Source organism: Pseudomonas sp. A25(2017) (assembly GCF_002001065.1).
In the GTDB taxonomy this organism is placed as follows: Bacteria; Pseudomonadota; Gammaproteobacteria; order Pseudomonadales; family Pseudomonadaceae; genus Aquipseudomonas; species Aquipseudomonas kilonensis.
This window is the reverse complement of sequence record NZ_MUOA01000061.1, coordinates 173,015-229,295: the sequence shown is the minus strand read 5'-3', so window position 1 is coordinate 229,295 and position 56,281 is coordinate 173,015. Positions and strand designations below refer to the sequence as shown.

General features: G+C 62.1%; 55 protein-coding genes and 1 riboswitch (2 of these 56 cut by a window edge). Of the genes, 21 read left to right on the top strand and 34 right to left on the bottom strand.

Features of this window, described 5'->3' with window-relative positions; genetic code table 11:
- On the top strand, nt 1–299 hold the end of the coding sequence (locus B0E42_RS14710) for an alkaline phosphatase D family protein (RefSeq protein WP_077506715.1). The gene continues 1,606 nt to the left of window position 1, outside the view; 299 of the gene's 1,905 nt are visible here — the last part of the coding sequence; its start codon lies off the left edge, out of view; its stop codon occupies nt 297–299.
- A gap of 119 nt (nt 300–418) precedes the next feature.
- On the opposite strand, the gene B0E42_RS14700 is transcribed toward B0E42_RS14710, so the two are convergent.
- The 6 genes from B0E42_RS14700 to B0E42_RS14675 form a co-directional block, all read right to left on the bottom strand.
- Complete coding sequence (locus B0E42_RS14700) at nt 419–919, bottom strand: methylated-DNA--[protein]-cysteine S-methyltransferase (protein WP_053178231.1); 501 nt, start codon at nt 917–919, stop codon at nt 419–421.
- Between the two features lie 184 nt (nt 920–1,103).
- Nucleotides 1,104–3,839 (bottom strand): LuxR C-terminal-related transcriptional regulator, encoded by a 2,736-nt coding sequence (locus B0E42_RS14695; RefSeq protein ID WP_077506713.1) that lies wholly within the window; start codon nt 3,837–3,839, stop codon nt 1,104–1,106.
- Between the two features lie 346 nt (nt 3,840–4,185).
- A complete protein-coding gene (locus B0E42_RS14690) occupies nt 4,186–5,550 on the bottom strand; it encodes a DUF1329 domain-containing protein (RefSeq protein ID WP_018614046.1) in 1,365 nt (454 codons plus the stop codon).
- 25 nt (nt 5,551–5,575) lie between these two features.
- A complete protein-coding gene (locus B0E42_RS14685) occupies nt 5,576–7,420 on the bottom strand; it encodes a DUF1302 domain-containing protein (RefSeq protein WP_077506712.1) in 1,845 nt (614 codons plus the stop codon).
- 288 nt (nt 7,421–7,708) lie between these two features.
- Complete coding sequence (locus tag B0E42_RS14680) at nt 7,709–9,391, bottom strand: fatty acid--CoA ligase (RefSeq protein WP_024619829.1); 1,683 nt, start codon at nt 9,389–9,391, stop codon at nt 7,709–7,711.
- Nucleotides 9,392–9,647: 256 nt separating this feature from the next.
- A complete protein-coding gene (locus tag B0E42_RS14675; protein WP_046063862.1) occupies nt 9,648–10,277 on the bottom strand; it encodes a LysE family translocator in 630 nt (209 codons plus the stop codon).
- A 207-nt stretch (nt 10,278–10,484) separates the two neighbouring features.
- Between B0E42_RS14675 and B0E42_RS14670 the strand changes: the two genes are divergently transcribed.
- From B0E42_RS14670 to B0E42_RS14660, 3 genes are all read left to right on the top strand, one after another.
- Nucleotides 10,485–11,450 (top strand): 2-hydroxyacid dehydrogenase, encoded by a 966-nt coding sequence (locus B0E42_RS14670; protein ID WP_077506711.1) that lies wholly within the window; start codon nt 10,485–10,487, stop codon nt 11,448–11,450.
- 33 nt (nt 11,451–11,483) lie between these two features.
- Nucleotides 11,484–12,482 (top strand): class I SAM-dependent methyltransferase, encoded by a 999-nt coding sequence (locus tag B0E42_RS14665; protein WP_077506710.1) that lies wholly within the window; start codon nt 11,484–11,486, stop codon nt 12,480–12,482.
- Between the two features lie 50 nt (nt 12,483–12,532).
- Nucleotides 12,533–12,653: riboswitch (yybP-ykoY riboswitch) on the top strand.
- Nucleotides 12,654–12,742: 89 nt separating this feature from the next.
- Entirely contained in the window at nt 12,743–13,327 is a 585-nt protein-coding gene (locus tag B0E42_RS14660) for a TMEM165/GDT1 family protein (protein ID WP_014336648.1), read from the top strand.
- Between the two features lie 126 nt (nt 13,328–13,453).
- Here the strand turns inward: B0E42_RS14660 and B0E42_RS14655 are convergent, their stop codons facing one another.
- The 11 genes from B0E42_RS14655 to B0E42_RS14605 all read right to left on the bottom strand — a co-directional run bounded on the left by B0E42_RS14655 (nt 13,454) and on the right by B0E42_RS14605 (nt 22,571).
- Nucleotides 13,454–14,269, bottom strand: a complete 816-nt coding sequence (locus B0E42_RS14655; RefSeq protein WP_053178226.1) for a M48 family metallopeptidase — start codon at nt 14,267–14,269, stop codon at nt 13,454–13,456.
- A gap of 330 nt (nt 14,270–14,599) precedes the next feature.
- Complete coding sequence (gene hisC, locus B0E42_RS14650) at nt 14,600–15,652, bottom strand: histidinol-phosphate transaminase (RefSeq protein WP_018614030.1); 1,053 nt, start codon at nt 15,650–15,652, stop codon at nt 14,600–14,602.
- 1 nt (nt 15,653) lies between these two features.
- Entirely contained in the window at nt 15,654–16,991 is a 1,338-nt protein-coding gene (gene hisD / locus B0E42_RS14645) for a histidinol dehydrogenase (RefSeq protein ID WP_018614029.1), read from the bottom strand.
- A 123-nt stretch (nt 16,992–17,114) separates the two neighbouring features.
- Nucleotides 17,115–17,750, bottom strand: coding sequence for an ATP phosphoribosyltransferase (hisG, locus tag B0E42_RS14640; RefSeq protein ID WP_003197870.1), 636 nt, complete (start codon nt 17,748–17,750; stop codon nt 17,115–17,117).
- Nucleotides 17,751–17,875: 125 nt separating this feature from the next.
- Complete coding sequence (gene murA / locus B0E42_RS14635) at nt 17,876–19,141, bottom strand: UDP-N-acetylglucosamine 1-carboxyvinyltransferase (RefSeq protein WP_018614024.1); 1,266 nt, start codon at nt 19,139–19,141, stop codon at nt 17,876–17,878.
- Nucleotides 19,142–19,163: 22 nt separating this feature from the next.
- The gene (locus B0E42_RS14630) at nt 19,164–19,403 is read right to left on the bottom strand and encodes a BolA family protein (RefSeq protein WP_024618940.1); all 240 of its coding nucleotides are present in this window, start codon (nt 19,401–19,403) and stop codon (nt 19,164–19,166) included.
- 115 nt (nt 19,404–19,518) lie between these two features.
- Nucleotides 19,519–19,824 carry a lipid asymmetry maintenance protein MlaB gene (locus B0E42_RS14625; protein ID WP_018614021.1) on the bottom strand — a complete coding sequence of 102 codons (306 nt, stop codon included), beginning with the start codon at nt 19,822–19,824 and terminating at the stop codon, nt 19,519–19,521.
- Between the two features lie 8 nt (nt 19,825–19,832).
- On the bottom strand, nt 19,833–20,486 hold the full coding sequence (locus B0E42_RS14620) for a phospholipid-binding protein MlaC (RefSeq protein WP_077506709.1): 654 nt from the start codon (nt 20,484–20,486) through the stop codon (nt 19,833–19,835).
- 11 nt (nt 20,487–20,497) lie between these two features.
- Nucleotides 20,498–20,965, bottom strand: a complete 468-nt coding sequence (gene mlaD, locus B0E42_RS14615; protein WP_018614017.1) for an outer membrane lipid asymmetry maintenance protein MlaD — start codon at nt 20,963–20,965, stop codon at nt 20,498–20,500.
- Nucleotides 20,965–21,762 carry a lipid asymmetry maintenance ABC transporter permease subunit MlaE gene (gene mlaE, locus B0E42_RS14610; RefSeq protein ID WP_053178220.1) on the bottom strand — a complete coding sequence of 266 codons (798 nt, stop codon included), beginning with the start codon at nt 21,760–21,762 and terminating at the stop codon, nt 20,965–20,967. Before mlaE ends, mlaD begins: the two co-directional genes overlap by 1 nt.
- The gene (locus tag B0E42_RS14605; protein ID WP_018614013.1) at nt 21,762–22,571 is read right to left on the bottom strand and encodes an ATP-binding cassette domain-containing protein; all 810 of its coding nucleotides are present in this window, start codon (nt 22,569–22,571) and stop codon (nt 21,762–21,764) included. Before B0E42_RS14605 ends, mlaE begins: the two co-directional genes overlap by 1 nt.
- A gap of 274 nt (nt 22,572–22,845) precedes the next feature.
- Here B0E42_RS14605 and B0E42_RS14600 point away from each other — a divergent pair, with 274 nt between their 5' ends.
- The 10 genes from B0E42_RS14600 to B0E42_RS14555 all read left to right on the top strand — a co-directional run bounded on the left by B0E42_RS14600 (nt 22,846) and on the right by B0E42_RS14555 (nt 29,854).
- Nucleotides 22,846–23,820, top strand: a complete 975-nt coding sequence (locus B0E42_RS14600) for a KpsF/GutQ family sugar-phosphate isomerase (protein ID WP_018614011.1) — start codon at nt 22,846–22,848, stop codon at nt 23,818–23,820.
- A complete protein-coding gene (locus tag B0E42_RS14595) occupies nt 23,821–24,345 on the top strand; it encodes an HAD family hydrolase (protein ID WP_014336638.1) in 525 nt (174 codons plus the stop codon). It begins immediately after the preceding gene.
- A gap of 7 nt (nt 24,346–24,352) precedes the next feature.
- Nucleotides 24,353–24,922, top strand: coding sequence for an LPS export ABC transporter periplasmic protein LptC (lptC, locus tag B0E42_RS14590; protein WP_018614008.1), 570 nt, complete (start codon nt 24,353–24,355; stop codon nt 24,920–24,922).
- Nucleotides 24,909–25,457, top strand: a complete 549-nt coding sequence (gene lptA, locus B0E42_RS14585) for a lipopolysaccharide transport periplasmic protein LptA (protein WP_077506708.1) — start codon at nt 24,909–24,911, stop codon at nt 25,455–25,457. Before lptC ends, lptA begins: the two co-directional genes overlap by 14 nt.
- Complete coding sequence (lptB, locus tag B0E42_RS14580) at nt 25,457–26,182, top strand: LPS export ABC transporter ATP-binding protein (RefSeq protein ID WP_018614004.1); 726 nt, start codon at nt 25,457–25,459, stop codon at nt 26,180–26,182. Before lptA ends, lptB begins: the two co-directional genes overlap by 1 nt.
- Nucleotides 26,183–26,346: 164 nt before the next feature.
- Nucleotides 26,347–27,840 carry an RNA polymerase factor sigma-54 gene (locus B0E42_RS14575; protein WP_018614003.1) on the top strand — a complete coding sequence of 498 codons (1,494 nt, stop codon included), beginning with the start codon at nt 26,347–26,349 and terminating at the stop codon, nt 27,838–27,840.
- Between the two features lie 77 nt (nt 27,841–27,917).
- A complete protein-coding gene (gene hpf / locus B0E42_RS14570) occupies nt 27,918–28,226 on the top strand; it encodes a ribosome hibernation-promoting factor, HPF/YfiA family (RefSeq protein ID WP_003178005.1) in 309 nt (102 codons plus the stop codon).
- Between the two features lie 12 nt (nt 28,227–28,238).
- Nucleotides 28,239–28,703 (top strand): PTS IIA-like nitrogen regulatory protein PtsN, encoded by a 465-nt coding sequence (gene ptsN / locus B0E42_RS14565; protein ID WP_018613999.1) that lies wholly within the window; start codon nt 28,239–28,241, stop codon nt 28,701–28,703.
- A 2-nt stretch (nt 28,704–28,705) separates the two neighbouring features.
- On the top strand, nt 28,706–29,563 hold the full coding sequence (gene rapZ / locus B0E42_RS14560) for an RNase adapter RapZ (RefSeq protein ID WP_024618945.1): 858 nt from the start codon (nt 28,706–28,708) through the stop codon (nt 29,561–29,563).
- Between the two features lie 15 nt (nt 29,564–29,578).
- Nucleotides 29,579–29,854, top strand: coding sequence for an HPr family phosphocarrier protein (locus B0E42_RS14555; protein ID WP_018613996.1), 276 nt, complete (start codon nt 29,579–29,581; stop codon nt 29,852–29,854).
- Between the two features lie 182 nt (nt 29,855–30,036).
- Here the strand turns inward: B0E42_RS14555 and B0E42_RS14550 are convergent, their stop codons facing one another.
- From B0E42_RS14550 to pmbA, 6 genes are all read right to left on the bottom strand, one after another.
- The gene (locus B0E42_RS14550; RefSeq protein WP_053178217.1) at nt 30,037–30,927 is read right to left on the bottom strand and encodes a ZIP family metal transporter; all 891 of its coding nucleotides are present in this window, start codon (nt 30,925–30,927) and stop codon (nt 30,037–30,039) included.
- A 19-nt stretch (nt 30,928–30,946) separates the two neighbouring features.
- Nucleotides 30,947–31,570 (bottom strand): superoxide dismutase, encoded by a 624-nt coding sequence (locus B0E42_RS14545; protein ID WP_018613993.1) that lies wholly within the window; start codon nt 31,568–31,570, stop codon nt 30,947–30,949.
- A gap of 2 nt (nt 31,571–31,572) precedes the next feature.
- Entirely contained in the window at nt 31,573–32,013 is a 441-nt protein-coding gene (locus B0E42_RS14540) for a hypothetical protein (RefSeq protein ID WP_053178215.1), read from the bottom strand.
- Nucleotides 32,014–32,040: 27 nt separating this feature from the next.
- Nucleotides 32,041–33,417, bottom strand: a complete 1,377-nt coding sequence (locus B0E42_RS14535; protein ID WP_018613988.1) for an aspartate ammonia-lyase — start codon at nt 33,415–33,417, stop codon at nt 32,041–32,043.
- Nucleotides 33,410–33,805 (bottom strand): hypothetical protein, encoded by a 396-nt coding sequence (locus tag B0E42_RS14530; RefSeq protein ID WP_018613986.1) that lies wholly within the window; start codon nt 33,803–33,805, stop codon nt 33,410–33,412. The genes B0E42_RS14535 and B0E42_RS14530 overlap by 8 nt, the downstream gene beginning before the upstream one ends.
- Nucleotides 33,806–34,073: 268 nt before the next feature.
- Nucleotides 34,074–35,420, bottom strand: a complete 1,347-nt coding sequence (gene pmbA / locus B0E42_RS14525; RefSeq protein ID WP_024618949.1) for a metalloprotease PmbA — start codon at nt 35,418–35,420, stop codon at nt 34,074–34,076.
- Nucleotides 35,421–35,528: 108 nt separating this feature from the next.
- Here pmbA and yjgA point away from each other — a divergent pair, with 108 nt between their 5' ends.
- Nucleotides 35,529–36,053, top strand: coding sequence for a ribosome biogenesis factor YjgA (gene yjgA / locus B0E42_RS14520; RefSeq protein ID WP_014336624.1), 525 nt, complete (start codon nt 35,529–35,531; stop codon nt 36,051–36,053).
- A 139-nt stretch (nt 36,054–36,192) separates the two neighbouring features.
- Here yjgA and tldD read toward each other — a convergent pair whose 3' ends face one another.
- The 8 genes from tldD to mreB form a co-directional block, all read right to left on the bottom strand.
- On the bottom strand, nt 36,193–37,635 hold the full coding sequence (gene tldD / locus B0E42_RS14515; protein WP_003197828.1) for a metalloprotease TldD: 1,443 nt from the start codon (nt 37,633–37,635) through the stop codon (nt 36,193–36,195).
- A 5-nt stretch (nt 37,636–37,640) separates the two neighbouring features.
- Complete coding sequence (locus tag B0E42_RS14510) at nt 37,641–38,504, bottom strand: carbon-nitrogen hydrolase family protein (RefSeq protein WP_077506707.1); 864 nt, start codon at nt 38,502–38,504, stop codon at nt 37,641–37,643.
- A 161-nt stretch (nt 38,505–38,665) separates the two neighbouring features.
- Entirely contained in the window at nt 38,666–42,469 is a 3,804-nt protein-coding gene (locus B0E42_RS14505) for a YhdP family protein (protein WP_077506706.1), read from the bottom strand.
- Nucleotides 42,470–42,529: 60 nt separating this feature from the next.
- Nucleotides 42,530–43,987 (bottom strand): ribonuclease G, encoded by a 1,458-nt coding sequence (rng, locus tag B0E42_RS14500; protein ID WP_018613976.1) that lies wholly within the window; start codon nt 43,985–43,987, stop codon nt 42,530–42,532.
- 56 nt (nt 43,988–44,043) lie between these two features.
- Entirely contained in the window at nt 44,044–44,640 is a 597-nt protein-coding gene (locus B0E42_RS14495) for a nucleoside triphosphate pyrophosphatase (protein ID WP_077506705.1), read from the bottom strand.
- A 37-nt stretch (nt 44,641–44,677) separates the two neighbouring features.
- Nucleotides 44,678–45,166, bottom strand: coding sequence for a rod shape-determining protein MreD (gene mreD / locus B0E42_RS14490; protein WP_003197820.1), 489 nt, complete (start codon nt 45,164–45,166; stop codon nt 44,678–44,680).
- The gene (gene mreC / locus B0E42_RS14485; RefSeq protein WP_074849552.1) at nt 45,163–46,314 is read right to left on the bottom strand and encodes a rod shape-determining protein MreC; all 1,152 of its coding nucleotides are present in this window, start codon (nt 46,312–46,314) and stop codon (nt 45,163–45,165) included. The genes mreD and mreC overlap by 4 nt, the downstream gene beginning before the upstream one ends.
- Before the next feature lie 140 nt (nt 46,315–46,454).
- On the bottom strand, nt 46,455–47,492 hold the full coding sequence (gene mreB, locus B0E42_RS14480; protein ID WP_002555108.1) for a rod shape-determining protein MreB: 1,038 nt from the start codon (nt 47,490–47,492) through the stop codon (nt 46,455–46,457).
- A 214-nt stretch (nt 47,493–47,706) separates the two neighbouring features.
- Here mreB and gatC point away from each other — a divergent pair, with 214 nt between their 5' ends.
- The 6 genes from gatC (at nt 47,707) to B0E42_RS14450 (ending at nt 53,023) form a co-directional block, all read left to right on the top strand.
- A complete protein-coding gene (gatC, locus tag B0E42_RS14475) occupies nt 47,707–47,994 on the top strand; it encodes an Asp-tRNA(Asn)/Glu-tRNA(Gln) amidotransferase subunit GatC (protein ID WP_003197816.1) in 288 nt (95 codons plus the stop codon).
- Nucleotides 47,995–48,010: 16 nt separating this feature from the next.
- Nucleotides 48,011–49,462 carry an Asp-tRNA(Asn)/Glu-tRNA(Gln) amidotransferase subunit GatA gene (gene gatA, locus B0E42_RS14470; protein ID WP_018601844.1) on the top strand — a complete coding sequence of 484 codons (1,452 nt, stop codon included), beginning with the start codon at nt 48,011–48,013 and terminating at the stop codon, nt 49,460–49,462.
- A 10-nt stretch (nt 49,463–49,472) separates the two neighbouring features.
- The gene (gene gatB, locus B0E42_RS14465) at nt 49,473–50,918 is read left to right on the top strand and encodes an Asp-tRNA(Asn)/Glu-tRNA(Gln) amidotransferase subunit GatB (RefSeq protein WP_018601845.1); all 1,446 of its coding nucleotides are present in this window, start codon (nt 49,473–49,475) and stop codon (nt 50,916–50,918) included.
- 239 nt (nt 50,919–51,157) lie between these two features.
- Nucleotides 51,158–51,535 (top strand): septal ring lytic transglycosylase RlpA family protein, encoded by a 378-nt coding sequence (locus B0E42_RS14460; protein WP_077506704.1) that lies wholly within the window; start codon nt 51,158–51,160, stop codon nt 51,533–51,535.
- A gap of 49 nt (nt 51,536–51,584) precedes the next feature.
- Nucleotides 51,585–52,646 (top strand): calcium/sodium antiporter, encoded by a 1,062-nt coding sequence (locus B0E42_RS14455; protein ID WP_024616068.1) that lies wholly within the window; start codon nt 51,585–51,587, stop codon nt 52,644–52,646.
- The gene (locus B0E42_RS14450; RefSeq protein WP_024616067.1) at nt 52,643–53,023 is read left to right on the top strand and encodes a carboxymuconolactone decarboxylase family protein; all 381 of its coding nucleotides are present in this window, start codon (nt 52,643–52,645) and stop codon (nt 53,021–53,023) included. The genes B0E42_RS14455 and B0E42_RS14450 overlap by 4 nt, the downstream gene beginning before the upstream one ends.
- Nucleotides 53,024–53,159: 136 nt before the next feature.
- Here B0E42_RS14450 and B0E42_RS14445 read toward each other — a convergent pair whose 3' ends face one another.
- The 3 genes from B0E42_RS14445 to B0E42_RS14435 form a co-directional block, all read right to left on the bottom strand.
- Nucleotides 53,160–54,101, bottom strand: coding sequence for an AEC family transporter (locus B0E42_RS14445; protein ID WP_077506703.1), 942 nt, complete (start codon nt 54,099–54,101; stop codon nt 53,160–53,162).
- 262 nt (nt 54,102–54,363) lie between these two features.
- Nucleotides 54,364–55,917: a galactarate dehydratase gene (gene garD, locus B0E42_RS14440; protein WP_077506702.1), complete on the bottom strand. Its 1,554-nt coding sequence runs from the start codon at nt 55,915–55,917 to the stop codon at nt 54,364–54,366.
- Between the two features lie 12 nt (nt 55,918–55,929).
- Nucleotides 55,930–56,281: the end of an MFS transporter gene (locus B0E42_RS14435; protein ID WP_077506701.1), read on the bottom strand. It continues 1,019 nt past the right edge of the window; 352 of the gene's 1,371 nt are visible here — the last part of the coding sequence; the start codon falls outside the window, past its right edge; its stop codon occupies nt 55,930–55,932.

Genomic DNA, 56,281 nt, shown 5'->3' with positions numbered 1-56,281 from the left:
AGATCACCAGCAGCGGCATCAAGAATGAGTTTCCCCCTGCGCTGCTGGAATGGTTCGACCGCCTGAACCGCTGGCTCTACTCGCCGCGCTCGCCCCTGAACTGGTTCACCAAGCGCCGCAGCATGCGCATCGTCCCCCACACCCCGGAACACGCCGAGGCCGGTGAGCGGCTGTGGAACAGCGCGGGCATTGGCCAGGTGTTCTTCAATGAACAGGGCCAGCCTGCGCAGATATTCCAGCACAACGCCAACGGCCAGCCGCCGACGCGGATGCTGCCGCCCAAATCCCCACCAGCCTGAAAACAGTGTGGGAGCGGGCTTGCTCGCGAAAGCGGTGTATCAGTCGCCAAATAAGTTGCCTGACACTCCGCTTTCGCGAGCAAGCCCGCTCCCACAAAGGATAGAGGCGTGAAATAGGCTCAGAACGCCAATTGCAGGCTCTGCTGACCTTCAAGGCTGAGCAGCAACTGTTTCGCCGCCAGGCCGCCAGCGAAGCCGGTGAGGCTGCCGGAGCTGCCGATGACGCGGTGGCACGGGGCGATGATCGAGATGGGGTTGCGGCCATTGGCGGCGCCGACCGCCCGGACCGCTGTCGGTTGGCCGATCTGGACGGCGATGTCGCGGTAGCTGCGGGTTTCTCCAAAGGGGATGGTCAACAGGGCTTGCCAGACCCGGATCTGGAAATCAGTGCCCGCGAAATCCAGCTCCAACTCGAAACGACGGCGCTGGCCGGCGAAGTATTCCAGCAACTGACGCTCGGTTTCCTTGAGGAGCGGATGCTGGGTGTCCTCCTCCAAAGGCCCCAGGCGCACCCGATTGAGCCGCTCGTTTTCCCAGAGGATGGCCGCCAGCCGTGTCTCCCGGGCGACGAGAATCAGTTGGCCGACGGGGGATTGGATGGTTTTGTACAGAGGCAACATCGAGGGATTCCTTTACTGGCTCAGACTGCTTTTTGTGGCGAGGGGATTTATCCCCGCTGGGCTGCGCAGCAGCCCCCAATAATCAGCCTGACACACCTTAGTGTCAGGTTTCAGGGGCGCTTCGCACCCCAGCGGGGATAAATCCCCTCGCCACAAAAAGCGCCTCGACACAAGTGAGCCCCGCTCAGCCCAACAACCCCAGCGCCTTCGCCCGCGCCACCGCTTGGGTGCGGCGCTCGACGCCGAGTTTGCTGTTGATGTGGCTGGCGTGGGTTTTGACGGTGTGCAGCGAGATAAACAATTGCTCGCTGATCTCCTGGTTCGAGCAGCCTTGGGCAATCAACTGCAACACCGCCCGTTCGCGACTGCTGAGGGTTTCGACGGGCGCCGTTGGGTCGGCAGGCTGGGCTACCGTCGAGGGCAGGCGTTCGAGCAGATGTTCACGCAAGGTGCTGGGTGGTGCGTGCAGAAGCTGTTCGCGCAACCATTCACGGCGCTCACCAAACAACCATTCGAAAGGCTGCAAAACCCCGCCGCTGGCGGCTTCGAAAGCCTGGGCCAGGGTGCGACGGGCTTCGGGCTCGCGCCCGACACTCAGCAGCAAGGCGACTTTCTGGTTGAGCGCCATCACGCTGAGCATCTGCCGGCCGCTTTGCTGACCGTGTTCCAGCAAGGCATTGAGCCGGCCTTCGGCGAGCATCGGTTGACCCCGGATGGATTCCAGCACCGCCTGTTGCAGTTCGACATGCAGTGGCAATTGCGGGTGAAACTCGGGCGGCGCGGCGGCCCGTTCGCCGGTGTAGGTCTGGCCCAAGCGGGCCAGCCAGGCTTCGGCCAGGTCGGTGCGGCCCTGGGCCAGCCAGAGTTCGCATTTAACCAGGGTGATCATCGCCAGGTAGTAGATCGGCGGAACGTCCCAGATGTGCATCAGGCGTTCGGCTTCCGCCAGTTCGGCGAACGCCCGGGCGAATTCGCCGCGATAGCCTTCGATACGCGCGATCACGCAATGGCCGATCAGCACGCTGATGTCGCGGCAGGCGCGGGCCTCGGTGAGGCCCGCCTGCAACCGCGCGACGCCGGCCTGGGGCTGCATGCGCAAGGTCAGCAGGAAACCTTCGTACATGATCAACCGCGCCCGCACCGCATAAAGCCGCTGGGGCGACAGTTTGTGCAAACGTTGCAGGCCCTGGTGCACTTCATCCAGCGCCCGCAGGATCTCACCCCGCGCCTGCAGGACCCGGGCACGATCGTAATGGGCCAGGGCCTCGAACAGTGGATTGCCGACCCGCTGCGCCAGCTCCAGGGAGTCACGGTTCAGGTTCCGGGCGCGCCACAGGTCGCCGTCGGCAATCGCCAGGTTAGACAACGTGGACAGGCACATCAGGCGCTGGCCGTAGCGCTTTTGCGGCAGGCTCTCCAAAGCTTCGCTGCAATACCGCACGGTGGCCTCGCGATCCCCGCGGCCACGGGCGACGATCCCGCTCAGGGCCAGCCATTGGGCGAGCATGGATTTTTGCGCGGTGGCCGACGGGGCCGGCAGGAAACGACTCAAGTGCGCCGCCAGCTCTTCGGCAGCGTCCAGCTGGCAGGCCAGCCCCAACGCCCAGCTGTAGAGCACGATCAGCCGCGGGGTACTGATGAGCAGACTGTCGGGCAAGTCCATTTTCCAGCGCAGCAACATGCCGACGTTCTGCTCGGCCAGCAGTTGCTCCTCCGAGAGGTTCTGCACCAGATTCGCCGCCACGTCCAGGTGCCCCGCCCGCAGGGCCTGTTCCACGGCTTCGTCGATCAGCCCCTGGGCGTTGAACCAGCGACAGGCCCGCAGGTGCAGGGTCGCGGCCGGGACCATGGCCGGCGCGCTGGGGCGACTGCGCAACAGGTCGGAAAACAGGTGGTGGTAGCGGTACCAATGGCCGTGCTCGTCCAGCGGCACCAGGAACACCTGGTGGGCCGCCAGGTAACCCAGGATCTCGGCGCTGTCATGGGCTTCGCGCACGGCGTCGCACAGTTCGCTGCAAAAGCGTTCCTGGGGGGCCGTGTCGTAGAGGAACGCCTGCACCTCGGCGGGCAGGCAGTCGATGACTTCTTCGAGCAGGTAATCGCGAATCAGCCCTTCGCCGCCGTGCAGGGCCTGGGGTAGCAGGCCTTCGGTACCGGCTTCGGAGGCGGCCAGCAACCAGAAACGCAACCCGGCCACCCAACCTTCGCTGCGCAGGATGAGGTTTTCCAGCGCCTCACCGCGCAACGAACTGCTGTGATGCTGGAGCAGGGTCAAGGCTTCGTCATGGGTCAGGCGCAGGTCCTGCTCATTGAGTTCGAGCAATTGCCGCGACAGGCGCAAGCGCGCCAGATGCCAGTCCGGGCGCTGGCGGCTGGTGACGAGTACCAGCAACCCATCGGGCAGGTGATTGAGGAAAAATTGCAGGCAGCGATCCAGCACCGGGCTTTGGGCCAGGTGGTAATCGTCAAGGACCAGCAGCAAGGGTGCGCGAGGCGATAAGTGCGTGGACAATTCGTCCAGCAGGCCGTCGAGCCATTCTTCGAAGGCAAAGGGTTGATGGCGCTGGCGCATTTTCAGCAGCCCCAGTGCCCTGCCGCCCAATTGCGGGAAAAACGCCTGGAGCCCTTCGAGCAGCCGTTCCAGGAAGCGCCCCGGATCGTTGTCCCGGGCGCTGAGCCCCAGCCACAGGCTTTGCCAATGGGCCGGCAGGCTCTGGCAGAACTCCACCGCCAGGGAGCTTTTACCGAACCCCGCCGGGGCACTGACCAACAGCAACCTGCCCCCAAGCCCGGCGCTCAAACGCTCGCACAACCGCGGCCGCACAACATGGCCGTCGGGCAAGGGCGGGCGGTAGAAACGCCCGTCCTGTACCGCGATGGCAGCGCGGGCAGAATCCGGAAGTGAAGACAAATCAGTCATGGCCGGCTCTTGTTGGAATGCGGGTGGCGGCGTTGCAGATGTCCGCAGACTAGCGGTAAACGAGGAGGTATTGAAGGGAGTGCTACAAATGGCTACAAAAAGACTACACGCCGATGGCCCTTGAAGGCGCCGCTTTTGTGGCGAGGGGATTTATCCCCGCTGGGTTGCGGAGCAACCCCTCAGCCATCTACTTCGGAGCATCAGTCGGATTGTCTTCAAGCTTTTTGGGGCTGCTTCGCAGCCCAGCGGGGATAAATCCCCTCGCCACAGGGGTTTTGTGTTGGTCAAAAAAAGCCCCGAACCAGTCGGGGCGTTTCTTCGAGGATGCGGCCTCGGGTAAAGCAGTTTAGCGGATGCCTTCCTGACGCAGTGCGTTCGGGGTGAAATCGGCGGTGGTGGCGGTGAAGCCGAAGTCGTAGGCCGATTTCTCTTCGTTCTTCATGCCCAGTGCCAGGTAGCGGCCGGACTGCAGGTCGTAGAGAGTTTCCAGGGCATACCACGGCACTTGCTTGTCGTAGTAGTTCTCGGCATGGGCCTCGGCCACGCGCCACAGTTGGCCACGGCCATCGTAGTGGTCGATCACTGCGGCTTGCCAGGTGTCTTCGTCGATGTAGAAGTCACGCTTGGCGTAGATATGGCGTTGGCCTTCCTTCAGGGTCGCGGTCACATGCCAGACACGACGCAGCTCGTAGCGGGCCAGGTCCTGGTTGATGTGGCCGGCCTTGATGATGTCGGCGTACTTGAGTTGCGGCGAATCGATCTTGTAGCTGTTGGAGGCGATATACAGCTCTTTCTTGCCTTCCAGCTTCCAGTCGTAGCGGTCCGGCGCACCGTTGTACATGTCCAGGTTGTCGGAAGTACGCAGACCATCGGCAGCGGTACCCGGGCCGTCATAGGACACTTGCGGGGCACGGCGCACACGGCGCTGGCCGGCGTTGTAGACCCACGCCGAACGCGGTTCCTTCACCTGGTCGAGGGTTTCGTGCACCAACAGCACGCCACCGGCCAGTCGCGCTGGAGCGGTCACTTGCTGCTTGAAGTAGAACAGGATGTTGCCAGGGTTGGCCGGATCGAAATCCTTCATCTTGTCGCGGAACACGAACTGGTCGCGGAAATACACCAGGCTGTACGAACCGTTTGGCTGCGGGGTGGCCTGGGTGACCAGGCGCGTCACGCTGCCGCCGCGATAGCGGGTGATGTGGTTCCAGATGACTTCCACGCCGCTCTGGGGAATCGGGAACGGCACGGCCGTCTCGAAGTTCTCCAGGCCGTTGCCGCCGGAGACCAACTTGGTGTTGACCGCGTTTTTCTTGATGGAGGCGAACACCTCGTCAGGCACGGTGGCACCGCGATGGGTCGGATAGACCGGCATCTTGAAGGTTTCCGGGTAGCGCTTGAACATCGCGTATTGGCCCGGGGCGAGTTTGGCTTTGTACTGCTCGACGTTCTGCGCGGTGATGGTGAACAGCGGTTTTTCGCTCGGGAATGGGTCGGCAAGGAAGCCCTTGCTGTCCACGGCACCGGCGTTCTTGGCCATGGGTTTCCAGGCCGAGATGGAGCCGTCGGCATTGCCAGCCATTTCGGCGCCCATCGGCGTCAGGCTCTTGCCCAGTTTGTCGGCCTCGGCGGCAGGCACCGCCGCCATGACACTGGCCGCCAACAGGGACAGCCCCAAAGCACCGACCTGCAACAGATTCTTTGTTATTTTCATAGTGTGTCGTCCTGAAATACGGTGCTTAGAAGGTCACGCCGACGCTAAGCGCCAGGAAGTCGCGATCGTCCACGGTGCTGAAGTCGCCACCAAAGAAGTTGGTGTAGGCCAGGCTGGCGTTGTAGGTGTTCTGGTACTCGGCATCCAGCCCGAGGCTGACGGCTTTGCGGCCTTCTTCGAAGTTGCCGCCAGGGCCTGGCGAGTAGCCTTTGACGTCATGGGACCAGGCCACGTTAGGCTTGAGGTTCACACCGGCGAAGACGTCCGGGTATTCCCAGATCGCGCGAGCGCGGTAGCCCCAGGAAGTGGAGGTAGTGAAGCCGTCGTTGTTGCAGTTGCTGTTCACATCGCTGCTGGTCTGGCCGCCACCTGCGGCGGTCCTGCCATTGAGAGAGTCGCAGAAGCCATTGGGTAGCTCACCAGGACCAAACACCGGGTCACGACCATAACGAGCGTCCGACTTGCTTTCCAGGCCGCCCACATGTGTCACGCCGATTTCACCCACCAGTGTGAGGCGACTGGCGCCCATGACCTGATCAAGGAAGTGGGTAAAGGTAGTCTGGAACTGGGTGATTTCCTTGCGGCGATAGCCGTGCAGGTCCTGACCTGGGGAGCCGTCAAGCACAGAAGCGTCTCCGAAGCCCGGAATCGGCGTCACGCCAGCAAAGAGGATATCGGTGGTGCTCAACTGCACCGGTGCATTCGGCCGATAGCTCAGTTCACCGCTCCACGCCGTGCCGGTGGGAAGGGTAGTGGAGAAACTCAAACCATAGAGCCGGATGTCTTCCGGGTATTCAACGAAATACTTGGAATTACCCGCCACGATTAGAGGGCGCAATGGCAATGGTGAAGCGTAGAACTGTTGCGCAGCTCCTGTGGCACTGAAAATCGGCGCACGACTGTGGTAGTTCATGAAGTAGGCACCGAACTCTGTGTCTAATGGCTCGAACATGTACTTCAAGGATGCGCCCCACTGGCCACTATCACGGGCATCACGGTCAGCACCACGACGGACCAGAACCCCCTCCTCGTTCACATTCACGCCGTTTGCAGTCAGGAACGGCAAGAATGCGCCAGGAATAGTGGAACGTTTATTCAACACCCGCAGATTATCCGTACAGCCATCGGCAATAACATCCGGCTGGGAGAAGAACGTACCGCAGTTATCGACAACCGTCTGGTCCCACTCCAGTTGATAGAACGCTTCAGCCGACAAATTATCGGTCAGGCTCTGGGACACATAGAACATGTTGACCGGGATCAAGCCTTCCTTGACCTCGGCACCCGGGCGACGGAATGCGGACACGTCAACTGGGTTGATGGAGTTGATGCCGCCCTGGATGAAGGTACTTTCACCCCAGCTGACCACCTGCTTGCCCAGGCGGACCGAGCCTGGCTGATCGGCAATGGCGTAGTTGTGGTAGACGAATGCATCGAGAATCTGCCCGCCGGAGGACTGGGCGCCTTCCTTGCGATTGTTGTCGCTGATGTCCTTGAACGGACGGCTTTCGTCCTTGAGTTCAAAGTCGTACCAGTACTTGCCGCGCACAAACACACCGGTATCGCCGTACTTCAGTTCCAGGTCGTGGATGCCCTTGAAGATCTTCGAGAAGGTTTCCCCTCGCTTGAAGTTCAAGTGCCCGTCATCGGAGGTCTGCGACAAGCCCTTGCCGCCATTGTTGACACCGATCAGGTCCTTGTTGGCCTTGGCCGTGGACCAGCTCGCCCCCACCGACAGGGACGAGTCGAACTGGCCTTCGATTTCACCGATGTTGAAGCTGACGCCGAATGCCGGGCCGGCGAGCGAGGAGGCAAGACTGACGGCCAGAGGCAGTTTTGCCCGGCGCCAGAAAGTGTTTGCTGAGGTCATCGACGCAACTCCATGTGTTTTATTGTTATGGCAGTGGACATTTCCAGAAACTCTTCGCCGTGCTGGCACGTACGTCCCATTCCGAAAATCCCATGAGCGGACTATAGCCAGCAGGTAGTACGGCTTGATCCCTCTAAAGTGTGATTTGCAGCCCTCAACCACTCTGGAACAGTCCTTTCGCCAGACCGACAGATGCCGGCACGGCAAGGATGGCTGAAATTTTCGGTTTGACAAGGCAAGCGCTTGCTTGGTGGGGCTGCCGTGCCCTTTCGGGCACGGCAAAAAGGCCTAAAGCGTGGACAGGAAGGTGCTGTTGTTGCTCTGCCATTCGGTGATGTCGACGCGGATGCGCTTCTTGTCGAGCTTGCCGACGCTGGTCTTGGGAATTTCCGTAACAAGGGCGATCTGGCTCGGGATCGCCCACTTGCTCAAGTGCCCCAGCTCGACGAACGGCTTGAGGTGTTCCTTGAGTTCGCGAGCCCCGAGCTGATGCCCTTCGCGAATCACCAGCAAGGCAAACGGTCGTTCGCCCCACTGCGGATCGGGAATGCCGACCACTGCTACTTCGCGTACCGCCACGTGACGGCTGATGAGGTCTTCCAGGTCCAGGGAGGAGATCCATTCGCCACCGGTCTTGATCACATCCTTGATGCGGTCACGGATGTCGATGAAGCCCATGTTATCGAGCGTGGCGACGTCACCGGTGTGCAGCCAGCCGCCAGCCCAGAGCTCGGCGCCCTTCTGCGGCTCGTTGAAATAACCCTCGGTGAGCCACGGTGCGCGCAGCACCAGTTCGCCCTGGGTCTCGCCGTCGGCCGGCAGGAAGCGTCCCTCGGTGTCAACGATTGCCGCCTCCACCAGTGGGCCCGGCACGCCGGCCTTGATCCGGTAAGTGGTGCGTTCGTCTTCGCTACCGGCCATCAGTTCATCGTTGAGGTGGGCGCAGGACACCAGCGGGCCGGTTTCCGACATGCCATAGGCGGCAGTGAGCTGGATGCCCCGGGCCTTGGCCGCTTCGTACAGGCTGCGGTTCAGGGCGCTGCCGCCGATGACGATTTTCCAGCCGCCGAAATCGGTGTCCAGGGCGCCCTTGGCGTTGAGGACCATTTGCAGGATGGTTGGCACACAATGGGAAAAGGTGACCTTTTCCTTGCGCCACAGCTGGACCAGGAATTCGGGATCGTAGCGACCCGGGTAAACCTGCTTGAGCCCGAGCATGGTCGCGACATAGGGCAGGCCCCAGGCGTGGACATGGAACATCGGCGTGATGGGCATGTACACGTCGTTGGTGCCCAGCAGCCGCACGCTGTCGATGGACCCCATGATGGTCGCCACGCCCATGGTGTGCAGCACCAGTTGCCGATGGGTGAAGTACACGCCCTTGGGGTTGCCCGTGGTGCCAGTGGTATAGAACGTAGTGGCGACGGAGTTTTCGTCGAAATCCTGGAAGTCGTAGGTGGGGGCGGCGGCGGCCAGCAGTTGCTCGTATTCACCCACCAGGTTCGGCAGGTCGGCGGTTTTTTCCGGCAGGTCGGTCAGCAGCAGGGTCTTGTCCACCGTGGTCAGGTGCCCGGCAATCGCCTGGTACAAGCCGACGAATTCGCTGTTGACCAGCACGAAGCGGTCCTCGGCGTGGTTCATGGTGTAGAGGATCTGTTCCGGTGACAGGCGCACGTTGATGGTGTGGATCACCGCACCGATCATCGGGATCGCGAACATGCATTCCAGGTAGCGATGGCTGTCCCAGTCCATCACCGCCACGGTATCACCGGCCTTGACCCCCGCCTCGGTCAACACGTTGGCCAGGCGCGCGACCCGCTCTATCAGCGTCGGATAGCTGTAGCGCAACTGGTCACGGTAGATGATCTCGCGGGTTTTCTCGTAACGCGTGCCGGACATCAGCAGCCGCTTGATCAGCAGCGGGTATTGATAAGCGCCTTCGGCTGGAGGAATAACGCGAGTCTGCAACATAAGAGTCCCTTTTCTGACTGCACGGTCTTGGCTGGAAGTTAGCACTCTAGAGCGCTTATACACCGATCAAATCAGCCAAAGGAATGATTTGATCGGCGCGCCAATACTAGCCTTGAGCCATGCCCAGGACTGTAGGAGCTGCCGAGTGCAACGAGGCTGCGATCTTTCCCCTGCCAATTGAATCCAGAGCGAAAAAACAAAAAATCAAAAGATCGCAGCCTTCGGCAGCTCCTACACAAAGCGAGCTTAGGGTGGATCAGTGCGCCTCGGTAAACGCCAGCTTCACCCCAATGGCGACGAGCACCGCGCCCATGGTCCGGTCGAACCAGTGGCCCATGCGCGCAAAACCGGCGCGCACCCGCTGCTGGCTGAACAGCAGCGCCACCAGGCAGAACCAGGCGGCCGTCGCAACCGCCAGGTACACGCCGTAACCGGCCTGGACGGCCAACGGTGTGTGCGGGTTGATCACCACGGTGAACAGCGACAGGAAAAACAGTGTCGCCTTGGGGTTCAGGCCGTTGGTGACAAAGCCCGAGGTGAACGCACCACGGGCGGTACGCTCACCGGCCTCCTTGTGCAGGTTGTCCTCGCTGGGTTTGGCCGGCTGTGCCCGCAGAGCCTTGAAGCCGATGTACAGCAGGTACGCGGCGGCAGCCCACTTCAGCGCGTTGAACAGCACGATCGATTGCGACACGATCAGGCCGATACCCAACAGCGAATACCCCACGTGCAGGAAAATCGCCGTGCCGACGCCCAGCGCCGTCCAGGTCCCGGCGCGCCGGCCATGGGTCACGCTTTCACGCACCACCACGGCAAAATCCGGCCCGGGGCTGGCAACGGCCAACAAGTGGATCAGGGCGACGGTGAGGAATTCGGTGAGGTACATGGTGGAGCTCCTTGGCTAACTCAAATCTCAAAACAAACATCAACTGTGTAGTGAGGGGGCTGTGTGGGAGCAAAGCTTGCTCGCGAAACGGGCGACTCGATTCCTGGGAGACCGCATCGTCGATGTCGCGAGCAAGCTTTGCTCCCACAGACATCTGATAGGCTCGCCACATTACGCCTTCGGTTCTTGACATAAAAGGTACAGCTGATGACGAACAGCGCTCGTGCAGTCTTCCTCGACCACCCTTCCCTGGACCTCGGCGACCTGGACCTGGGCCCGCTGCGCAACTGCTTCAGCGACCTGCAACTGTTCGCCCGGACCACGCCGGACCAGGTGGCCGAGCGGCTCGAGGGCGCCACCGTGGCGATCACCAACAAGGCCGTGATCGATGCGCAGGCCATGGCGGCCAGCCCCGACCTGAAGCTGATCCTGATCAGCGCCACCGGCACCAACAATGTCGACTTGGCCGCCGCCCGCAGCCACGGCATCACGGTGTGCAATTGCCAGGGCTACGGCACGCCGTCGGTGGCCCAGCACACGATCATGCTGTTGCTGAACCTGGCGACGCGCCTGGCCGATTACCAAAAAGCAGTGGGTGAAGGTCGCTGGCAGCAGGCTTCGCAGTTTTGCCTGCTGGACTATCCGATTGTCGAACTGGAAGGCAAGACCCTGGGCTTGCTCGGCCATGGCGAGCTGGGCAGCGCCGTCGGGCGGCTGGCCGAAGCCTTTGGCATGCGCGTGCTGCTGGGGCAGATCCCCGGGCGCCCAGCCCGCGCCGACCGCTTGCCGCTGGAGCAATTGTTGCCGCAAGTCGATGCCCTGACCCTGCACTGCCCGCTCAACGAGCACACCCGACACTTCATCGGCACCCGCGAACTCGCGCAGCTCAAACCCGGCGCGTTCGTGGTCAACACCGCCCGTGGTGGCCTGATCGACGAACAGGCCTTGGCCGAAGCCCTGCGCAGCGGTCATTTGGGTGGCGCCGCCACCGACGTGCTCAGCGTGGAGCCGCCGGCCCAAGGCAACCCGCTGCTGGCCGGCGATATTCCACGCTTGATCGTCACACCGCACAACGCCTGGGGCAGCCGCGAGGCGCGGCAACGGATCGTCGGGCAAATGAGCGAAAACGCCCAGGGCTTTTTCAGCGGTACAGCGCGGCGTGTCGTCAGTTGATAAACTGCCGCACTTTTTTTCAAGGAGCAGACCATGGATCCGCGCAGTGAAGTACTGCTTCGTCAGGCCGAGTTATTCCAGGGTTCGGTCTTGCTGGCCGGCCTGCCCGCCGATGACCTGCTCGGCCGTTTGCCAGAGGCCCATGGCTGGTGCTGGCACGCTGGGGATCAGGCCGCGCTGGACGCTCGCTTCCCTGAGCGCAGCCACTTTGGCGTGAACATACCCGAGCGTGGGTTCGACACGGCCGTGGTGTTCCTGCCCAAGGCCAAGGACCTGACCGACTACATCCTCAATGCCGTGGCGGCGCGCCTGGCCGGGCGCGAGGTGTACCTGGTGGGGGAAAAACGCAGTGGCATCGAAGGGGCGTCCAAGCAGCTCAACCCGTTCGGCAAGCCACGCAAGCTCGACAGTGCACGGCATTGCCAACTGTGGCAGGTCACCGTCGCCAACGCGCCCGAGGCCAAGCCCCTGGAAAGCCTGGCCCAGACCTACGAATTGCCCCTGGCCGAAGGCCCATTGAAGGTCATCAGCCTGCCAGGGGTGTTCAGCCATGGTCGCCTGGACCGTGGCAGTGCGCTGCTGTTGGAACACCTGGATAAACTGCCCAGCGGGCATTTGCTGGACTTCGGCTGCGGTGCCGGGGTGCTGGGGGCGGTGGTCAAGCGGCGCTATCCGCACAACACCGTCACCCTGTTGGACGTGGACGCATTCGCCGCCGCCAGCAGTCGCCTGACCCTGGCCGCCAACGGCCTGGAGGCCGAGGTGCTGACCGGTGACGGCATTGACGCCGCGCCGATGGGCTTGAGCGCGATCCTGAGCAACCCACCGTTCCATGTCGGCGTGCACACCGATTACCACGCCACGGAAAACCTGTTGCGAAAAGCAGCCAAACATCTGAAAAACGGCGGCGAACTGCGGCTGGTTGCCAATAGCTTCCTCAAGTACCAGCCACTGATCGAGGAGCATTTTGGCGTCTGCGCCATCAAGGCCGAAGGCCAGGGCTTTCGCATCTACCGAGCCAAGCGCGGTTGAAATCTTTTAGGTAACAGCACTTGCTCAATCGGATTTGCCTAGGCAGAATCCGCTCCGTCCTAGGGGAGTAGTCTCCCGCGAGCGCCATGCTCGCCCGGCATACGTCAACATACTTGGTCAGCAGACCATGGCGTATGCGGCCCAAGCGTCCACACAGATGGTCGCTGGGTTTGACAAGACCTATGACACGCACACCTTACCCGGGGCGGGAAGGCTGTACGTGTCATAGCCGTGTCGACCCGCCCCTTTAGGAATTCCTGATGCTGGACTCACTCCTGGTACCTACCGCTATCGTTGCGCTGGCCGAAATCGGCGACAAGACGCAATTGCTCGCGCTTATCCTGGCCGCTCGCTTTCGCAAACCCTGGCCGATCATCGCCGGCATCGTTGCTGCGACGCTCGCCAACCATGCCGCTGCCGGGGCAGTGGGGGCCTGGGTCAGCGGCTTTTTCTCCAACGCGGTCTTGCACTGGATACTGGCGGCAAGCTTCACGGCCACGGCGCTGTGGACCCTGGTCCCGGACAAACTGGACGATGAGGAAGCGAACACGGCCCGCAAGTTCGGCCCGTTCCTGACCACGTTGATTGCGTTCTTCCTGGCGGAAATCGGCGACAAGACGCAGATCGCCACGGTGATGCTCGCCGCGCAATACCCTGAGTTGTGGTTGGTGATCATCGGCACCACCGTGGGCATGTTGATTGCCAACGTGCCGGTGGTCCTGGCGGGCAATTTCGCCGCCGAGAAGCTGCCCCTGACCCTGATCCGCCGCCTGGCCGCCTCGGCATTCTTCGTCCTGGCGATCGTGGCGGTGTACAAGGCGATGCAGAGTAGTGGGTGGGTTTGAGGCTGCGTCACACCTTGGGCATAGGATAACTGTGGGAGCATAGCTTGCTCGCGATAAACGACGACGCGGTCTGATTAACGTCTGCGTCGCCCCTGTCGCGAGCAAGCTTTGCTCCCACGGCGATGCTTACTTCTTGGCCTGCTGATAAAGCGGCATCACCTTCGGAATCGCCGCCTGCAACGAAGCGATACGGCTGCTCGACGACGGGTGGGTGCTCATGAATTCCGGTGGCGCGCCTTCCGAGGCCTTGGCCATCTTGTTCCACAAGGTGATCGCCGCGTTCGGGTCGTAGCCAGCGCGGGCGGCCAGTTCGAGGCCGATCAGGTCGGCTTCGTTCTCGTTGCCGCGGCTGTTGGGCAAGGTCATGCCGTAGTTGGCGACGGTGTCGGCCAATGCCAGGCTGTCCTGGCCCAGGCCGAACAAGGCGCCAGCGCCCTGCTTGGCCATCTCGATGCCATAGGCCTTGGACATCGCTTCGCGCCCGTGCTCGCGCAGGGCGTGGGCGATTTCGTGGCCCATGATCGCGGCGATTTCAGCGTCGGTCAGCTTCAACTGGTCGATCAGACCGGTGTAGAACATGATCTTGCCGCCAGGACCGCAATTGGCGTTGAGCTCATCGCTCTTGATCAGGTTCACTTCCCATTTCCACTGCGCCGAATCCGGGCGGAACACCGGCGCCTTGGCGATCAATCGGTCGGCAATGACCTGGATGCGCTTGGCATCGGTGCTGGTCTTGTCCAGCGCGCCCTGGGCGCTCGCCTCACCCATCGTCTTTTGATAGGACTGGGCGTACATCTGGTTGACCTCAGCGGTCGACAGCATGCTGAACATGTACTGCTTGCGCTCCACGCCCACGGCTCCGCCGCTGGTGGTATTGACCGACTGGCAACCGGTGAGCAGCAGAGCCGCGCTCAGAGCACTCACCATCAATGTCTTGTTCATGTAAAAAAAGCTCCCTGGAAACGTGGGCGTATCCTAGGCCTTGATTTGTATCGGCGCCAGATACCTAACGAAGGATTACAGTTTTTTCGCATTGCTCGCGATAGCGCCCGGCCAGCCAACCTTGAAGTGACTGACACTACGCCTTCGCGAGCAGGCTCGCTCCCACAGGGGATTGGCGGCAGGATGCCGATTTGTGAATGCAGCAGAACAACTGTGGGAGCAAAGCTTGCTCGCGATGGCGTCAGTCCAGCCAACATTGAGGTGACTGACACTACGCCATCGCGAGCAAGCTTTGCTCCCACAGACTCCCCACAGGCTCAATGCAGGGGGTTAGAGTTCGCCGAGGGCTTCGATCAGGGCCTGGTTCTGCTCCGGTGTACCGATGCTGATCCGCAGGAACTGGGCAATCCGCTCCTGCTTGAAGTGCCGCACGATCACACCCTGCTCCCGCAGTTTCGCCGCCAATCCTGCCGCATCGTGCCGGGGATGGCGGGCGAAGATGAAGTTGGCCGCCGAGGGCAGCACGTCAAAGCCCTTGGCTTGCAGTTGGGCCACGACCCATTCACGGTGCTCGATGACCAACTGGCAGGTCCGGTCGAAATGCTCGCGATCATCGAACGCCGCCGCGCCGCCGACATTCGCCAGGCGATCCAGCGGGTAGGAGTTGAAGCTGTTCTTGATCCGCTCCAGCGCTTCGATCAGGTCCGGATGGCCCACCGCCAGGCCCACACGCAGCCCCGCCAGGGAGCGGGACTTGGACAAGGTCTGGGTCACCAGCAGGTTCGGATAGCGATCCACCAGGCTGATGGCCGTCTCGCCGCCGAAGTCGATATAGGCCTCGTCGACCACCACCACCGAATCCGGGCTGGCCTTGAGCATCTGCTCGACCGCTTCCAGCGCCAGCAGGCAGCCGGTCGGAGCGTTCGGGTTGGGGAAAATGATCCCGCCATTGGGTTTGGCGTAGTCCGCCGGGTCGATCTGGAATTGCGCATCCAGCGGCACCGCATCGAACTGAATGCCGTACAACCCGCAATACACCGGATAGAAGCTGTAGCTGATGTCCGGGAACAGCAGCGGCTGGTCGTGCTGCAACAGACCGTGAAAGATGTGCGCCAGCACTTCATCCGAGCCGTTACCCAGGAACACCTGGTTGCTCTGCACGCCGTAATAGCGGGCCACGGCGCCTTTCAGCAGGTCGCTGTTGGGATCCGGATACAGGCGCAGGTTGTCGTTCAGTTCGGTCTGCATCGCCGCCAGGGCCTTGGGCGATGGGCCGTAGGGGTTCTCGTTGGTGTTGAGCTTGACCAGCCGGGTCAGCTTCGGCTGTTCACCCGGCACGTAGGGCACCAGATTCTTGACGAACGGGCTCCAGAATTTACTCATTTCAGTTCCCCTGCCCTTCGATGGATGACTCGTCAAGAATGCGGTACTCGGCACTGCGCGCGTGGGCGCTCAGCGATTCGCCACGGGCCAGCACCGAAGCGGTCTTGCCCAGTTCGGATGCGCCCTGCTCGGAGCAGAAGATGATCGACGAGCGTTTCTGGAAGTCATACACCCCCAGCGGCGACGAGAAGCGCGCGGTGCCGGAGGTCGGCAACACGTGGTTGGGGCCTGCGCAGTAATCGCCCAAGGCCTCACTGGTGTGGCGCCCCATGAAGATCGCACCGGCGTGACGGATCTGCGGCAACCAGGCCTGCGGGTCGGCGACCGACAACTCCAGGTGTTCCGGCGCGATGCGGTTGGCGACTTCGATGGCCTGCTCCATGTCGCGGACCTTGATCAGCGCACCACGACCGTTGATCGAGGTGTTGATGATCTCGGCGCGGTCCATGGTCGGCAGCAGCTTGTCGATGCTGGCGGCGACCTTGTCGAGGAACTCGGCGTCCGGGCTGACCAGGATCGCCTGGGCGTCTTCGTCGTGCTCGGCCTGGGAAAACAGGTCCATGGCGATCCAGTCCGGGTCGGTCTGGCCGTCGCACACCACGAGGATCTCCGAAGGACCGGCGATCATGTCGATGCCGACCTGGCCAAACACGTGGCGCTTGGCGGTGGCGACATAGATATTGCCCGGCCCGACCACCTTGTCGACCCGCGGCACGCTTTCGGTGCCATAGGCCAGCGCAGCCACGGCCTGGGCACCGCCGATGGTGAACACCCGGTCCACGCCAGCGATGCAGGCGGCGGCCAGCACCAGTTCGTTGATTTCACCGCGCGGGGTCGGGACCACCATGACCACTTCGGTCACGCCGGCGACCTTGGCCGGGATGGCGTTCATCAGCACCGAGGACGGATAGGACGCCTTGCCGCCCGGCACGTACAGGCCGGCGCGGTCCAGCGGCGTGACTTTCTGGCCCAGCACCGTGCCGTCGGCTTCGGTATAGCTCCAGGAGTCCTGTTTCTGCCGTTCGTGATAATCACGCACCCGAGAGGCGGCCTTTTCCAGGGCTTCGCGCTGGGGCACGGTGATCCGGGTCAGGGCCAGTTCCAGGCGCTCGCGCGGCAGGATCAGGTCGGCCATGGACGCCACTTGCAGGCCGTCGAATTTCTGGGTGAATTCCACCAGGGCGGCATCGCCACGCTCGCGCACGGCCTTGATGATGTCCAGCACCCGCTGATTGACCGAGTCGTCAGACACACTTTCCCAGCTCAGCAGATGATCCAGATGATGTGCGAAATCCGGATCGGCAGCGTTGAGTCGGCGAATCGAAGTGGGAGCGGTCATAGCGAGGGCCTCATTAATGGCAAATGCTCAGGCGCCCTAAGCTACCAGTCCATTCGCGTGGGCACCTGAGAAAATTGGCTATGACACGGATAGACGGGCGCGACTCAAGGTCGCGCAGGTGAATCAGCCGCGGTGTCGCGATTCCACTGCCTTGCGCAGGGTATCGATCAGAGCCTGGATACGGGCGTGCTGCATTTTCATCGAAGCCTTGTTGACGATCAGCCGGGAGGTGATGTCAGCGATGAAGTCCTGGGGTTCCAGGCCATTGGCCCGCAGGGTGTTGCCGGTGTCGACCACGTCGATGATCTTGTCCGCCAGGCCGATCAGCGGCGCCAGCTCCATCGAACCGTACAACTTGATGATGTCGACCTGACGACCCTGCTCGGCGTAGTAACGCTTGGCAATGTTGACGAACTTGGTCGCCACGCGCAAACGCCCCTTGGGCTCCGGCGCGCCGACTTTACCGGCGGTCATCAGCTTGCAGCGGGCGATCTGCAGGTCCAGGGGCTCGTACAGGCCCTGGCCGCCGTATTCCATCAGCACGTCCTTGCCGGCAACGCCCAGGTCGGCGGCGCCATGTTCCACGTAGGTCGGCACATCGGTGGCACGCACGATCAGCAAGCGCACGTCGGCCTGGGTCGTGGGGATGATCAGCTTGCGGCTCTTGTCCGGATTCTCGGTCGGCACGATGCCCGCTTCAGCCAGAAGCGGCAGGGTGTCGTCAAGGATGCGGCCCTTGGACAGTGCGATGGTCAACATGGGAAACGTCAGTCCTTATCAAGGTACTCATGCCCGGTCGCAAGCGGCGCCGGACACACATCGAGGGTGCAAACACCCTCGACCTGGAAATCAACGGGCACATCCTTGTGCCCATGCAGCCGGAACTAGCCCGGTACGCGACGGATCTTGGCGCCGAGCATCTGCAGTTTTTCTTCGATGCACTCGTAGCCACGGTCGATGTGGTAGATGCGGTCGATCAGGGTATCGCCTTCGGCAACCAGGGCCGAGATCACCAGGCTGGCCGAGGCCCGCAGGTCGGTGGCCATCACTGGCGCGCCCTTGAGCTTCTCGGTACCCGTGACGATGGCCGTGTTGCCTTCGACCTGGATCTTGGCGCCCATGCGGTGCAGCTCGTAGACGTGCATGAAGCGGTTTTCGAAGATCGTCTCGATCACAGCACCGGTGCCTTCGGCAATGGCGTTGAGGGAGATGAACTGCGCCTGCATGTCGGTCGGGAACGCCGGGTACGGAGCGGTCCGCACGTTGACGGCTTTTGGCCGCTTGCCGTGCATGTTCACTTCGATCCAGTCTTCGCCGCAGGTGACTTCGGCACCGGCTTCCTTGAGTTTTTCCAGGACGGCTTCAAGGATGGTCGGATCGGTGTCCTTGACCTTGACGCGACCACCGGTGACGGCAGCGGCGACCAGATAGGTGCCGGTTTCGATCCGGTCCGGCATCACTTTGTAGGTGGCCGAATGCAGGCGTTCAACACCGTCGATGGTGATGGTGTCGGTGCCAGCGCCGCTGATCTTCGCGCCCATGGCGATCAGGAAGTTCGCCAGGTCGACCACTTCAGGCTCGCGCGCAGCGTTTTGCAGCACGCTGCGGCCCTTGGCCAGTGCGGCGGCCATCATGATGTTCTCGGTCCCGGTCACGCTGACGGTATCGAAGAAGAAGTGCGCGCCGCGCAAGCCGCCTTCCGGCGCCTTGGCCTTGATGTAGCCGCCTTCGACGTCGATCACCGCACCCATGGCTTCCAGGCCGCGAATGTGCAGGTCCACCGGACGCGAGCCAATGGCGCAACCGCCAGGCAAGGCAACTTCGGCTTCACCGAAACGGGCGACCATCGGGCCCAATACCAGGATCGACGCACGCATGGTTTTCACCAACTCGTACGGGGCGATCAGGGTCTTGATGGTGCGCGGGTCGATCTCGACGCTGAGCTTCTCGTCGATCACCGGCTCAATGCCCATGCGGCCGAACAGCTCGATCATCGTGGTGATGTCGTGCAGGTGCGGCAGGTTGGCCACGGTCACAGGACCATCGCACAGCAGGGTCGCGGCCAGGATCGGCAGGGCGGAGTTCTTTGCCCCGGAAATACGGATTTCGCCATCAAGACGAACGCCGCCGGTAATAATCAGTTTATCCATAAGAATCTCGAGGCCCTTGGGCTCAGGTGCGCTCGGCCCAGGCCGCGCTGCTGAAAAATTTCATCGTGACCGCGTGGATGCTGCCATCGGCGATCCATGGGTTCAAATGGGCATAGATGCTCTGCTGACGCTTCACTGGGCTCAACGTCGCCAGTTCGTCGCTGATCACGTTCAGCTGGAAGTTGCAGCCTTCGCCTTCAACTTCCACCTGCGTACCAGGCAGCTTTCCTTCAAGGAAGCTCTTCACTTCTACAGCCTGCATGCTCAACCTCAATCGGCGCCCTGTGCGCGCGGGTCGCACATCATACAAAAAAGCCCCGCGCCTGCGAACCCCGCGAAGCAGGACTCTGACGGGGGGACTTTTCCAAGGATGTGGGTCAGGTGTGCGCCAACAGCTCGGTCAGCTCGCTGACCTGGGCTATTTCGCGCATGTCTTCGGGCATCCCACGGATGCTCCACGTTTTGCCGGCCGCCTTGGCGTCCCGCATGAAGCACAGCAGCAGCGACAGCCCGACGCTGCTGGACTTCTGCACCGCCGAGCAATCAATGACCACCTCGGCGGCACTGACGGACTTGATCAGCGCCTGGCCCTGCTTGCGCAGGGCCGGGCCGGTGCGGTAATCCAGCACGCCACTGAGCATCAGCACGCCAGCCTCACCCAGACGAACGGCCGACTCACTCACCGACTCGATCATTGTGCCTGCTTCTCTTTGGCTTCTTCGGTCACTTCCTTGGCCTTGGCGACTTCACCGGCCCAACCGTTGATGGTCTTGTCCAGGTCGCTGCCATTGCGCTGCATGGCATCGGCGAACTGATCGCGGAACAGCTTGCCGATGTTGATGCCATTGATGATCACGTTGCGCACCTTCCACTCGCCGTCGATTTTTTCGAGCGTGTAGGACACAGGATAGATCGCGCCGTTGTTGCCCTTGACCTGCATGTCGACGCTGGTGCGGGTGCCACTTTCGTCCTTGGCCGGAGAAACGGTGATGCCCTGGTTGTTGTACTCCAGCAAGGCATTGCCATAGAACTGCATCAGGCTGCGCTTGAAGTTCTCCTGGAAGCGGGTCATCTGCGCCGGGGTTGCCTTGCGCGAGTACTTGACGGTCATGATGCTCTTGGAGATGCCGTCGGCGTCGACCACGGGGCCGACGATGCCGTTCAGTGCGTCATAGAACGCGCTGGGGTCCTGCTTGTATTGCTCTTTGTTGGCGGCAAGGTCCGCCAACAGCCGGGTTGTCGTGTCCTGGATGATGTCATGGGCCGAAGGCGCGGCCACGGCGTTAGCCATCAACGGCAGCGCCGCGAGCAACACCAACAGGCCACGTCGCAAGATAGAGATCATTCAAAAGCTCCTCATTTGGCGTCTTTGCTAACGGTATTGAGCAGGAATTTACCGATCAGGTCCTCGAGCACCAGGGACGACTGCGTGTCGTGGATGACGCCACCGTCCTTGAGCACGGCATCTTCCCCACCCACGCTGATGCCAATGTACTTCTCACCCAGCAGCCCAGCCGTGAGGATAGATGCAGTGGAATCAGTCGGCAGGTTATCCACGCGTTTTTCCAACTCCAGCGTCACCCGACCGGTGAAATCCTCGCGATTCAGATCGATTGCCGTGACCTTGCCGATCGTGACACCGGCCATGGTCACCTTTGCTCTGACCGTCAAACCGGCGATATTGTCAAAGTTGGCATAAAGTTTATAAGTATCGGTGCTTGCGGTCGGCGCCAGTCCACTGACCCGCAGGGCCAGCAGCAGCAAAGCCAGGATGCCAGCCAGCAAGAAAAGGCCGACACCGATTTCCAGGGTGCGGTTTTGCATCAGAAATCTCCAAACATCAAGGCGGTCAGAATAAAGTCAAGGCCCAGGACCGCCAGTGAGGCGTACACCACGGTCTTGGTTGTGGCACGGCTGATCCCCTCTGACGTGGGCTCACAGTCATAGCCTTGGAACACGGCGATCCAGGTCACGACGAAAGCGAATACGGCACTTTTGATCACGCCATTGAGGACATCGTCGAGGAAATCGACGCTGTTTTGCATGTTCGACCAGTAGGAACCCTCATAGACCCCCAGCCAGTCAACGGCCACCCACGAGCCGCCCCAAATCCCCACGACGCTGAAAATCATTGCCAGCACCGGCAGGGAAATGAAACCAGCCCACAGGCGCGGGGCAATGATGTACTTGAGCGGGTCGACGCCGATCATTTCCAGGCTGGACAACTGCTCGGTGGACTTCATGTTACCGATTTCGGCCGTCAGCGCCGAACCGGCACGCCCGGCAAACAGCAGCGCCGTGACCACGGGACCGAGCTCACGCAGCAGCGTCAGCGCAACCATCTGCCCGACCGCCTGCTCCGAACCGTAGCTGGACAAAATGCTGAAGCCTTGCAGCGCCAGCACCATGCCAATGAAGATCCCGGAGACCACGATGATCACCAGGGACATCACGCCCACCGAGTGCAACTGCTTGACCAGCAGGCCGAAACCGCCGCCTGTCGAGTTGCGACCGAGCAAGGCGTGCATCAGGAACAACGAGGAACGGCCCAGTACCGCCAACACGTCGATGCCGGAGCGGCCAAACAGGCGAATTTTTTCCAACAGTGATTTCTTGCGCATCAGCGCTTCCCCAGCAGATCGGTACGGTAATCCGTGGCCGGAAAATGGAACGCCACCGGCCCGTCCGGATCACCCTTCATGAATTGGCGAATGCGCGGGTTGTCCGACTCTGCCAGTTCCTGCGGTGTCCCCTGCCCCAGCACCTGACCATCGCCGACCACATAGATGTAGTCGGCAATGCTCGCGGTTTCGGCCAGGTCGTGGGAGACCACGATACTGGTGATGCCCAGCGCATCGTTAAGCAGGCGGATCAGGCGTACGAGCACGCCCATGGCGATCGGGTCCTGCCCGACGAAGGGTTCGTCGTACATGAGGATCTTCGGATCGAGGGCAATCGCCCGCGCCAGCGCAACCCGACGCTTCATGCCGCCGGACAGCTCGTCGGGCATCAGGTCAAGGGCGCCACGCAGCCCGACGGCCTGCAATTTGAGCAGGACGATGTCACGGATCATCTCTTCCGGCAGGTCGGTATGGACCCGCAGCGGGAACGCCACGTTCTCGAACACATCGAGATCGGTAAACAGCGCGCCACTCTGGAAGAGCACGCCCATGTGCTTGCGCGCATCGAACAGGTCGCTGCGAGACAACTCGGGAAGATTCTGACCATTGACCCAGACTTCGCCGGCGCTGGGGCGCAGTTGTGCCCCCATCAGCCGTAGCAGCGTGGTCTTGCCGCACCCGGAAGGCCCCATGATACCGGTGACCTTGCCGCGTGGAATGCGAATATCGATGTCATTGAAAATGCTGCGCGTCCCTCGCTTGAAGGACAGTCCCTTCAGCTCGACCGCGTAGGCGTTGTCGGCACTCATCTAAACTCCTTGCGATGCAGCCTCACATTCGAATGCCCTGGGCAGCCGACAAGCGCCGGTACCGCCGGGCACGCGAACCGGCGGCGAACTATATCACTGCAACAGCCAAGCTCCCAAGGCCAACGCCCCGCCCGTTAAGCCTGGTTTAAGGTAAAAAGCCACATTTTATGTCGAACCTTGCGCCCCCTCGAACAAAGCATGACGAACTTACGTGAGGGAATTGTTCATTGCCGCTATAATCGCCGCCTTTTCATCGGGCTATACGATTTCTGACATGAGCCAATCCAGCGACCTGATTCAATCGGCACAACGTACCATCCGCCTCGAGCTCGAAGCCGTGCAAGGCTTGCTGCCCCATATCGACGCTGATTTCGTACGCGCCTGCGAGATGATTCTGGCCAGCAAAGGCCGCGTGGTCGTGGTCGGCATGGGCAAGTCCGGGCACATCGGCAACAAGATCGCCGCCACCCTCGCCAGCACCGGCACCACGGCCTTTTTTGTCCATCCGGCCGAAGCCAGCCACGGGGACATGGGCATGATCACCCGGGACGACGTCATCCTGGCCCTGTCCAACTCCGGCTCCACCAATGAGATCATCACGCTGCTGCCGCTGATCAAGCGCCTGGGCATCCAGTTGATCAGCATGACCGGCAACCCGGACTCGCCGCTGGCCAAGGCTGCCGAAGTAAACCTCAATGTCCATGTCGAACACGAAGCCTGCCCGCTGAACCTGGCACCGACCTCCTCCACCACCGCTGCCCTGGTCATGGGCGACGCCCTGGCCGTGGCGCTGCTGGAAGCCCGGGGCTTCACCGCGGAAGATTTCGCCTTTTCCCATCCCGGTGGCGCCCTCGGCCGTCGCCTGCTGCTGAAAGTCGAAAACGTGATGCACGCTGGCCAGGAGTTGCCACAAGTGCTGCGCGGCACGCTGCTCAAGGACGCGCTCATGGAAATGACCCGCAAAGGGCTGGGCATGACGGTGGTCCTGGAGACCGACGGCAAGCTCGCCGGGATCTTCACCGACGGCGACCTGCGCCGCACCCTGGACCGCACCATCGACATCCACAGTGCGACCATCGAGCAAGTCATGACGCCCCACGGCAAGACCGCCCGCGCCGAGATGCTCGCCGCCGAGGCCCTGAAGATCATGGAAGACCACAAGATCAGCGCCCTGGTGGTCGTCGACGACGAAGACCGTCCGGTGGGCGCCCTGAACATGCACGATTTGCTGCGTGCGGGAGTCATGTAAATGAACACAGACCTGTTGCAACGCGGCCAAGCGATCAAGCTGGCGGTTTTCGATGTGGACGGTGTGCTGACCGACGGTCGCCTGTACTTCCTTGAAGACGGCAGCGAGTTCAAGACGTTCAACACCCTCGACGGCCAAGGCATCAAGATGTTGATGGCCGCCGGCGTGCAGACCGCTATCATCAGCGGCCGCAAGACCCCGGTGGTCGAGCGGCGCGCGAAGAACCTCGGCATCCCGCACCTTTACCAGGGGCGCGAAGACAAACTGGTGGTGCTGGACGAGCTTCTGGGTCAACTCAACCTAAGCTATGAACAGGTGGCCTACCTCGGTGACGACCTGCCAGACCTGCCGGTGATTCGCCGGGTCGGCCTGGGCATGGCCGTCGCCAACGCGGCCAGCTTCGTCCGCGAGCACGCCCACGGCGTCACCACGGCGCGAGGCGGCGAAGGTGCGGCCCGCGAATTCTGTGAACTGATCCTGCGCGCCCAGGGCCGCCTCGAAGCGGCCAACGCCGCGTACCTGTGAGCCATTTATGCTGAGCAAGAAGATTCGCACCCTCGTGGTGTTCGGCTGTATCGCGGCGATCTTTGCTGCGGTGGGCTACTGGAACATCAGCCCCGAACGGTTTCTCGACCGGCCTGCGACCCAGATCGAGGAAAAGATCGACTGGTACGCGACCAACACGCATACCCTGCAGTACCTGCCCGACGGCAAAGTGCAATATGAGATGACGTCCGACAAGGTCGACCACGTAAAGGCCACTGACATTACGCTGGTCACCAAGCCCGACCTGAACATGTTCCGCGGCACCGATTTTCCGTGGCACGTACAGAGTGAGCACGCCGAAGTCAATTCCGGCGGCACCGAAGTGGAACTGATCGACTCGGTACGCATCGCCCGAACCGACGAGAAAAACCGCACGACCATCATCACCAGCACGCGCATGACCGTGTTCCCACAGCAAGAATATGCGCAGACCGAGCAACCCGTTAGAATCGACGGCGCCGGGGGTGTATCGACCGGAACGGGAATGAAAGCGTATTTGAAGGAAAGCAGGATACACCTGCTATCGAACGTAAGAGGACAGTATGAAGCTCGCTAAAACCCTCCCTATTTTGCTCAGTCTGGGCGCAGCACTGGGAAGCGCGAGCGCCTGGGCTCTTCCCGACGACCGCAACCAGCCTATCCGCATCCAGGCCGACGATGCCCAGCTCGATGACAAGAATGGCGTTGCCACCTATAAAGGTGACGTGATCATCACCCAGGGCTCGATGAAGGTCACCGGCAATACCGTGACCATCACCCGCACCCCGTCCGGCGACATCGACGTAGTGACCTCCGTGGGCAACCTGGCCTATTTCGAGCAGATGCAAACCCCAGGCGATACCAAGCCTGTGCAGGGCTACGGGGTCACCATCCAGTACCACGCCTCACAGGATCGCGTCGTCCTGATCGACCGCGCCAAGGTCGTCGACAAGGACAACAACGTGACCCAAGGCGAGAAAATCGTCTACGACACCAACAAGAAGCTCGCCAGCGCCGGTCGCGCCACCGGTAGCAAGGTGACCGAATCGCGTCCGCGGATCGACATGGTGATCCAACCGAAAAAGAAAACCGACGAGCAGAAGGCCCAGTAATGGCAACTCTGAAAGCTCAGCACCTGGCCAAGAGCTACAAGAGCCGTCAAGTCGTGCGTGATGTCAGCCTGTCCATCGACAGCGGCCAGATCGTCGGCCTGCTCGGCCCCAACGGCGCGGGCAAGACCACTTGCTTCTACATGATCGTCGGCCTGGTCCAGGCCGATCAGGGTCGCGTGCTGATCGACGACCTGGATGTCAGCCACCAGCCGATGCACGGCCGGGCGAAGGCCGGTATCGGCTATTTGCCGCAAGAAGCGTCGATCTTCCGCAAACTGTCGGTTGCCGACAACATCATGGCCATTCTCGAGACCCGCAAGGAACTCGACAAGGCCGGTCGTCGCCAGGAGCTGGAAAGCCTGTTGCAGGAATTCCACATCAGCCACATTCGCGACAACCTGGGCATGAGCCTGTCCGGTGGCGAGCGGCGTCGCGTGGAAATCGCCCGCGCCCTGGCCACCGCACCGAAGTTCATCCTGCTCGACGAACCGTTCGCTGGCGTGGACCCCATCTCGGTGGGCGACATCAAGCAGATCATTCATCACCTCAAGGCCAAGGGGATCGGCGTGCTGATCACCGACCACAACGTGCGCGAGACGCTGGACATCTGCGAAACCGCCTACATTGTCAATGACGGCCAGCTGATCGCCGAAGGCGACTCCGCAGCGATCCTGGCCAATGACCTGGTCAAGGAAGTGTATCTGGGCCATGAGTTCCGCCTGTAAGGACAAGTGTCTGGCGACTTGCCGGAGCGTCGTTTAATTTTATTATGGCGACGCTCTAGGCAAACACTTCAGTTTCAGGCATATAATTTGCTTAAGTTTGGCGCTTCGGCGCCCTGTAGTGGATGGCGCATGTGCGCCGGCGAATAAGGTGTTAAGCCCCTGCCATGAAACCATCGCTAGTCTTGAGAATGGGCCAGCAGCTGACGATGACACCGCAGCTGCAACAGGCCATCCGCCTGCTCCAATTGTCGACCCTGGACCTGCAACAGGAAATCCAGGAGGCCCTGGAGTCCAATCCGATGCTCGAACGCCAGGAAGAAGGCGACGACTTCGATAACACCGATCCGCTGGCCGACAACGTCGAGCAGAAGACCAACACCGAAATCCCGGAACCGTCCTACCAGGAAGCCGCCCCGACGGTGGATAACCTCGAGGATGGCGAATGGAACGAACGCATCCCCAACGAGTTGCCCGTGGACACGGCCTGGGAAGACGTCTACCAGACCAGCGCCAGTAACCTGCCGAGCAGCGATGACGACGAGTGGGACTTCACCACCCGCACCTCTGCCGGCGAAAGCCTGCAAAGCCACCTGCTGTGGCAGCTGAACCTGGCGCCGATGTCCGACACCGATCGCCTGATCGCCGTAACCCTGATCGATTGCATCAACAACCAGGGCTACCTGGACGAGACCCTCGACGAAATCCTCGAAGCGTTCGACCCCGAGCTCGACATCGAGCTGGACGAGATCGAAGCCGTCCTTCATCGCATCCAGCAGTTCGAACCGGCCGGCATCGGCGCCCGCAACCTGGGTGAGTGCCTGTTGCTGCAACTGCGCCAGTTGTCCGCCAAGACACCGTGGCTGGCCGAAGCCAAGCGGCTGGTCACCGATTACATCGACCTGCTGGGCGGCCGCGACTACAGTCAACTGATGCGTCGCATGAAGCTCAAGGAAGATGAGCTGCGCCAGGTCATCGAACTGGTGCAGAGCCTCAACCCGCGCCCCGGCTCGCAGATCGAATCCACTGAACCTGAATACGTGGTCCCCGACGTGATCGTGCGCAAGCACAATGATCGCTGGCTGGTGGAGCTCAACCAGGAGTCGGTGCCCAAGCTGCGCGTCAACGCCCAGTACGCCGGCTTCGTCAAGCGCGCCGACACCAGCGCCGACAACACCTTCATGCGCAACCAGTTGCAGGAAGCGCGCTGGTTCATCAAGAGCCTGCAAAGCCGCAACGAAACCCTGATGAAAGTGGCCACCCAGATCGTCGAGCATCAGCGCGGCTTCCTGGAGTACGGCGATGAGGCGATGAAACCGTTGGTCCTGCATGACATTGCCGAGGCAGTGGGCATGCACGAGTCGACGATTTCCCGGGTAACCACCCAGAAATTCATGCATACCCCCCGGGGCATCTATGAATTGAAATACTTTTTCTCCAGCCATGTCAGCACCTCCGAAGGCGGCGAATGCTCGTCCACGGCCATCCGCGCGATCATCAAAAAACTGGTGGCCGCGGAAAATCAGAAAAAGCCGTTGAGTGACAGCAAGATCGCTGGTTTACTGGAGGCACAAGGCATTCAGGTGGCCCGCCGTACCGTCGCCAAGTACCGCGAATCCCTCGGGATCGCGCCTTCGAGCGAACGCAAGCGGTTGATGTAACAAGGCCACGCCACAGCGTTCCAGTGGCAGGCATTTCTGCCTGCCGCTTTATGCACTGGCAACGAAGGAGAAGCTGTATGCAAGTCAACATCAGTGGACACCAACTGGAAGTGACCGAACCCCTGCGCACCTACATCGGCGAAAAACTCGACCGATTGGAGAGGCATTTCGACAAGATCACCAACGTGCAAGTCACGATGAACGTCGAGAAACTGCTGCAGAAAATCGAAGCCACGCTGCATATCCCCGGCGGAGAAGTGGTTGCCAACGCAGAGCACACAGACATGTATGCCGCGATTGACCTGCTGACCGACAAGCTGGATCGCCAACTCAAAAAGCATAAGGAAAAGACCCAGAGCCTCCTCCAGGGCGCAACCGGTCGTTAACCCCCCCAATCCATGATCCGACTAGAAACCATCCTGACCCCCGGCCGTTCCCAAGTGAACGCGCCGGGCGGCAGTAAAAAGAAAGCCCTCGAGCAAATTGCCAACCTGATCCACCGCGAAGTGCCGGATCTGGAAATGCAGGACGTCTTCGAGGCCCTGGTTGCCCGTGAAAAACTCGGTTCCACCGGTTTTGGCAACGGCATCGCCATTCCTCACTGCCGTCTCAAGGGTTGTGCCGCGCCGATCAGCGCGCTGTTGCACCTTGAAACCGCCATAGATTTCGACGCCATCGACGGCGCCCCGGTCGACCTGCTGTTTGTATTGCTGGTACCGGAAGCGGCGACCGATGCGCACCTCGAGCTGCTGCGCCAGATTGCCAGCATGCTGGACCGCAAGGAAGTGCGCGAAAAACTGCGCAGCGCACCGAGCAACGAAGCGTTGTACCAGGTTGTCCTGGACGAGCAGAACGGTCATTAAAAATGCGCATGATCATTGTCAGTGGCCGCTCCGGCTCCGGTAAAAGCACAGCCCTCAACGTGCTTGAGGACAGCGGCTACTATTGCATCGACAACCTGCCCGCCGGCCTGCTGCCGGAACTGGCCGAGCGCGCCCTGATCCACACCGAGCTGGCGCAACCGCTGGTAGCGGTGTCCATCGACGCACGTAACCTGCCAAGCCACCTGTCGCGTTTTCCTGAACTGCTCGAGGAAGTGCGCAACCGGCATATCCAGTGCGACGTGCTGTACCTGGATGCCGATGAAGAAACACTGCTCAAGCGTTTTTCCGAAACCCGCCGGCGCCACCCGCTGAGCAATGCCAACCGTTCCCTGGCCGAAGCCATCGAGGACGAAAGCCAGCTACTGGGGCCGATCGCCGACCTGGCGGACCTTAAGGTCAACACCACGCACCTGAACCTGTATCAGTTGCGCGACACGATCAAGCTGCGCCTGCTCAACCAACCCGAGCCGGGCACGGCGTTCCTGGTGGAGTCGTTCGGTTTCAAACGTGGCATGCCAGTAGACGCCGACCTGGTGTTCGATGTGCGCTGCCTGCCCAATCCTTATTGGAAACCGGAATTGCGCGAGCAGTCCGGGCTCGACCAACCGGTGATCGACTACCTGGCCGCACAACCGGATGTCGAGGAAATGTACCAGGACATCTCCAGCTACCTGCTCAAATGGCTGCCCCGCTTTGCCGCGAGCAACCGCGCCTATGTCACGATCGCCATTGGTTGTACTGGTGGCCATCACCGCTCCGTCTACCTGACCGAACGCCTGGGTCAGCTCCTGCAACAATCCCTGAAGAACGTCCAGGTTCGCCACCGCGACCTCAGCTAAAGGATTCACATCGCGATGCCTGCTCAGGAAATTGAAATCATCAACAAGCTGGGCTTGCATGCCCGAGCGTCGGCCAAGTTCGTCGGCGTCGCGGGCCAGTTCAAGGACACCACCATCAGGGTCGGTCGCACGCCAGAGTCTACGGTCGACGGTAAAAGCATCATGGCGATGATGATGCTCGCCGCCGGCAAGGGCACCAAGATCCACCTGCACACCGAAGGTGATCAGGCGCAGGAAGCGATGGATGCCTTGGTTGACCTGATCAACCGATACTTCGACGAAGGCGAATAACTGACCAAATCCCAAGGCGGATTTATTGTGGCAAGGGAATTCATTGGTGGGAGCAAAGCTTGCTCGCGATGAAGGCGACTCGGTCACTCAGAAAACCGAGGTGCCTGGATCGCGAGCAAGCTTTGCTCCCACAGATTCCCTCGCCACAGATAAATCGCATCACCCTAGATGCCTACCGTTTGTCACGCCAACGCCGTATCCAGCACCATCATCAAACAAAACCCCAGCAACAGCCCCAGGCTCGCCAGTTTCTCGTGACCATTGCGGCGGGATTCGGGAATGACCTCGTGAGTCACCACCAGCAGCATCGCGCCGGCCGCCAACGCCAGACCCAAAGGCAAGAGCATCTCGGCCAGGCTCACCAACCAGGCGCACAGCAGCGCGAACACCGGCTCGACCATCCCTGACGCCGCGCCAATCAGGAACGCCTTGGCCCGCGACATCCCCGCCGTAGCCAGCACCAACGCGATCACCAGCCCTTCGGGTACATCCTGCAAGGCGATGCCCATCGCCAGGCTATCGGCATCCGGCATGCCGCCGCCCGCCGACACCCCCACTGCCATGCCTTCGGGAATGTTGTGGGCGATGATGGCAAACACGAACAGCCAGATCCGCGGCGCAATGATCGGACGTCCTGGCGCCGCGACCAGCCTTTCGGGGCTGGCCGAGACCTTGCGGTCCACCAGGTACAGCCCGAACGCGCCCAATAGAATGCCAAAACTGATGAGGCCGCTGGCCGCCCAAGGCGTCAATCCCAACTGCTCGGCCGCAGCAATGCCCGGCACGATCAGCGAGAACGCCGTGGCCGCAAGCATCACCCCGGCACCAAAACCCAGCAGCGAATCGCTGACGGCCTGGGGCATGCGCCGGATGACCAACACCGGCACGGCCCCCAGCGCGGTGCCCAAGGCGCAGAGCCCGCCACCCTCAAGCGCACGCAGCAGCCTGGGCTCCAGGTCCAGCCATACCAGGCCCTGGGCCGCCAACAACGTCATCCCGGCCAACAGCAACAACGATCCCAAGGCGTAGCGAAACATCCGTCCGCTTCCAATCGCCAGTGTTTGAGTATCCATAGTCAGCCTTGAGTTGTTTTCATGAAGGACTCGAAGCCAGCGCAGCCTGGTAGCGCCGGGCGACCTCAGGCCAGTTGATCACATTGTAGAAGGCGCTGATGTATTCCGGACGACGGTTCTGGTAGCGCAGGTAATAGGCGTGCTCCCAGACGTCCAGGCCAAGAATCGGCGTGTTGCCCTTCATCAGCGGGCTGTCCTGGTTGCCGCTGCTTTCCACCACTAGGGTCTTTTGCGGGGTGACGCTCAACCAGGCCCAGCCGCTGCCGAAACGGGTCAGCGCTGCTTTGGTGAAAGCTTCCTTGAAACGCTCGATACCGCCCAGTTGTGCTTCGATCGCCGCCGCCAGACCACCATCAGGCAGGCCGCCGCCCCGGGGCGTCATCACTTCCCAGAACAACGAATGGTTGGCATGGCCGCCGCCCTGGTTGATCACTGCGGCCTGCAGGCTTGGCGGCAACTGCTCGACACTGGACACCAGTTTTTCGACAGGCCACCCGGCGTATTCGGTGCCGTCCACCGCTGCGTTGAGGTTATTGATGTAGGTCTGGTGATGCTTGGTGTAGTGGATCTCCATGGTTTGCGCATCGATGTGCGGTTCCAGGGCGTCGTAGGCGTAGGGCAATGCAGGCAAGGTAAAAGCCATGTTCAATGAACTCCATGATGAAGAGGGGCATTGCGCTGCCGGGGCGCAGCAGCGTTGCAGTGCAGCAGGCGCTGGGTGCGTGGGTATTCACCGTGCTCGCTGATGAAATTCAGCAGTTCGACATAGGTCTTGTGGCTCTGGCGCAGCGCGGCGGCGCGCAGGGCCGGCGCCAGACGTTCGTCCTGCATGGTCTGCAACAACCGTTGGTGGATCGCACACAAATACTCGGCGCTCTCCTCCGGCTGGTTCAGGCGCAAGTGCAGGTCCGCCAGGTTGTGATGGGAGACGACACACGCGGCCACGGCTTCGTCGGCATCCGCCCAACGCTCGAACAGCACCTGGGCCAGCGCCAGGGCCTGCAGGTAAGCTTCGCGGGCGTCTACCAGCTCGCCCAGCATGAAACAGCGATTGGCCCGTTCGATCGTACGCTTCCAGTGTTCCATGATGAGTCCTCCACACAGGTGTCGGGGTTACACGCCGCCGGCGGTGAGCTTCTCCGGGTCCAGCAGGACTTCGAGTTCGCTGCGTGTCAGGTCGGTGTGCTCCAGGGCGACATCGATGACCGGCCGACCTTGCTGGTAAGCCTTCTTGGCGATTTCAGCGGCCTTCTGGTAACCGATGATGGGATTGAGCGCGGTCACCAGGATCGGGTTGCGCGACAACGCTTCCTTGAGCCGGGCTTCGTTGACCTTGAACGTGGCAATGGCCTTGTCCGCCAGCAAGCGGCTGGCGGTGGACATCAGGGTGATGCTGCTCAGCAGGTTCTGGGCGATGATCGGCAGCATCACGTTCAACTCGAAGTTGCCCGATTGACCGGCGACAGTGATCACCGTGTCGTTGCCGATCACCTGGGCCGCCACCATCGCGGTGGCTTCAGGAATGACCGGGTTGACCTTGCCGGGCATGATCGAGGAGCCCGGCTGCAAGCCTTCGAGCTCGATCTCGCCCAGGCCTGCCAGCGGCCCGGAATTCATCCAGCGCAGGTCGTTGGCGATTTTCATCAACGACACGGCGGTGGTCTTGAGCTGCCCGGAAACCGCTACGGCGGTGTCCTGGGAGCCGATCAGCGCGAACAGATTCTTGCCCGGGGTGAATTGCACCTGGGTCAATTGCGTCAGTTGCTGGCTGAACAGCTCGGCGAAACGTGGATGGGCATTGACCCCGGTGCCGACCGCCGTACCGCCCTGGGCCAGGGATTGCAGGCTCGGCAGCACATCCTGCAGGTGGCCGATATTGGCCTTGAGCTGCTGCGCCCAACCGTCGAGCACCTGGCTCAGGCGCACCGGCATGGCATCCATCAGATGGGTGCGACCCGTTTTGATGAATGGGTGGACCTCTTCGGCCTTGCGCTCGATCACCTGCACCAGGTGCAACAGCGCCGGCAGCAGTTGCTCATGCAAGGCCAAGGCAGCGCTGACATGAATGCTGGTGGGGATGATGTCGTTGCTGCTCTGGCCGCAATTGACGTGGTCGTTCGGGTTGACCGTCTCTCCCAGCAGGCGGCTGGCGAGAGTGGCGATCACTTCGTTGGCGTTCATGTTGGAGCTGGTGCCGGAGCCGGTCTGGAAAATATCCACCGGAAAATGGTCCATGAAACGGCCTTCGAGCAGCCCCAGTGACGCATCGACGATGGCCTTGCCTTGGGCCGCGCTGATTTGTTCCAGTTCTACGTTGGCCCGGGCGGCGGCGGCCTTGGCCAGGATCAGGGCGCGAATGAACTGCGCCGGCATACGCTGGCCGCTGACCGGGAAGTTATCCACGGCACGCTGGGTCTGGGCGCCATAGAGGGCATCCACCGGGACTTGCAGCTCGCCCATGCTGTCGCGTTCGATACGGGTATTACTCATCGGGAGATCCTTGCACCAGTTCAATAAGAGAAATCGACGGCTCCAGGGCGCAGGTCGCCAGCGCCCAGGCATGGCTCTGCCAGCGCTTGAGGCGGCAGCGGCACAGTGACTGTTGTTCGAGGTCGCGCAGTGGGCGCCAGGCCTGGTCGAGGCAGAGATTGCGCCAATGCCAGGGCAGCGCGACATCCGAGGCGGTGTCGAGCAGCAGCCGGAACGCGGTCTCGGCGATCATCCAGGGCGAAGTGGCGGTGCAGCCGGCCAGATAGCGGCCCTCGGCCAGGTAGTGCTCGATCAGCCGCGGCTCGTCCGGGTTCATCGCGCAACGGATCTGGCGGCTCATCCAGCGCCAGCTTTCAAGGTAGGGTTGTTCGTGCAGGGCAGAACTCATGACCGGGGCTCACTCGGCGAATGAGATTCATTATTAGATGATAATAAGAAGCAACACAAGCCTGATGAAGATCACATTGTGGCGAGGGGATTTATCCCCGCTGGGGTGCGAAGCAGCCCTCGACAATCAACAAGACACAACGCGGGGTCAGGTTTTTGGGGGCGCTTCGCACCCCAGCGGGGATAAATCCCCTCGCCACAAAGATTCTGTCGGTACAAAAAAGGCGCGTCACCCCAGTGGATGACGCGCCTTTTTTACGCGGTGAGCGTTAGCTACCCGCCACCGTCATCCGCTCGATCAACACCGAGCCGGTGCGGATGTTGCTGCGCAGTTCCAGGTCGTTGCCCACGGCCACGATCTGCTTGAACATGTCGCGCATGTTCCCGGCGATGGTCACTTCCTGGACCGGGAACTGGATCTCGCCGTTCTCGACCCAGAAACCCGCCGCGCCACGGGAATAGTCACCGGTGACCATGTTCAGGCCGTGGCCCATCAGTTCGGTCACCAGCAGGCCCCGGCCCATGCGCCGCAGCAAGGCCGCCTGGTCTTCTTCGCCATGGGTCACGAACAGGTTATGCACGCCACCGGCATTGGCGGTGCTCGGCATGCCGAGCTTGCGGCCCGAATAGGTGCCGAGGATGTAGGACACCAACTCGCCATTTTCCACGAACGGCTTGGCGTAGGTGGCCAGGCCGTCGCCGTCGAACGCCGAGCTGCCCATGGCCTGCATCAGGTGCGGACGCTCGTCGATGGTCATCCATTGCGGGAACAGTTTCTGGCCCAGCGCGCCCTCGAGGAACGACGACTTGCGGTACAGGTTGCCGCCGGACACCGCCGACAGGAAGCTGCCAAACAGGCCGCCGGCCAGCTCGGCCGAAAACAGCACCGGCACTTCGCAGGTCGGCACCGGTCGCGCGCCCAGGCGGCTGGCCGCCCGTTGCGCGGCTTTCTGGCCGATGCTCACCGGGTCTGCCAACAAGGTGCCCTGGCGGCTCACGTCGTACCAGTAATCACGCTGCATCTGGCCGTTGGCCTCGGCGATCATCACGCAACTCAGACTGTGGCGGGTCGATGCATAACCACCGATGAAACCGTGGCTGTTGCCGTAGACCCGGCAGCCCTGGTGGGTATTGAGCGTCGTGCCGTCGGCGTTCTTGATCCGGCTGTCGGCCTCGAATGCCGCCGCTTCGCAACGCAGTGCCTGTTCGATGGCCTGCTCGGGGGTGATGTCCCAGGCGTGGAAGAGGTCGAAGTCGCGCAGCTCCTTGCACATCAGCGCAGCATCGGCCAGGCCCGAGGCTTCGTCTTCGGAGGTGTGCTGGGCAATCGCCAGTGCCGCGGCGACGGTTTCGCGAATGGCCTCCGGGCCGCTGGCCGAAGTGCTGGCCGAGCCCTTGCGCTGGCCCACGTACAAGGTGATGCCAAAGCCCTGGTCGCGATTGAATTCGACGGTTTCCACCTCGCGCTGGCGCACCGACGTCGACAGGCCCTGCTCCAGCGATACCGCCACTTCACAGGCAGTGGCGCCCTGGCGCTTGGCTTCGGCGAGGATCTGCTCGACTTGTTCCTGCAGTGCCGGCAATGCTTGCGGGCCGACGCTTTGAACTGCACTCATGGTGTTCTCCACTCAAATTCTTCTTTCGGTGATGGCCTTCGAGCGACCGGGCCGGACAAGCGGCCCCCGACTGGTTATCATGGCGGCGTTTCTTTGCGGACTGCCACCATGGTTGATTCTTACGACGACTCCCTCTACGAGGGTGAAAAAAGCAAATCCCAGGTCAAACGCGAGCTGCATGCTCTGGTTGACCTCGGCGAGCGCCTGACAACACTCAAGCCTGACTTGCTGGCCAAACTGCCTTTGACCGACGCCTTGCGCCGGGCCCTGGCCGATGCGCCCAAGCACACCGCGAATATCGCGCGTAAACGGCACCTGCAATTCATCGGCAAACTGATGCGCGATCAGGACACTGACGCCATCCTGGTGCTGCTCGATCAACTCGATGCCTCCACCCGGCAGTACAACGAACGTTTCCACAACCTGGAGCGCTGGCGCGATCGCTTGATCGCAGGCGACGACGGCACCCTGGAAAAATTCGTCATCGACTACCCGGAGGCTGACCGTCAGCAATTGCGCTCCCTGATCCGTCAGGCCCAGCACGAACTGGCGCAGAACAAGCCACCGGCCTCGAGCCGTAAAATCTTCAAGTACATCCGTGAGCTGGACGAAACCCAACGCGGCCTGCGCTGAGTTTCACCCGGCCCTGTAGGAGCTGCCGCAGGCTGCGATCTTTTGATCTTTCGCTTGAGACTCAAGTGTCTGGGGAAAGATCGCAGCCTCGTTGCACTCGACAGCTCCTACACAGCTCCTACACGAATCGTGTACATCCTTAAGCGCCCGTGCCACCCACGGTAATCGCATCGATCTTCAGGGTCGGCTGGCCGACGCCCACCGGCACCGATTGCCCGTCCTTGCCGCACGTGCCCACACCGCTGTCCAGCGCCAGGTCGTTACCGACCATCGACACCTTGCTCATCGCCTCCGGCCCGTTGCCGATCAGGGTCGCACCCTTGACCGGTGCGGTGATCTTGCCGTCTTCGATCAGGTAGGCCTCGCTGGTGGAGAACACGAACTTGCCGCTGGTGATGTCCACCTGGCCACCACCGAGGTTGGCGCAATAGATGCCTTTTTTCACCGAGGCGATGATTTCCGCCGGATCGCTTTGACCACCGAGCATGTAGGTGTTGGTCATGCGCGGCATCGGCAGGTGCGCGTAGGATTCACGGCGACCGTTGCCCGTGCGGGCCACGCCCATCAACCGGGCGTTGAGCTTGTCCTGCATGTAGCCCTTGAGCACGCCGTTCTCGATCAGCGTGGTGCATTCGGTCGGGGTGCCTTCATCGTCGACGCTCAGGGAGCCACGACGCCCGGCCAGGGTGCCGTCATCGACAATGGTGCAGAGTTTCGAGGCGACCATTTCCCCCATGCGCCCGCTGTAGGCCGAACTGCCCTTGCGGTTGAAATCGCCTTCCAGGCCGTGTCCCACCGCTTCGTGCAACAGCACGCCGGACCAACCGGACCCCAGCACCACCGGCAACGTACCTGCCGGGGCCGGAATGGCCTCCAAGTTGACCAGCGCCTGGCGCAGCGCTTCGCGGGCGTAGCCCATGGCGCGGTCTTCGCTGAGGAAATAACGGTAGTCGGTGCGCCCGCCGCCGCCATGGCCGCCGCGCTCACGGCGACCGTTCTGCTCGACGATCACACTGACGTTGAACCGCACCAGCGGCCGCACGTCCGCCGCCAGGCCGCCGTCGGTGGAAGCCACCAGGATCCGTTCCCAGACCCCGGCCATGCTGACCGACACTTGCTGGATGCGCGGGTCGAGGGCACGGGTGGCGACGTCGATGCGCTTGAGCAGCTCGACTTTTTCGGCGCGGCTCATGACTTCAAGGGGGTTATCCGGCGCATACAACTGCGCCACGTCCTGGCTGCTGAACGCCTGGACCGTGCCGTTCTGCCCGGCGCGGGAGATCGAGCGGGCCGCACGGGCAGCAGCGCCGAGGGCTTCGAGGGTGATGGCGTTGCTGTAGGCAAAACCGGTCTTTTCCCCGGACTGGGCGCGCACGCCTACGCCCTGGTCAAGGTTGAAACTGCCTTCCTTGACGATGCCGTCTTCCAGCGACCAGGACTCGGAGATCTGCCCCTGGAAATACAGGTCGGCCGCATCGATGCCCGGGCCGGCCAGGTCGCCCAGCACGCCTTGCAGGCTTTCGAGGGTCACGCCGCCGGGGGCTAGAAGGTGTTCACTGACTGAGGACAACAACCCGCTCATATGATTTACGCCTTGAATTCGTCGTCTTGGACAGGCCGCTGTCGAGCGCCCTGCGAGAAAAAGCGCCGATGGCTGGCCACCGGCATGCGCGCCCGGATGGACGCCTGTTCACTGCTGTCGCGCTCGGCCAGCAGCACGGCCTCGCCTTGATCCTGTTGTGCCAGCACACGGCCCCAGGGGTCGACAATCGCGGCATGGCCAAAGGTTTCCCGCGGCCCCGGATGCACGCCGCCCTGGGCGGCCGCCAGCACATAGCACTGGGTCTCGATGGCCCGGGCACGGATCAGCACCTCCCAATGGGCCGCGCCGGTCACCGCGGTAAACGCCGACGGCGCCGTGATCAGTTCGGCCCCGGCAGCCCGCAACTCGCTGAAGAGCTCCGGAAACCGCAAGTCATAACAGACCGTCAGGCCCACCCGGCCCACGGGGGTAGCGGCAACCACCACGTTAGCGCCATAAGCATAGTCATCCGACTCGCGATAGCGCCCGCGATTGTCCGCCACATCCACATCGAACAGATGCAACTTGTCGTAGCGCGCGACGATCTGGCCCTGATCGTCGACCAGCAACGAACAGGCATGGGACCTGGCCTCGGGCTGGTCCACTGGCGGCAACGGCAACGTGCCGGCCACAATCCATAACTTGAGGTCTCGGGCGGTCTGTTTCAACCAGGGCAGGATCGGTCCCTGACCAAAGGCTTCGGCACGACCGATATCGGCAATGTCCCGCCGGCCCATCGCCGCGAAATTCTCCGGCAGCACCGCCAGCCTTGCACCGCCTGCGGCAGCCTGCTCCAGCAGCACACGGGCACGGGCCAGGTTGGCGAGCACATCGCTTTGGCTGACCATTTGAATCACTGCGACTGGCATGGAGCTTCCCTCTTTTTTATCCTCGTCCAAGGCGGCTGTGGGAGCAAAGCTTGCTCGCGATGAGGCAGGTACATCCAACATACAGGCTGACTGATACACCGCAATCGCGAGCAAGCTTTGCTCCCACAGGCTCGCTCCCACAGGGGTTATCGCATCACCTGTCAGAACGGCTTGTCGAAGGTGATCTTCGGTTCTTTCCACGGCCCCTTGACGTCGTATCTTACGCTGGCAAAGCGCGCTACGCGGTCACCGATCAGTTTGTCGATCAGAAACAGCGCCCCACCCACCGCCGGTGCGCCAACGATCAGCGCGGCGATCGGCAGGTTGTTGGTCACCGGCAGCGTCACCAGCAGCTTGGCGTCGACCCGGTCGGCCACCATGTCCAGCGTGCCGTTGAGTTCCAGATTGCTCGACGGCCCGGTCAGGGTAATGGGTTCGCGGGTCACGTACACACCGTCGCTCGCCACCAGCAGCCCTTTGACCCGGTCGTAGCTCAAGCCTTTGCTGAACAGGTCGGAGAAGTCCAGGCGCAGGCGTCGGCCGATGGAGTTAAAGTTCAGCAGGCCAAATACCCGCAACGCCTGGGCGCTGCCTTCAATTTCAACAAACTGGCCTTTGCTCAGCGAAGCGTCGAGGCTGCCGGAAAAACGCTTGGTGGCAGCCCACGCCGGCGAGCCGGGCCAGCGGCCATCGACATCCAGGCGGAAGGTCTGGCTGGTCACACTCGGGGCATAACCCCAGTTCTTGAGTATGTCGACCAGGTTCTTGCCGCTGATACGGCCCTTGTACCAACTGCTGGTGGAACCGGGCGCGCCTTCCCAGCCGCCACTGCCGTTCAACACCATGCCCTTGAGGCCCATGTCCAGATTGTTCAGCGCGATACCCTTGGCGGTAGGGCGCACTTTCAACGACCACGCACCGATGAGATCGGGGCCCTGGAACAATTGGTCGATGGCAATATCCATGGCCGGGATTTTGCCGGGATCGACCGAGGCCAACGGGTCCGGAGCGTTTTCATCCGCCTGGACCGTCGGGTCTGTGGCCGGCAGGCGAACATAATCAAGCGTGATACCAATCGGTGCGGCCTTTGCATCTGGCAGGCTGACATTGCCCTTGGCCTGCTGGCTGTCGAGCCGCATGGCCCAGGCGTCCGGCTTGCGGTCCAGTTGCACCGATACCTGGTCCAGGGTGGTGCCCATGGCCGTGAGCTTGCCGACGCTCAGGTCGACGCTGCTGAGCAGTTGCTTGGCGCTGCCGCCTGGATCCTGGCCGGCGTACTTGTTCACCAGGTCCTGCCAGGGACTCACGTCCAGCTCCGACAGTTTGCCGCGCAGTCGCAGCCCCTTGGCCCCGGGCAGCACCGCATCGCCGGCACCCAGCAACAATTCGCCACGACCGTCGGCGACTTTGCCGCTCGGCGCGGCGTAAGTGAAACTGGCCAAGTCGCCATAATCGACCCAGTAACGCCGCTCCGGCCCTTGCAGGGTCATGCGAAACATCGTGTCGCGCCCGGCATTGGCGGCCATGCCGAAAGGCGCCGGCAGGTCGATGGCCACGCCCTTGAGGTTGGAACTGACCGACAACTGGCTATCGGCGCCATCAAGGATCACTTGCAACTGGTAGGGCACGACACCCGATACCGGCAACGGCTGGGTGACATTCAGCCAACTGGTGAGCTTCTTGACCTCCACCTGCCCGGACGCAGCGACCCGCGTGTTGAGCGCACCGGCACGGCCCTCGGCAAAAATCTGTGCGGTCACGGGCCGGTCGAATGCCCGGGCACTGATGCCCTTGCCGCTCAGGCCCTTATTGCTGTCGAAGCGGAAATCGCCCTTGAGCTGGGTCAGCTCCAACACCGGCTCGCTGAGCTTGAGACGGGCCTTGTCGGTGACGAAGTCCACCAGGATCTTCGGTTGCTCGCCTTTGACCAGCGGGATATCGAGCTTGACGCTGCCTTGCAGGTCGCCCTCGCCTTCCCAGCCGGCGAATGTCTCGGCGGTCCCGATCGGCGCGGTCTGGAGGATTTTCAGACCGTCACCCAGTCCGCCGGCGAACCCGCCGTCCAGAAACAGATGAACACTCTGCCCGCTGGGTACATGGGGAATGTTCACCGAAACATCCTTGACCTGGGTATCGAGCAATTGTCCTTGGCTGGCGAAGATGCGCACGCCGCTGTCTTCGACGAAGACATCGCCGCTGACCTTGCTGACCGAAGGCCAGCCCGGCTGGAACGCCAGTTCCGCGTCATGCACCTTGAAAAACAGGCTGATGCTGCGCGCCGCGTCCCCGGCACCGTGATTGAGCGAGCCTTGGTACTGGAAAAAGCCCTCATCCACCGCGCCCTTGACGATGGCCGTGCGCAGCCACTCATCCAGCGCCGGGCTGAGGACCGCCGGCAGGTACTTGGCGGTGTAGCGTCCGTCACCGTCCACCAGGCCGACCCGCAGGTCCATGTAGTCTTCCTGGCTGTGGTCGAAATGCAGGCGGATCAGGAAGTCGCCGGCAATCCGGCCCTCCTCGCCCAGCACCTTCAAGTACGGCGCGATCAAGGTGAAGCCTTGCTTGTCGAGCTTCCAGGTCAACCGGGCGTTGGCCTGCAGGTATTGCCAGGGCTTGGCGAAAATCGGGTCCAGGTGCAGGGAAAAATCCTTGCTGTCCATGCGCAGCTCGCCGCCACCGAGGTCACCGCTCAGGCTCCCGGACACGTTGCGCGCAGCCGGGGCGCCGCGATAGGCATCAAAGCCCACGGTGTCCAGGTTGGTGGCGAAGCTGACTTTCTGGTCACCGGTGTTTTGCGGCCGGTAGTCCAACAGCACGTTGCGCAGGGCACCGGTCACCTTGAGATGGTCGATGGTCGTCGCCAGGCCTTCGGGCAACGGCGCCAGGGCATTGAGCAACGGCGTGAGCGGAGTCAGGTCGAGGCGGTCGGCCTGCAGGTGCCAGCGCTCCTCGGCCTTTTCGGTGGCGGCACTCTGCTGCAGTTGCAGGCGCGATTCCCAGCGGGTTTCGCCCAGGTTCATCGCCAGGGAATCGAAGGTCGCAGTAAATCCCTGGTCGCCACGCTGGAAATATCCATTGAGCGCCAGGTTATGGATTTGCACCGGCTTGCGCTCGGCGTAGGCACCCTGGATGTCAGGCGCATTCAAGCGCATGACCGCGCTTTGCACCGTACCGCCCCCCCAACTCAGCCAGAATTCGCCACCGGCCTTGATCCGGGAAAAATTCCATTGCTGGGTCAGGCGTTTCGGCAGCCATTTGGACCAGTCGCTTTGCGGCAGGCTCAGGTACGCATCGGCCTGGCCATTCTTCCAGTCGCTGGCGCGCAGGCGGGTACGCAGGTTGATCGCCACCGGCTGGCCGTCCGGCAGGGTCAGGCGTGCGTCCAGGCGCTGGCGGGTGACGCCGGTGCGCAGGCTCAAGCCGACGTAGGTGAGGGTCAGCGGTGGTTGCTCGACGGGTTGCAAGGTCACCTGGCTATCGAGCAGCGAAAACTTGGAAACCACCTGCATGCGTTCGAGCAATTGCTGCGGATCGAGGGGCTGGTCGTCCTTCACCGGCAGGCCTTCCAGGGCCCACTTGCCGTCGGCGCCCTCCTTGAGGCTGATCTTCAGGCCGCTGACTTCCAGGTGGGCAATGCGCACCTGGCGTGCCAGCAGGCTGTCCCATAGATCAGGCACGGCTCGCACCTGATCCAGGTGCAACGCATTGGGGCCTTCGCCGACCACCACGTCGCGCGCCGCCAGGATCGGCGCCAGGGCGCTCCAGCTACCGTCGAGGCTTCCGATGTGCACAGGCATGCCCAAGGCGACGCTGGCCTGGGTCTCGACCTCGGCGCGGTATTCAGCCACCAACGGGACCAGCTCGCGACCGAGGCTGACGTACAACGCCAGCAGCACCAGCAGCAGCGCGCACAGCCCCAGCCCCCAGCGAGTCAGCGCCGCCAAAATGCGTGTCAGACGCTCCATGTCAGTGGGCTCCCCTGGCAAAGACAATCAAATCCGCGGGCCCGCCGCTTCCCAAGCTCTTCAGAGCAACACCACGTCGTATTGTTCCTGGGAATACATGGTTTCCACCTGGAAGCGAATCGTGCGTCCGATAAACGCTTCCAGCTCCGCGACATTGCCTGACTCCTCGTCGAGCAGGCGATCCACCACTTTCTGGTTCGCCAACACTCTATAGCCAGTCGCCTGGTAGGCGCGCGCCTCCCGGAGAATTTCCCGGAAGATTTCGTAACACACGGTTTCCGGGGTCTTGAGCTTGCCGCGACCCTGGCAACTGCTGCACGGCTCGCACAGCACCTGCTCAAGGCTTTCGCGGGTGCGCTTGCGGGTCATCTGCACCAGGCCCAGCTCGGTGATACCGATGATGTTGGTCTTGGCGTGGTCGCGTTCGAGTTGTTTTTCCAGGGTCCGCAGCACTTGGCGCTGGTGCTCTTCATCTTCCATGTCGATGAAGTCGATGATGATGATCCCACCCAGGTTGCGCAGCCGCAGTTGCCGGGCGATGGCCGTGGCGGCTTCCAGGTTGGTCTTGAAGATGGTCTCTTCCAGGTTGCGATGGCCGACGAACGCCCCGGTGTTGACGTCGATGGTGCTCATGGCCTCGGCCGGATCGACCACCAGGTAGCCGCCGGACTTGAGCGGTACCTTGCGTTCAAGGGCTTTCTGGATTTCGTCTTCGACGCCGTACAGGTCGAAAATCGGTCGTTCGCCAGGGTAATGCTCGAGGCGGTCGGCGATTTCCGGCATCAGTTCGGCGACGAACTGGGTGGTCTTCTGGAAGGTTTCCCGGGAGTCGATACGAATTTTCTCGATCTTGGGGCTGACCAGATCGCGCAAGGTCCGCAGCGCCAGGCCCAGGTCCTCGTAGATCACGCTAGGGGTGGCGATGGTCTTGATCTGCGCGGCGATCTGGTCCCAAAGCCTGCGCAGGTAGCGGATGTCCATGAGGATCTCATCGGCCCCGGCCCCCTCGGCGGCCGTGCGCAAGATGAACCCACCGGCTTCCTTGATGCCTTCTTTTTCCACGCAGTCGCTGACCACCTGCTTGAGGCGCTCGCGCTCGGCTTCGTCTTCGATCTTCAGGGAAATGCCAACGTGAGCGGTACGCGGCATGTACACCAGGTAGCGCGACGGAATCGACAGTTGCGTGGTCAGGCGCGCGCCCTTGGAGCCAATGGGGTCCTTGGTGACCTGCACCACCAGGCTCTGGCCTTCGTGCACCAGGGCGCTGATGCTCTCCACGGCCGGCCCTTCGCGCATGGAAATTTCCGACGCGTGGATGAATGCCGCGCGGTCCAGGCCGATGTCGACGAAGGCCGCCTGCATGCCCGGCAGCACCCGCACCACCTTGCCTTTATAGATATTGCCGACGATGCCACGCTTTTGCGTGCGCTCGACGTGGACCTCTTGCAGAACACCGTTTTCAACCACCGCCACGCGCGATTCCATCGGCGTGATGTTGATCAGGATCTCTTCACTCATGGCAGGGTCTCGTTCAGGCATGTTCACGATTATGGCCGCATCAAGTCAGACGGCGCTCAGCGCGCGCTCAAGGTTTGCCAACAGGGTATGCCGAAATGGCCCAGTAGTTCTGCGGTTTCGCACAGCGGCAGGCCGACCACGGCTGAATAACTGCCTTCAAGCCCGGCGACGAACACCGCGCCCAGCCCTTGAATACCATAGCCGCCGGCCTTGTCCCGGGGTTCACCGCTGGCCCAGTAGGCCGCCGCTTCCTGTTCCGTGATCGACCGAAAGCGCACCAGGCTGCGCACAACACGGGATTCGCAACGCTGCCCATCGAGTATGGCAATGGCGGTCAATACGTCATGTTCGCGACCGGACAGGCTCAAGAGCATCGTCATGGAATCGGCCTGGTCCACGGGTTTTCCGAGAATTCGCCCGTCCAGTACCACAGCGGTATCGGCGCCCAGCACGCAGCCATCCATGCCGGCGTCCAGGGCTCGCCGACCCGCCTCGGCCTTGCCGCGCGCCAGGCGCTCGACATAGGCCGAAGGGGTTTCGTGGTCCAGGGGCGTTTCGTCGATGTCCGCGCCGATGGCGGTAAAGGACACGCCGATCTGCGTGAGCAGTTCACGCCGACGCGGCGAGCCTGAGGCGAGGTAGAGCGGTTTCATCAAGACATCTCCCTATCAAGGCCAATGCCTGACCGAATCAGTTGATTTTGAAACGCAGGCGCAAGCCACGCAAACCGAAGCTGACCCATGGCCAGAGCAAGGCACTGACCAGGGCTGGCAAGACCAGCGCCAGGGTCGGCTGGCGATTGCCGGTCAGCGCGCTGAGCCACAATTGCACCAGTTGCGCCAGGCCGAAGATCACCAGGATCACCAGGCACTGCTGCCACATGGGGAACATCCGCAGGCGTTGTTGCAGCGACAGCACCAGGAAGGTGATCAGCGTCAGGATCAGCGCGTTCTGCCCCAGCAACGTGCCATAAAGCACGTCCTCGGCCAGGCCCAGGCACCAGGCGGTGACCATGCCGACCTTGTGCGGCAAGGCCAGCGCCCAGAAGGCCAGCAACAGGGCCAGCCACAGTGGGCGCAGGATTTCCATGAACTGCGGCAGCGGCGAAACGCTGAGCAACAGGCCGATGGCGAAGGTCAGCCAGACCATCCAGCCGTTACCGGATTGGGTACTGCTCATTCTTCTCGTGCTCCCCTGGGGGCTGGCGCGGTGGCCGGCGTGGAGGCTGGCGGTTGGGCGGCGGGCCGGGCTGGCTGAGCAGGCTGCGCGGCGGGCGCGTGGGTAGCCGAGCGGGTCGGCCTCACAGCAGGCGCGGCGGGTGCGGTGGCCGGGGTTGCCGCTGGCGTGGTGGCCGGAGCCGCCGTCGCCGGTGCAGGCACTGGTGGTTTTGGCACCGCGACCGGGACAGGCGCAGGCGTTGCTGTCGCTGGGGCAGCCGACTCGCCGCCCTGGCGGTCCTGGGCTTCCTGGGCCACGGCAGCATCGTTGGCACGCTCTTCGGGCGTACGGTTGTCGCTGAAGACCAGCAGCAGGTAGCGGCTGCGATTCAGCGCCGCCGTCGGCACCGCGCGGACAATGGCGAACGGCTGGCCGGAATCATGGATGACTTCCTTGACCGTCGCCACCGGGTACCCGGCCGGGAAGCGCTGGCCAAGGCCGGAGCTGACCAGCAGGTCGCCTTCCTTGATGTCGGCGGTATCGGCCACGTGCCGCAGTTCCAGGCGTTCCGGGTTGCCGGTGCCGCTGGCAATCGCGCGCAAGCCGTTACGATTGACCTGCACGGGAATGCTGTGGGTGGTATCGGTCAGCAGCAGCACCCGGGAGGTGTAGGGCATCAACTCCACCACCTGGCCCATCAGACCCCGGGCGTCGAGCACCGGCTGGCCGAGGACAACGCCGTCGCGCTCGCCCTTGTTGATGAGGATGCGATGGGTGAAGGGGTTGGGGTCCATGCCGATCAACTCGGCCACTTCGACCTTCTCGTTGACCAGCGCCGAAGAATTGAGCAACTCGCGCAGCCGCACGTTCTGCTCGGTGAGGGCCGCCAGCTTCTGCATGCGCCCCTGCAACAGCAGGTTTTCGGTCTTGAGTTTTTCGTTTTCGGCGACCAGTTCGGTCCGGCTGCCAAACTGGCTGGCCACACCTTGCCACAAGCGCTGCGGCAGGTCGGTGATCCAGTAGGACTCCATCAACACCAGCGACATCTGGCTGCGCACAGGCTTGAGCAGCGTGAAGCGGGCATCGACCACCATCAGCGCGACCGAGAGCACGGTCAGCACCAGCAGGCGCACACCCAATGAGGGGCCTTTGGCGAAAAGCGGTTTAATAGGCCGCTCCTCCCAGGCAAATGTTTTCTTTATTCATACGGCATCAAACCGGCCTGGATACGAATGACAGAAGATAAACGCCAACGGGCAGCACTGCAAAGTGCTGCCCGGGAGCGAACAACATAGACGATCCAGCCAACTTATTCGCTGGAGAGCAGGTCCATGGTGTGCTTGTCCATCATTTCCAATGCACGGCCACCGCCGCGGGCAACGCAGGTCAACGGGTCTTCGGCAACGATCACCGGCAGCCCGGTTTCCTGGGCCAGCAGCTTGTCGAGGTCACGCAGCAGCGCGCCACCACCGGTCAGCACCAGGCCGCGCTCGGCGATGTCCGACGCCAGCTCCGGCGGCGACTGCTCCAGGGCGCTCTTGACGGCCTGGACGATGGTCGCCAACGATTCTTGCAGCGCTTCGAGCACTTCGTTGGAGTTGAGGGTAAAGGCCCGTGGAACACCTTCGGCCAGGTTGCGACCGCGCACGTCGACTTCGCGCACTTCACCGCCCGGGTAGGCCGTGCCGATTTCCTGCTTGATGCGCTCGGCGGTGGATTCGCCGATCAGGCTGCCGTAGTTGCGACGCACATAAGTGATGATCGCTTCGTCGAAACGGTCGCCGCCCACACGTACGGATTCGGCGTAGACCACACCGTTGAGGGAGATCAGCGCGATTTCAGTGGTACCGCCACCGATGTCGACGACCATCGAGCCGCGGGCTTCTTCCACCGGCAGGCCGGCACCGATGGCAGCAGCCATTGGCTCTTCGATCAGGAACACTTCACGGGCACCGGCGCCGAGGGCCGATTCACGGATAGCGCGACGCTCTACCTGGGTGGACTTGCATGGAACGCAGATCAGCACACGAGGGCTGGGCTGCAGGAAGCTGTTTTCGTGAACCTTGTTGATGAAGTACTGCAGCATCTTTTCGCAGACGCTGAAATCGGCGATCACGCCGTCCTTCATAGGGCGAATGGCTGCGATGTTGCCCGGTGTACGGCCCAGCATGCGCTTGGCTTCCGTACCGACAGCCACGACACTTTTCTGGTTACCGTGGGTGCGGATGGCCACGACCGAGGGTTCATTCAGGACGATACCGCGCTCGCGCACGTAAATAAGGGTGTTGGCAGTGCCCAGGTCAATGGAAAGATCGCTGGAAAACATGCCACGCAGTTTCTTGAACATGGGAAAGGGACCCTAGGCAACGCGTGGGTAAAAAAGTGCGGCAAACTCTAACAACGACAGGGATTTTGGGCAAGGCGCCAATATGTTAAATTGGCCGCTTTTCTGTGCACCAAACCCCACAATCGCGGGTATAGACCCGTAGAAATGCGGTAGTGTTCCGACAATCTAACACACGGACAGATTACGTCCGTTTTGTTTTCCACTGGAGAATCCCATGGCGCTTGAACGCTCCGACGTGGAAAAAATCGCTCATCTGGCCTGTCTGGGCCTCAATGAAGCCGATCTTCCACACATCACTTCTGCCCTGAACAGCATTCTGGGGCTGGTCGACGAGATGCAGGCGGTCAATACCGACGGTATCGAACCACTGGCACACCCACTGGAAGCCAGCCAGCGCCTGCGCGCCGACGTCGTGACCGAGTCCAATCACCGCGAGGCCTACCAGTCCATCGCACCAGCGGTCGAAAACGGCCTGTACCTGGTTCCGAAAGTCATCGACTAAAGGGAAAGAGCCTCTCATGCATCACATGACCCTGGCCGAGATCGCCCGCGGACTCGCCGATAAAAAGTTTTCTTCCGAAGAGCTGACCCAGGTCCTGCTGGCGCGCATCGCCCAGCTCGATCCGCAGCTCAACAGCTTCATCAGCCTCACCCAGGAGCTGGCCCTGAGCCAGGCCAAGGCCGCCGACGCCCGGCGCGCCAATGGTGAAACCGGCGCCCTACTCGGTGCGCCGATTGCCCACAAGGACTTGTTCTGCACCCAAGGCATCCGCACCAGCTGCGGCTCGAAGATGCTCGACAACTTCAAGGCCCCGTACGATGCCACCGTGGTCGCCAAGCTGGCCGCCGCCGGCACCGTGACCCTGGGCAAGACCAACATGGACGAATTCGCCATGGGCTCGGCCAACGAGTCGAGCTACTACGGCGCGGTGAAAAACCCGTGGAACCTGGAACACGTACCGGGCGGCTCGTCCGGCGGTTCCGCCGCCGCCGTGGCCGCACGCCTGTTGCCGGCCGCCACCGCCACCGACACCGGCGGTTCGATTCGCCAACCGGCGGCGTTCACCAACCTCACTGGCCTCAAGCCCACCTACGGTCGCGTCTCGCGCTGGGGCATGATCGCCTACGCCTCCAGCCTCGACCAGGGTGGCCCTCTGGCCCGCACCGCCGAAGACTGCGCGATCCTGCTGCAAGGCATGGCCGGCTTCGACCCGAACGACTCCACCAGCATCGACGAACCAGTGCCGGACTACAGCGCCAGCCTCAACGGCTCGCTGCAGGGCCTGCGCATCGGCGTGCCGAAGGAATACTTCAGCGCCGGCCTCGACCCACGCATCGCCGAACTGGTCCACAACAGCGTCAAGGCGCTGGAGAAGCTCGGCGCGGTCATCAAGGAAATCAGCCTGCCGAACATGCAGCACGCGATTCCCGCGTACTACGTGATCGCCCCGGCAGAAGCCTCCTCGAACCTGTCGCGTTTCGACGGCGTGCGCTTCGGCTATCGCTGCGAGAACCCGGAAAACCTGATCGACCTGTACAAGCGCTCCCGTGGCGAAGGCTTCGGTGCCGAAGTGCAGCGCCGGATCATGGTCGGCGCCTACGCGTTGTCCGCCGGCTACTACGATGCCTACTACCTCAAGGCGCAGAAAATCCGTCGCCTGGTGAAGAACGACTTCATGGCCGCCTTCAATGAGGTCGACATCATCCTCGGCCCGACCACGCCAAACCCGGCCTGGAAACTCGGTGCCAAGAACAGTGACCCGGTCGCCGAGTACCTGGAAGACGTCTACACCATCACCGCCAACCTCGCCGGCTTGCCGGGCCTGTCCATGCCGGCCGGTTTCGTCGATGGCCTGCCGGTGGGCGTGCAGTTGCTCGCGCCGTATTTCCAGGAAGGCCGCCTGTTGAACGTTGCCCACCAGTATCAGTTGAACACTGACTGGCACACCCGCACCCCAACCGGCTTCTGAGGAGAAACACATGCAATGGGAAGTCGTGATCGGGCTGGAGATTCATACCCAGCTCACCACCCGGTCGAAAATCTTTTCCGGTAGCTCCACCACATTCGGTTCCGAGCCCAACACCCAGGCCAGCCTGGTGGACCTGGGCATGCCCGGTGTACTGCCGGTGCTCAACGCCGAAGCGGTGCGCATGGCGGTGATGTTCGGCCTGGCGATTGACGCCGAGATCGGCCAGCACAACGTGTTCGCCCGCAAGAACTACTTCTACCCGGACCTGCCCAAGGGCTACCAGATCAGCCAGATGGAACTGCCGATCGTCGGCAAGGGCCACCTGGACATCGCCTTGGAAGACGGCACGGTCAAGCGCGTCGGCATCACCCGTGCGCACTTGGAAGAAGACGCCGGCAAGAGCCTGCACGAAGAATTCAACGGCGCCACCGGCATCGACCTGAACCGTGCCGGCACACCGCTGCTGGAAATCGTTTCCGAGCCGGACATGCGCAGCGCCAAGGAAGCCGTGGCCTACGTCAAGGCGATCCATGCGCTGGTGCGCTACCTAGGCATCTGCGACGGCAACATGGCCGAAGGCTCGCTGCGCTGCGACTGCAACGTGTCGATCCGGCCCAAGGGCCAGGTCGAATTCGGCACCCGCTGCGAGATCAAGAACGTCAACTCGTTCCGCTTCATCGAGAAGGCGATCAACAGCGAGATCCAGCGCCAGATCGAACTGATCGAGGACGGCGGCAAGGTCATCCAGCAGACCCGCCTGTACGACCCGAACAAGGACGAGACCCGTCCAATGCGCAGCAAAGAGGAAGCCAACGACTACCGTTACTTCCCCGACCCGGACCTGCTGCCAGTGGTCATCGAGAACTCGTTCCTCGACGAGGTGCGCACCACCCTGCCGGAACTGCCACCACAGAAACGCGAGCGCTTCCAGGCGCAATTCGGGTTGTCGAGCTATGACGCCAACGTCCTGGCCACCAGCCGCGAACAGGCCGATTACTTCGAGAAAGTCGTGAGCATCGGCGGCGACGCCAAGCTGGCGGCCAACTGGGTGATGGTCGAGCTGGGCAGCCTGTTGAACAAACAGGGCCTGGAAATCGATGAGTCGCCGGTCTCGGCCGAGCAACTGGGCGGCATGCTGGTGCGGATCAAGGACAACACCATTTCCGGCAAGATCGCCAAGATGGTGTTCGAAGCCATGGCCACTGGTGAAGGCAGCGCCGACGAGATCATCGAGAAGCGCGGCTTGAAGCAGGTCACCGACACCGGCGCGATTTCCGCCGTGCTCGATGAAATGCTCGCGGCCAACGCCGAGCAAGTCGAACAGTACCGTGCGGCAGACGAAGCCAAGCGCGGCAAGATGTTCGGCTTCTTCGTCGGCCAGGCCATGAAAGCCTCCAAGGGCAAGGCCAACCCGCAACAGGTCAACGAACTGCTCAAAAGCAAGCTCGAGGGCTGATTGCCATGGAGCCAGATATCAAGCCTGGCTCCCTTCGCCCTTGTGGGAGCGAGCCTGTGGGAGCAAAGCTTGCTCGCGATGAAGACACCTCGATCCTTCAGTGGACCGCGTTATCGTTCATCGCGAGCAAGCTTTGCTCCCACAGGCTTTGCTCCCACAGGCTTTGCTCTCACTGGCTTTGTTTCCACTGGCTTTGCTCCCACTGGCCAGCTCCCCTATCTGTCGTTGGAAAACCCTACATGAAGCGTCTCCTCGGCGCCTGCGCCCTGCTGTCCCTGCTGGCCGGTTGCGCCAGCCAGAGTGGGACGGTCGATCCACACGGCTACGACCAGACCGGCGTCGCCTCTTATTACGGTGCCCGGCACCATGGCAAGCGCACCGCCAGCGGCGAGCGTTTCAACCAGAATGGCCTGACCGCCGCCCATCGCCAGTTGCCGTTCGGCACTCAGGTGAAAGTCACCAACCTGAAAAACAACGACAGCGTCGTGGTCCGCATCAACGACCGCGGCCCGTATACTCGTGGTCGTTTGATCGACGTATCCCGCGCAGCCGCCGAACAACTGGGCATGTTGCGCAGCGGCACCGCACGGGTGCGCGTGCAAGCCCTCGACGACTGATAGACGGAGCCCGGCCATTTCCCTACTCACCGCCCTACCGCTGCTCAGCCTGATCGAATTGTTCGGCGCCCTGCTGTTGCTCATCGGCGGTGCCGAACTGCTGGTGCGAGCCGCCGTGGGCCTGGCGGCACGCTTGCAAGTACGGCCACTGATCATCGGTCTGAGCGTCGTCGCGTTCGGCAGCAGTGCGCCACAAATGGCCGTCAGCCTGCAGGCAACCCTGGCGCAAAACGCCGACATCGCCGTAGGCAGCGTGATCGGCAGCAGCATTTTCAACATCCTCGTCACCCTCGGGCTGTCGGCGCTGATCATTCCGCTGCGCGTCTCGCGCCAACTGGTGCGCCTGGACATCCCACTGATGATCGGTGCCAGCCTGCTGGTGTTCGTGCTGGCCTGGAATGAAGAACTGACCCGGTTGGACGGCGTATGGCTGCTGGTGGCCCTGGCGGTGTACCTGGGCCTGTTGCTGCGCCAATCGCGACACTCGGGGCGACCGCACACCGTGGGTATCACCGTGACCCAGGGGTCCTGGCCCAAGAGCCTATCGATGATCGTGCTGGGCCTGGCCATGCTGGTTTTCGCCGGCCACCTGCTGCTAGGTGCAGCGGTGGAAGTGGCGACGGACCTGGGGCTCTCGGAGCGCATCATCGGCCTGACCATCGTCGCCGTCAGCACCTCGCTGCCGGAGCTCGCCACCTCGTTGATCGCCGCCCTGCGCGGCCAGCGGGACATTGCGGTAGGCAACGTGATCGGCAGCAACCTGTTCAACCTGCTGGGCGTGCTGGGAGTCACCGCCCTCGCCGCGCCCACGCCACTGTCGGTCTCGCCAAACGCCCTGGATTTCGACCTGCCGGTGATGCTCGGCGTGGCGGTGCTGTGCCTGCCGGTGTTCTATTCCGGTTATCGTGTCACCCGCGCCGAAGGCCTGCTGTTGCTGGGCTTGTACCTGGCCTATGGGCTGCACGTGGTGTCGTTCACCACCGGCATGCCCCTGGCCGGCCAACTGGAACGGCTCATGCTGTTCTATGTGTTGCCGGCCCTGCTCGCGTTTTTGCTGTTCACCTCCCTGCGCGCCTGGCGCCGCCAACACCACAAGAGGGATTTGCCATGACCGACACCCCAAAGACCGGCCTGGACATGCGTCGCCAGGTCATGGGCGACGCGTTCGTCGACCGCGCGCTGGGCAACGCCACCGAATTCACCCAACCCTTGCAGGACTTCGTCAACGAACATGCCTGGGGCAGCGTCTGGAGCCGCGACGGCTTGCCGCTCAAGACCCGCAGCCTGATCACCCTGGCCGCCCTCACCGCCCTCAAGTGCCCGCAGGAACTCAAAGGCCACGTGCGTGGCGCGCTGAACAACGGCTGTACGGTGGAAGAGATTCGCGAGGCATTGCTGCATTGCGCGGTGTACGCAGGCGTGCCGGCGGCGATCGATGCGTTTCGGGCGGCGCAGGAAGTGATCGATAGCTATCAGAAATCTGAGTGACTGTTAGATCGCTATCGCGAGCAGGCTCGCTCCCACAGTGGATCTTCGGTGTACATAAAACTCCGGTACACCTGTGATTACCTGTGGGAGCGAGCCTGCTCGCGATCGGGCCTAAAGAACACCACAACCTTCGAACCTAGATCCACCCACCCCACTGCAACACAAAGATCCCCAGGTTGGTGGTAATCGCCGCCATCAGCGTGGTGATGACGATGATCGCCGCCGCCAGTTCATGGTTGCCGTCGGCCGCTCGGGCCATGACGTAACTGGCGGCGGCGGTGGGGCTGCCGAAGTACAGGAACAGGATCCCCAGCTCCGCCCCGCGAAAGCCCCAGAGCCAGGCACCGAGGGTGGCCACCAGTGGCAGGCCGACCATCTTCACCAGGCTCGAACTCAGGGCCATCTTGCCGCTCTTGCGCAGGGCCGCCAGCGACAGCGTGCCGCCGATGCAGATCAACGCCAGGGGCAAGGTCATTTGCGACAGGTACTTGGCCGAGGTCTCGAACCAGTTCGGCAGGCCAATCTGCCAATAGGCGAACGGCGCGGCGCTGATCACGCTGATGATCAGCGGGTTGCTGATCACGCTTTTGCAGATGCTCCACGGGTCGGACTTGATCACCGGGCTGTAGACCGCCAGCACGATGGTCGACAAGGTGTTGTAGAACAGGATCACCAGCGCCGCGAGAATCGCCCCCAGGGAAATTCCGTAGTCGCCATACATGCTCGCCGCCAGCGCCAGGCCGATGACTCCGTTGTTGCCGCGAAACGCACCTTGGGTATAGATGCCGCGATCTTCGCGCGGGCAACGCCAGATCGCCCAGCCCCAGGCCATCGCAAAGCTCACCAGGGTAGCGATGGAAAAATAGATCAGCAGGTCGGGCTGCAACGCCGCATGCAGGTCGGCATGGAGGATGCCGAGGAACAACAGCGCCGGCATGGTGACGTTGAACACCAGGGACGAGGCGATGTGGATGAAGTTGTCGTTGATCCAGTCGATGCGCTTGAGCAACGCCCCCAGAAACAGCATGGCAAACACCGGTGCGGTGATGTTCAGGGTTTCGAGGAAAATTGCCAGCATGCCGGGGACCTTGAGAGCGGTGTCGTTAGGTGGCTAATGATAAGCCACTCACGGCATTGGCGTCTGTTAGAGCGCTATCGCGAGCAAGCTCGCTCCCACATTTATTCTGCGCTGAACACAAAATCCACATTCACCCCACATCCCCCTGTGGGAGCGGGCTTGCTCGCGAAGACGGCAGCACATCCAACATCAATGCAAGCTGAACCACCGCATTCGCGAGCAAGCCCGCTCCCACACTGGATCTCCAACGATCACGAAGTCATCAGGTAATCGGCGCCGGGTTGAACAAGGTGATGTCGTTGTACAGCTTGTGCCGCTCGGCCCAGGTCTGTTTCTTGCCGCTGGCCACGTCCAGGTAGTAGTGGAACAGCTCCCAACCCAACTCTTCGATGGTCGCCCGTCCAGTGGCGATCCGGCCGGCGTCGATGTCGATCAGGTCCGGCCAGCGCTGGGCCAGTTCGGTGCGGGTCGAGACCTTGACCACCGGGGCCATGGCCAAGCCGTACGGCGTGCCGCGGCCGGTGGTGAACACATGCAGGTTCATCCCCGCCGCCAGTTGCAGCGTGCCGCAGACAAAGTCACTGGCCGGTGTGGCGCAGAAGATCAGGCCCTTTTGCTTGAAGCGCTCGCCCGGGCCGAGCACGCCGTTGATCGCGCTGCTGCCGGACTTGACGATCGAGCCCAGGGACTTTTCAACGATGTTCGACAGTCCGCCCTTCTTGTTGCCCGGCGTGGTGTTGGCACTGCGATCAGCCTCGCCCTTGGCCAGGTAACGGTCGTACCAGTCCATTTCCCGCACCAGTTCCTGGGCCACTTCCTGGGTTTGCGCCCGAGAAGTCAGCAGGTAGATCGCATCGCGCACTTCGGTGACTTCGGAGAACATCACCGTCGCCCCGGCCCGCAGCAACAGGTCCGAGGCGTAGCCCAGCGCCGGGTTGGCGGTGATGCCGGAGAACGCATCGCTGCCGCCGCACTGCATGCCCAGGATCAGTTCCGAAGCCGGTACGGTTTCGCGACGGCGCTGGTCGAGTTTCTTCAGGCGGGTCTCGGCCAGTTCCATGATCTGCTCGATCATTTCGGTGAAACCGTGGCTGGAATCCTGCAAGCGATACAACCAAGGCTCGCTGAGGTCCACCGAGCTGTCGTTCTCATGCATCACCTGCCCGGCCTGCAATTTCTCGCAGCCCAGGCTGATCACCAGTGCCTCGCCCCCCAGGTTCGGGTTGCGCGCCAGGTTGCGCACGGTACGAATCGGGATGTAGGCGTCGGTGGCAGTGATCGCCACGCCACAGCCATAGCTGTGGGTCAGCGCCACCACGTCATCGACGTTCGGGTACTTGGGCAGCAGCTCATCCTTGATGCGCTTGACCGCATGGTCCAGCACCCCGGTCACGCACTGCACCGTGGTGGTGATGCCCAGGATGTTGCGCGTGCCGACGGTACCGTCGGCGTTGCGATACCCCTCGAAGGTGTAGCCCTCCAGTGGCGCGTCGGCCACCGGCACATCAGTGGACAGCGGCAAGCTGTCCAGCGGCGGCGCGGTGGGCATGCGCAACTGGTCTTCCTTGACCCAACTGCCGCGAGGGATCTCTTGCAGCGCGTAGCCAATGACCTGGCCGTAGCGAATCACCTCGCCTCCCTCGGGAATGTCCACCAGGGTGACCTTGTGACTCTGCGGTACGAAGTCGACGGTGACCAGGCCGTCCGGGAACTCGGTCCCGGCCGGTACGCCCTGGTCATTGACGACGATCACCACGTTGTCCCGCTCATGCAGGCGGATGTAACGGGGCGAATCGGCATGTTCAATCAGTTGCATTGATGCCGCTCCTCAGGACTTGGCTTCAGACAGGCTGGCGATGTCGGCATCCTTGGCCGTTGGTTCCTTGAGCACCACACGCTTGATCGGCCCGACGATGACCAGGTAGCTGAACACCGCCATCAGCGCGTTGCAACCGACGAACACCAGTGCCCATTTGAACGAGCCTGTGGAGCTGATGATGTAGCCAATGACGATTGGCGTGGTGATCGATGCCAGGTTGCCAAAGGTGTTGAACAGGCCACCGCTCAAACCGGCGATCTGTTTTGGCGACGTGTCGGAGACCACGGCCCAGCCCAGTGCGCCGACGCCTTTACCGAAGAAGGCCAGGGCCATGAAGCCCACCACCATCCATTCGATGTCG

What these genes read in the sequence shown, in the direction of transcription:
- B0E42_RS14530 (WP_018613986.1), bottom strand. Translation starts at nt 33,805, where the DNA reads ATGAGTTCTGCCCTGCACGAACAACCCTACCTTGAAAGCTGGCGCTGG.
- B0E42_RS14685 (WP_077506712.1), bottom strand. Translation starts at nt 7,420, where the DNA reads ATGACCTCAGCAAACACTTTCTGGCGCCGGGCAAAACTGCCTCTGGCC.
- mlaD (WP_018614017.1), bottom strand. Translation starts at nt 20,965, where the DNA reads ATGCAAAACCGCACCCTGGAAATCGGTGTCGGCCTTTTCTTGCTGGCT.
- B0E42_RS14605 (WP_018614013.1), bottom strand. Translation starts at nt 22,571, where the DNA reads ATGAGTGCCGACAACGCCTACGCGGTCGAGCTGAAGGGACTGTCCTTC.
- B0E42_RS14495 (WP_077506705.1), bottom strand. Translation starts at nt 44,640, where the DNA reads ATGAAACCGCTCTACCTCGCCTCAGGCTCGCCGCGTCGGCGTGAACTG.
- garD (WP_077506702.1), bottom strand. Translation starts at nt 55,917, where the DNA reads ATGCAACTGATTGAACATGCCGATTCGCCCCGTTACATCCGCCTGCAT.
- rapZ (WP_024618945.1), top strand. Translation starts at nt 28,706, where the DNA reads ATGCGCATGATCATTGTCAGTGGCCGCTCCGGCTCCGGTAAAAGCACA.
- mreD (WP_003197820.1), bottom strand. Translation starts at nt 45,166, where the DNA reads ATGAGCAGTACCCAATCCGGTAACGGCTGGATGGTCTGGCTGACCTTC.
- tldD (WP_003197828.1), bottom strand. Translation starts at nt 37,635, where the DNA reads ATGAGCGGGTTGTTGTCCTCAGTCAGTGAACACCTTCTAGCCCCCGGC.
- B0E42_RS14450 (WP_024616067.1), top strand. Translation starts at nt 52,643, where the DNA reads ATGACCGACACCCCAAAGACCGGCCTGGACATGCGTCGCCAGGTCATG.
- murA (WP_018614024.1), bottom strand. Translation starts at nt 19,141, where the DNA reads ATGGATAAACTGATTATTACCGGCGGCGTTCGTCTTGATGGCGAAATC.
- B0E42_RS14690 (WP_018614046.1), bottom strand. Translation starts at nt 5,550, where the DNA reads ATGAAAATAACAAAGAATCTGTTGCAGGTCGGTGCTTTGGGGCTGTCC.
- B0E42_RS14505 (WP_077506706.1), bottom strand. Translation starts at nt 42,469, where the DNA reads ATGGAGCGTCTGACACGCATTTTGGCGGCGCTGACTCGCTGGGGGCTG.
- gatC (WP_003197816.1), top strand. Translation starts at nt 47,707, where the DNA reads ATGGCGCTTGAACGCTCCGACGTGGAAAAAATCGCTCATCTGGCCTGT.
- B0E42_RS14545 (WP_018613993.1), bottom strand. Translation starts at nt 31,570, where the DNA reads ATGGCTTTTACCTTGCCTGCATTGCCCTACGCCTACGACGCCCTGGAA.
- hisC (WP_018614030.1), bottom strand. Translation starts at nt 15,652, where the DNA reads ATGAGTAAATTCTGGAGCCCGTTCGTCAAGAATCTGGTGCCCTACGTG.
- B0E42_RS14460 (WP_077506704.1), top strand. Translation starts at nt 51,158, where the DNA reads ATGAAGCGTCTCCTCGGCGCCTGCGCCCTGCTGTCCCTGCTGGCCGGT.
- ptsN (WP_018613999.1), top strand. Translation starts at nt 28,239, where the DNA reads ATGATCCGACTAGAAACCATCCTGACCCCCGGCCGTTCCCAAGTGAAC.
- B0E42_RS14510 (WP_077506707.1), bottom strand. Translation starts at nt 38,504, where the DNA reads ATGCCAGTCGCAGTGATTCAAATGGTCAGCCAAAGCGATGTGCTCGCC.
- hisG (WP_003197870.1), bottom strand. Translation starts at nt 17,750, where the DNA reads ATGTTGACCATCGCACTGTCCAAGGGCCGCATCCTTGACGACACCCTG.
- B0E42_RS14695 (WP_077506713.1), bottom strand. Translation starts at nt 3,839, where the DNA reads ATGACTGATTTGTCTTCACTTCCGGATTCTGCCCGCGCTGCCATCGCG.
- B0E42_RS14665 (WP_077506710.1), top strand. Translation starts at nt 11,484, where the DNA reads ATGGATCCGCGCAGTGAAGTACTGCTTCGTCAGGCCGAGTTATTCCAG.
- B0E42_RS14600 (WP_018614011.1), top strand. Translation starts at nt 22,846, where the DNA reads ATGAGCCAATCCAGCGACCTGATTCAATCGGCACAACGTACCATCCGC.
- yjgA (WP_014336624.1), top strand. Translation starts at nt 35,529, where the DNA reads ATGGTTGATTCTTACGACGACTCCCTCTACGAGGGTGAAAAAAGCAAA.
- rng (WP_018613976.1), bottom strand. Translation starts at nt 43,987, where the DNA reads ATGAGTGAAGAGATCCTGATCAACATCACGCCGATGGAATCGCGCGTG.
- B0E42_RS14550 (WP_053178217.1), bottom strand. Translation starts at nt 30,927, where the DNA reads ATGGATACTCAAACACTGGCGATTGGAAGCGGACGGATGTTTCGCTAC.
- B0E42_RS14540 (WP_053178215.1), bottom strand. Translation starts at nt 32,013, where the DNA reads ATGGAACACTGGAAGCGTACGATCGAACGGGCCAATCGCTGTTTCATG.
- B0E42_RS14680 (WP_024619829.1), bottom strand. Translation starts at nt 9,391, where the DNA reads ATGTTGCAGACTCGCGTTATTCCTCCAGCCGAAGGCGCTTATCAATAC.
- mreB (WP_002555108.1), bottom strand. Translation starts at nt 47,492, where the DNA reads ATGTTCAAGAAACTGCGTGGCATGTTTTCCAGCGATCTTTCCATTGAC.
- B0E42_RS14660 (WP_014336648.1), top strand. Translation starts at nt 12,743, where the DNA reads ATGCTGGACTCACTCCTGGTACCTACCGCTATCGTTGCGCTGGCCGAA.
- mlaE (WP_053178220.1), bottom strand. Translation starts at nt 21,762, where the DNA reads ATGCGCAAGAAATCACTGTTGGAAAAAATTCGCCTGTTTGGCCGCTCC.
- B0E42_RS14575 (WP_018614003.1), top strand. Translation starts at nt 26,347, where the DNA reads ATGAAACCATCGCTAGTCTTGAGAATGGGCCAGCAGCTGACGATGACA.
- B0E42_RS14445 (WP_077506703.1), bottom strand. Translation starts at nt 54,101, where the DNA reads ATGCTGGCAATTTTCCTCGAAACCCTGAACATCACCGCACCGGTGTTT.
- hisD (WP_018614029.1), bottom strand. Translation starts at nt 16,991, where the DNA reads ATGACCGCTCCCACTTCGATTCGCCGACTCAACGCTGCCGATCCGGAT.
- B0E42_RS14675 (WP_046063862.1), bottom strand. Translation starts at nt 10,277, where the DNA reads ATGTACCTCACCGAATTCCTCACCGTCGCCCTGATCCACTTGTTGGCC.
- B0E42_RS14655 (WP_053178226.1), bottom strand. Translation starts at nt 14,269, where the DNA reads ATGAACAAGACATTGATGGTGAGTGCTCTGAGCGCGGCTCTGCTGCTC.
- B0E42_RS14620 (WP_077506709.1), bottom strand. Translation starts at nt 20,486, where the DNA reads ATGATCTCTATCTTGCGACGTGGCCTGTTGGTGTTGCTCGCGGCGCTG.
- gatA (WP_018601844.1), top strand. Translation starts at nt 48,011, where the DNA reads ATGCATCACATGACCCTGGCCGAGATCGCCCGCGGACTCGCCGATAAA.
- B0E42_RS14535 (WP_018613988.1), bottom strand. Translation starts at nt 33,417, where the DNA reads ATGAGTAATACCCGTATCGAACGCGACAGCATGGGCGAGCTGCAAGTC.
- pmbA (WP_024618949.1), bottom strand. Translation starts at nt 35,420, where the DNA reads ATGAGTGCAGTTCAAAGCGTCGGCCCGCAAGCATTGCCGGCACTGCAG.
- B0E42_RS14670 (WP_077506711.1), top strand. Translation starts at nt 10,485, where the DNA reads ATGACGAACAGCGCTCGTGCAGTCTTCCTCGACCACCCTTCCCTGGAC.
- lptA (WP_077506708.1), top strand. Translation starts at nt 24,909, where the DNA reads ATGAAGCTCGCTAAAACCCTCCCTATTTTGCTCAGTCTGGGCGCAGCA.
- lptC (WP_018614008.1), top strand. Translation starts at nt 24,353, where the DNA reads ATGCTGAGCAAGAAGATTCGCACCCTCGTGGTGTTCGGCTGTATCGCG.
- hpf (WP_003178005.1), top strand. Translation starts at nt 27,918, where the DNA reads ATGCAAGTCAACATCAGTGGACACCAACTGGAAGTGACCGAACCCCTG.
- gatB (WP_018601845.1), top strand. Translation starts at nt 49,473, where the DNA reads ATGCAATGGGAAGTCGTGATCGGGCTGGAGATTCATACCCAGCTCACC.
- B0E42_RS14555 (WP_018613996.1), top strand. Translation starts at nt 29,579, where the DNA reads ATGCCTGCTCAGGAAATTGAAATCATCAACAAGCTGGGCTTGCATGCC.
- B0E42_RS14700 (WP_053178231.1), bottom strand. Translation starts at nt 919, where the DNA reads ATGTTGCCTCTGTACAAAACCATCCAATCCCCCGTCGGCCAACTGATT.
- B0E42_RS14595 (WP_014336638.1), top strand. Translation starts at nt 23,821, where the DNA reads ATGAACACAGACCTGTTGCAACGCGGCCAAGCGATCAAGCTGGCGGTT.
- lptB (WP_018614004.1), top strand. Translation starts at nt 25,457, where the DNA reads ATGGCAACTCTGAAAGCTCAGCACCTGGCCAAGAGCTACAAGAGCCGT.
- B0E42_RS14630 (WP_024618940.1), bottom strand. Translation starts at nt 19,403, where the DNA reads ATGCAGGCTGTAGAAGTGAAGAGCTTCCTTGAAGGAAAGCTGCCTGGT.